We start from the raw sequence: 56,540 nt of genomic DNA on the forward strand, positions 1-56,540 counted from the left end.
CCCGCCGCGCTGTCCGGCGGCGAACTGCAGCGCGCCGCCTTCGCCCGCGCCGCGCTGGCCGGGCCCGACGTCCTGATCTGCGACGAGATCACCTCCGCGCTGGACGACGACGCCACCCGGCTCGTCCTCGCCGAACTCGGGCGGATGCGCCGGGAGCGGGCCGTGTCCGTGCTGTGGATCGGGCACGACCTGCGCCTCCTGCCCGCCGTCGCGGAGCGGGTCCTCGTCCTGGAGGGCGGCCGGATCGCGGCGGCGGGCGACCGGCGGCGGGTGATCGACCTCGGCGGGCGGGCGTCCCGCCATGAACTGGAACGGCTGAAAGGAGCGGACACGTGACCGACACGATCGCGGAGACCGGCTGGCAGTCCTGGCAGGACCGCTGGGACGCCATGCAGGAGTGGTACATGCCCGACCGCGAGGAGCGGTTCCGGGTGATGCTGGAGACGGTGGAGGCGGTCGCGGGGCCGGAGCCGACCGTCCTCGACCTGGCCTGCGGGACGGGCACGATCACCGACCGGCTGCTGCGGCGGCTCCCCGGCGCGCGCAGCACGGGCATCGACCTCGACCCGGCGCTGCTCGCCATCGCCGAAGGGCATTTCGCGGGCGACGACCGCGTCGCGTTCGTCACCGCCGACCTCACCGACCCCGGCTGGACGGACGCGCTCCCGCACCGCTCGTATGACGCCGTCGTCACGGCGACCGCGCTGCACTGGTTCGACGCCGGACCGCTGCGGACGCTGTACGGGCAGGTCGCGGGCGTGCTCCGGGACGGCGGCGTCTTCCTCAACGCCGACCACATGACCGACGAGTCCGCGCCCCGGCTGAACGCCGCCGCGACCGCGTTCCACGAGGCCCGCATGGACCGCGAGCGGGCGGCCGGGGCGCTCGACTGGGCGGGCTGGTGGGACGCGGTGGCGGGCGACCCCGTCCTGGCCGGGCCCGCGCGCCGCCGGTTCGAGATCTTCGGCGACCCGCGCGACCACGGCTACGCCGCCGCGAACCGCGACCGTCCGACCTCGACGCGGTGGCACGCCGACGCGCTCCGCGAGCAGGGGTTCAGCGAGGCGCGCCAGGTCTGGTGCTCCCCGAGCGACGCCCTGATGGCGGCGCTGCGCTGACCGGTTGTCGGGCCGACTCTTTTCCCGTTGACCGGGGAGGTTGGAAGGACGACCTGGCCCGACGATCTAGCGTGGGTACTGCACGGGCGGTGGACGAGCACGCGCGGGGACGCGCCGGACGGAGGCGGAGCATGGGATACGTCAGGCATGCCAGACGCGGTGTGGTGATCGTCGTCGGCGGCGTGGTCCTGCTCGGCGGCGTCGCGCTGCTCGTCCTGCCCGGGCCGGGGCTGCTGCTGGTGCTCGCGGGCCTGCTCATCCTCGCCCGCGAGTTCCCGGCCGTGGACAAGTACGTCGAACCCGTCCGGGAGCGGGCGATCCAGGCGGCGGAGGAGAGCGTCACGTCCTGGTGGAAGCTCACCGGCTCGATCCTGACGGGCCTCGCGCTGCTCGCCGCGGGCGTCGCCTGGGGGCTGGTGGACGAGCTGCCGTTCTCGGGGTGGAGCGCGGGGTCGGGCCTCATCCTGTCCGGCGTCATCCTGTTCGCGCTGCTGGTCTGGAGCCACCGCCGCGTCCGCGCCGCCCGCCGCGCCTGACCGTTCCACCGGGCCTCCGCGCCTGATCCGGCCATTTCTTCGGCGGAGTTGATCCGCGGAGCGGGTATGCCCGTGCAATGGTCATGGGCATTCTTCTCCGACTTCTCGTGGCCGGTGGGCTGGCGGCGGACGCCGTCGTCCACTGGCGGTTCGCGCCGGACATGGCGCCGGGCCCGCACACGCCGAGCGACACCATCCCCGGCGACGACCTGTTCTACGGCCAGGCGATCGCCGCCGCCGTCGCGGCCGTGCTCGTCCTCGTCCTGGCGCGGAAATGGACGTACGCGATCGCGTTCGCCGTCGCGGCGAGCGCGGCCGGGGCCGTCCTGCTGTACTACTCCGTCGACTTCGGGCGCATCGGCCCGATCCCGCGCATGTACGACCCGTCCTGGTACGCCGACAAGACGATCAGCCTGGCGGGCGAGCTGGTCGCGGCGCTCGCCGCGCTGGTCGGGTTCTTCACCGTCCGGCGCCCGGAACGCAGCGAGGAGCCCGCGCCCGCGTCCGTCCGGGGGTGACGTCCGGCATGGGCGGGCGGGGGAGGGGTAGCCCGGCCGTATGGACACCGCGGACGTGACGCTCGACCTGGCGGACGCGACGCTGCCGGGCGACCTCGCCCTGCCCGGCGACGAGCCCGGCGGCGTGGTGCTGTTCGCGCACGGCAGCGGCAGCTCGCGGCACAGCCCGCGCAACCGGGCCGTCGCCGCCGGGCTCAACGAGGCGGGCATCGGCACGCTGCTGATCGACCTCCTCACCGCCGAGGAGGACGCGCGCGACGCCGTCACCGCCGAGCTGCGCTTCGACATCGGGCTGCTGACCAGGCGGCTCGCCGGGGCGATCGACTGGCTCGCCGCCGCGCCCGCGACGGCGGGCCGCCCGGTCGGGCTGTTCGGCGCGAGCACCGGCGCGGCGGCGGCGCTCGCGGCGGCGGCGGAACGGCCGGGACGGATCGGCGCGGTGGTGTCCCGGGGCGGCCGCCCGGACCTCGCCGGGGACGCGCTCGGCCGGGTCGCCGCGCCCGTCCTGCTGATCGTCGGCGCCCGCGACCCGGTGGTGCTGCGGCTGAACGACGAGGCGGCCGGACGGCTGCGGGGCGCCGTCCACCGGCTGGAGGTCGTACCGCGCGCGTCGCACCTGTTCGAGGAGCCCGGCACGATGGAGCGGGTCACCGACCTGGCCGCGCAGTGGTTCGTCCGGTACCTGACGGAGCAGTCCGCCGTGCCGTGACCAGGGCGCGTACCCCGCGCGGCGTAGGCGCGCCGCCGCGGCGTGCGCCGTCCGCCGTATCTCCGGTGTCGCCGCGCACGGGACGCCTTTCCGCCCGCGAACCGGGATCGTCTTTCCGGGACGCACCGGAAAGGACGTGACGACATGGCGGCACAGGAAACCCGCACCGTACCCGCGCCGGGCCCGACCGCCCGGCTCCGCATAGGACGGAACTGGCGGCGGGCGACGCTCATCGTGCACATCGTGTCCGCCGGGGCGTGGATCGGGATCGACGTGATCGTGGCCGTCCTCGTCCTGACCGGGCGGTACGGCGGGAGCGGCGACGTCCGCGGCCTCGCCTACCGGGCGCTCGCGACGTTCGTCGTCTGGCCGATGCTGACCAGCGGGCTCGTCTGCCTGGCCAGCGGGCTCGTGCTCGGGCTCGGCACGAAATGGGGCCTGCTGCGCTACTGGTGGGTGGCGATCAAGCTGGCGCTGAACCTCGTCCTGTGCACGCTGATCCTGATCGCGCTGCAACCGGGAATGGGCGAGGTGGACGACTACGGCCGGACGCTGGCGGCGGGCGGCGCGCCCGACCCGGGCCGCGTCTCCGACCTGTTCTACCCGCCCGCCGTGTCGCTGACGGCGCTGACGCTCGCGACCGTCCTCGCGGTCGCGAAGCCGTGGGGCCGCGTCCGCCGCCGGGCCCGTGGCTGAGCGGCGCGCGGCTGAGGAACGCGTGGTGGAGCGGCGCGCCGCCCGGCGTGCCGGATCGCCGGACGACGCGCCGCGGTCTCAGCGTACGAGCGGCGCCGGGTCCGGTCGCTCGGCCGCCGGGGCGGCCGCGGCGGCCGCGGGGGCCGGGGCGACCCAGACCGGGTCCGGATCCGGCAGCTTGTCGCAGGTCCGGTCGACCAGCCCGCGGTTCGCGGGCAGCGTGCCGTCGCGCAGGTAGGCGACGAGCGTGTCGTCCAGGCAGCGGTTGCCCGCGAACGTGATCGCGTGGCTGCCGCCGCCGCGCTCCACGACGAGCCGGGCCCCGGGCAGGGCCCGCGCCATGTCGACGCCCCCCTGGTAGGGCGTCGCCGGGTCGTCCGTCGCCTGGAAGAGCAGCATCGGGGGCAGGCCGCGTCCGTCGATGCGGGTGCGGTGCCCCGCCTTCACCGGCCACGTCAGGCAGGCGGCGTTGAACCACATGTTGTTGTAGGTGTAGAAGGGCGCCTTCTCGTTGACCTTCGCCTGGTCCTTCTGCCAGTAGCGGAAGTCGCGGGGCCACCGGCTGTCCGAGCACTGGACGGCGTTGTACAGGTCGAAGGAGTCGTCCGTCGGGTCGGGCGCCGCGTACCGGTCATAGGCGGTGACGAGCGGAGCCGTGTCCCCCGAGTTCGTGTAGGCGGACAGGACGGTCGCGAGCCGCGGCCACCGCAGGATGTTGTAGCCGCCCGCGACCTGGGTGTCGTCGAACTCGTCCGGGCCGATGCGCCCGACCGGGTGCGCCCGCAGCGAGGCGCGCATGGCGTACCACTTGTCCTCGACGTCGTCGGGGTCGGTGCCGAGGTGGTAGACGCCGTCCGCCTTCGCGACCCACGCGGTGAACGCCTTGAACCGCTTCTCGTGCTGGAGGTCCTGCAGCACGTTGTGGTCGTACCAGGGGATGGACGGCCCGACGATGCTGTCGAGCACGAACCGGCGGACGTGCGACGGGTAGAGCTGCGCGTACGTCGAGCCGAGCGTCGTCCCGTACGACCAGCCGAAGAAGTTGATCTTCTCGGCGCCGAGCGCGCGGCGGATCGCGTCCATGTCCCGGACGTGGTCGACGGTCGACAGGTGCGGCAGCAGCTCCGCGTGCTTCTCCGTGCAGTTCTTCACGTACCCGGCCGCCTTCGCGAGCCACGTCCGCGTCGTCCCCTGGCTCACCTGGAAGTCGGGACGCGGCCCGTCGAAGTAGTGCGGGTCGCAGGACATGCGCGGCTCGCTGTGCTGCGACCCGCGCAGGTCGAAGCCGATCCAGTCGTAGGCGGCGGCGACGTCCGGCGGCAGTTGCGACGGGATCCACGACGCCATCCACAGCCCGCTGATGCCGGGCCCGCCGGGGTTGAGCAGGATCGGCCCCTGCCGTCGCCCCTCCGGCGCGGTGGCGGGCAGCCGGTTGACCGCGACCTTCACCGTCCGCCCGTCCGGCCGGGCGTGATCGAGCGGCACCTCCACCATCGCGCACTGCAACGTAGGAGCCTCCGGCTCCGCGCACGACCGCCACTGCACGTCCGGGGCCTGCGCGACGGCGGCCCGCGGGACACCGCCCACCGCCGCTCCCACGGCGACCCCGGCGGCGGCGATGACCGCGCCCGCGCGTCTCCTTCTCCGGGCTCTCACCGGCTGCCTCCCTGATCTCAGTGTGAAATTGCAGTGTACAATTGCACACCTCCTGAGAACCTGTCCAGGGAACTGTCGAGGGCTCCGAGAACCCCTCCGGAAACCCCTGCCAGGACGCGGTTTCCGGTACTTCCCGGAGCCGCCGCGACACCCCCCGGGCCGCGCCGACCGCGATGGGCGGGCCGCGCCTCTCCATAACGCAGATGTATGGAGGCGCGTATGACCACGGCGCGGATCGGGCGCTCACACTGCGGGCGCAGAGATCGCCTAGACCGCCGGGCGTTGGAGGCCGGCGGCGCCTTTTCGTCCACGAGCCATCGGAATCCCATCCCGGCTTCGCCGGGATGCCCCGGAGGAACCCCCCGTGAGAAAAAGACACACCTCGATCAGATGCCTGCGGGCGTCGCTGGTCCTCGCACTCGGGATCAGCTTCATGGTCTCGCCCGCCAGCCCCGCCAACGCGGCTCCCGCACCCCGCCCGCACCCCGTCACGGCCCGCACCGGAGACGACGCGAGCGGGCACCTGCGGAAGTCGCCGCTCCCGGTCAAGGACCGGCCGCCGCTCCCCGCCACCGACGACGCGCTGAAGAGCCGTCCGGACAAGCCGCGGAAGTCCGCGGAAGTGCGGCGGCCCTCCATGAAGCAGGCCCCGAAGGGCGCGCCGAAGGCGAAAGCGGCGGCGGCGTGCAGTCCCAGCGACTTCACCAGCCGTTCCGGCAGCGCGCTCGTGCAGCAGATCAAGAGCTCCACGACGGACTGTGTCAACACGCTGTTCAGCCTGACCGGCGGGGACGCCTACTACGCGTTCCGCGAATCCCAGATGACGACGGTCGCGTACGCGCTGCGCGACAACGGCCTCTACTACCCGGGCGACAACACCACGGGTACCGCCCAGCTCGTCCTTTACCTGCGCGCCGGGTATTACGTGCAGTGGTACTACCCGAGTGACGTGGGCGCCTACGGCGCGTCGCTGAAGACGGCGATCCAGTCGGGCCTCGACGCCTACTTCGGGAACTCCAAATCGTCGACGGTCAGCGACGCCAACGGCGAGGTGCTCGCCGAGGCGGTCACGCTGGTCGACAGCGCCCAGGAGAACGCCCGGTACATCTACGTCATCAAGCGGATGCTGACCGGCTACAACAGCTCCTATGACGCGCACTGGTGGATGCTCAACGCGGTCAACAACGTCTACACGATCCTGTTCCGCGGCCACCAGGTTCCGGAGTTCGTCTCCGCCGTGCAGTCCGATCCGAGTGTTCTGGACACGCTCAACTCGTTCGCGTCCGGACACCTCTCCCTCCTCGGAACGGACCGCAGCTACCTCGTCTCCAACGCGGGACGTGAAATGGCCCGCTTCCTCCAGCACGCCCCGCTCCAGACGAAGGTGAGGCCGCAGGCGAAGGGCCTTCTCGGGCAGAGCGCCATGACGGGGAAGACGGCTCCGCTGTGGGTCGGCATCGCCGAGATGACCGACTACTACGACAAGGCGAACTGCACCTACTACGACACGTGCAACCTCCAGCAGCGGCTGGCGCAGAACGTCCTGACCATCAACCACACGTGCAGTTCCAGCATCCGGATCCGGGCGCAGGACATGACGGCGTCGCAGCTGTCCGACACGTGCGCGAGCCTGATGAACCAGGACGCCTATTTCCACGGCCTGGTGAAGGACGGCAACAGGCCGGTCGCGAACGACAACAACACCACGATCGAGGTGTGCGTCTTCGATTCCAGTACGGACTACCAGACGTACGCCGGTGCGATGTTCGGCATCGACACCAACAACGGCGGAATGTACCTGGAGGGCGACCCGGCCGCGGCCGGGAACCAGCCGAGGTTCATCGCCTACGAGGCCGAATGGGTGCGCCCGACGTTCCAGATCTGGAACCTCAACCACGAGTACACCCACTACCTCGACGGCCGGTTCGACATGTACGGCGACTTCAACGCCAATGTCACGACGCCGACCATCTGGTGGATCGAGGGCTTCGCCGAGTACGTCTCCTACTCCTACCGGAAGGTGAACAACGACTCGGCCATCGCCGAGGCGGCCCGGCGGACGTACGCGCTCAGCACCCTCTTCAACACGACCTACAGCCATGACACGACGCGCATCTACTACTGGGGATACCTCGCCGTCCGGTACATGTTCGAGAAGCACCCCGGCGACATCTCCACCGTTCTCGGCTACTACCGGACCGGCAACTGGAACGCCGCCCGGACGTACCTGACCAGCACCATCGGCAGCCGCTACGACAGCGACTGGTGGACGTGGCTCGCCGCCTGCGCCGCCGGCGCCTGCGCGGGCGGCGGCGGTGGCGGCAACCAGGCGCCCGTCGCCCGGTTCGGCTACCAGGCGAACGGCCTGGCGGTCGCGTTCACCGACCAGTCCACCGACTCCGACGGGACGATCGCGTCCCGCCGCTGGGACTTCGGCGACGGCACCACGTCGACGTCGGCCAACCCGTCCCACACCTACGGGGCGGACGGCAACTACACCGTGTCCCTCACCGTCACCGACAACGCCGGCGGCACCGACACCGTGACCCAGCAGGTCTCGGTGTCCGCCGGAGGCGGCGGCGGGACGACGGAGTGCACCGGCTCCGACACGAGGCAGCTCGACCGGAACTGCCAGCGGAGCAACCTCTCGGCCGCGAAGGGCGGCACGTACTACCTGTACATCTACATCCCGTCCGGGACGCGGTCGATCACCATCACCTCGTCCGGCGGGACCGGCGACGCCGACCTCTACTACAACGGCAGCACGTGGGCGACGCCGACGTCCTACACCCAGCGCTCCATGAACGCGGGCAACGCCGAGACCCTGACGGTCAACAGCCCGCCGGCCGGTTACAACTACATCAGCATGTACGGAAAGGAGGCCTTCAACGGAGCTTCGGTAAAGGTCGAGTACTGATTCCGGCCTTTGTGTGACCCTGCGTGAAAGAAGGCCGGGATCGGGCCCCGCAGCCCGATCCCGGCCCTTTCTCGTGCCCGGAACCTTCTCCTGCGGACTCAGGAGACTTCGGGGAAATGGCAGGCGACCTCGCGCCCGGCCACGCGCGAAAGGACGGGACGCTCCGTCCGGCACATCGACTCCGCCTTGTGGCAGCGCGGGTGGAAAGGGCAGCCGGACGGCGGCGACGCCGGGCTCGGCGGGTCGCCGCGCAGCACGATCCGCTCCCGCGCCCGCTCGGCCACCGGGTCGGGCAGCGGGATCGCCGACAGCAGCGCCCGCGTGTACGGGTGCGCGGGCGCGTCGTAGATCGCGTCCCGCTCGCCGATCTCGACGATCCGGCCGAGGTACATCACCGCGACCCGCGCGCACACGTGCCGCACGACGGCGAGGTCGTGCGCGATCAGCACGAGCGCGAGGTCCAGCTCCCGGCGCAGCTCGGACAGCAGGTTGACGATCTGCGCCTGGATCGAGACGTCGAGCGCCGACACCGGCTCGTCCGCGACGACCAGCCGCGGCCGGGTGACGAGCGCGCGGGCGATCCCGATGCGCTGCGCCTGCCCGCCGGAGAACTCGTGCGGGTAGCGCCCGGCGTGCTCGGCGTCCAGCCCGACGAGGCTCAGCATCTCCCGCACGCGGGCGTGCGCCTCCGCCGCCGGGACGCCCTGCACGCGCAGCGGCGCCCCGACGATCGACGCGACCGTCTGCCGCGGGTTCAGCGACGAGTACGGGTCCTGGAACACGATCTGCAGATCGCTCCGGAGCGGGCGCATGCGCCGCTGGGGGAGCGCGGTGATGTCGGTGCCGTCGAAGGTGATGCGGCCGGACGTCGGGTCGAGCAGCCGGACGAGCATCCGCCCGGTCGTCGACTTCCCGCACCCCGACTCCCCGACGAGCCCGAGCGTCTCGCCGGAGCGGACCTCCAGGTCGAGCCCGTCCACGGCGCGGACGCTCCCGCGCCGGGTCTGGAACGTCTTCGTCAGCCCTTCCAAGGCCAGCAACGCGGGATCCGCGTCGCCTTTCCGGGGGACGGCCTCCGGACCTCCGGGCGGGGGCCCCGAAGATCCTCCCTTCGCTGCGGTCATCGGGGCTCCTTCGCGGCGGTCAGGTGGCAGGCCGCCTGGTGGGTCGCGCCCTCCAGTTCGGGGCGCGCGATCTCGCACGCCGCGACCCGGTCCGGGCAGCGCGGATGGAACGGGCAGCCGGACGGCGGCGCCAGTAGCGACGGCGGGCTCCCCGGGATCGGGCTCAGCTCCCCGGCCGGGCCGGTCAGCCGCGGCAGCGAGCCGAGCAGCCCGCGCGTGTAGGGGTGCCGGGGCGAGGCGAACAGGGTCTCGGCGTCGGCGTGCTCGACGACCCGTCCCGCGTACATCACGAGGACGTCGTCGGCGACCCGCGCGACCACCCCGAGATCGTGCGTGATCATCAGGACGGCGAGCCCGCGCTCGCGCTGCGCGCCCGCGATCAGCTCCAGGATCTGCGCCTGGACGGTCACGTCCAGCGCGGTCGTCGGCTCGTCGGCGATCAGCAGGTCCGGCTCGCAGGCCAGCGCCATCGCGATCATGACGCGCTGGCGCATCCCGCCGGAGAACCGGTGCGGATGGTCGCGGGCCCGCTCGTCCGGGTCGGGGATGCCGACGTCCGCGAGCAGCCGCACCGCCCGCGCGTGCGCGGCCCGCCGCGACTCGCCGAAGTGCAGCCGCCGCGCCTCGGCGATCTGCTCGCCGACGCGGAAGTGCGGGTGCAGCGACGACAGCGGGTCCTGGAAGATCATCGCGACCCGGCGGCCGCGCACCGCGCGGACCTTCTCGCGGCCCGCGCCGACGAGCTGGACGCCGTCCAGCTCGATCGACCCGCCGATCCGCGCCGCCGCGTGCAGCCCCATGATCGCGAGGCTGGTCGCGGACTTGCCGGACCCGGACTCCCCGACGATCCCGACCGTGCGCCCCGGCTCGACGGCGAACGACACCCCGTCCACGGCCCGCAGCGGCCCCTTCGGGTGCGGGAACTCGACGGTCAACTCCCGGACGTTCAGCAAGCTCATGAGAACCTCACCTGCGGGTCGACGACGGCGTAGGCGAGGTCCACGACCAGGTTGGCGAACGTGATGAAGAAGGCGGCGAGCAGCGCGACGCCCATCACCACCGGCTGGTCGGACGTCTCGATCGAGTCGATGGTGAGCCGTCCGAGGCCGGGCAGCCCGAACACGCTCTCGGTGATGACGGCGCCGCCGAGCAGCGCGCCGAGGTCCATCCCGAACACGGTGAGGACGGGCGTCAGCCCGGCGCGCAGCCCGTGCTTCGAGACGACCGTCCGCTCCGGGAGGCCCTTCGCGCGGGCGGTGCGGATGAACGGCTCCGCCATCGTCTCGACCATCGACGCCCGCGTCATCCGCGCGTACATCGCGGCATACAGCAGAGCGAGCGCGACCCAGGGCAGGACGAGGTTCTTCGCCCACCCCACAGGGTCCTGCCCCACCGGGACGTAGCTGGAGTAAGGCAGCAGCCCCCCGACCTGGACGACGAGCACCGTCAGCGTCATCGCCGTGAAGTAGATGGGCAGGGACGCGGAGGTGAGCGTGCCGACCATCATCGTCCGGTCGAGCAGCGTGTCCTTGCGCAGCGCGGACACCACGCCGACCGCGACGCCGCCCGCCAGCCACAGCACGGCCGCGCCCGCCGCGATCGACAGCGTCGTCGGCAGCCGCCGCATCATCAGGTCCCAGACGGGCGTGTTGTTCTGGTACGAGAAGCCGAGGCAGGGGAAGTGGCAGTGGACGGCGAGCGGGCCCTCGCCGTAGGTCCGTCCCGCGAAGATGCCGGTCAGGTAGCCGGTGAACTGCTTCCACAGCGGACGGTCCAGGCCCATCTGGTGGTGCAGCATCGCGAGCCGCTCCGGCGTGCACGACTTGCCGCACGCCTGGAGGGCCGGGTCGGCGGGGAAGACGTAGAAGATCGTGAAGGTGACCGCGCAGATGACGAGGAGGACGCCCGCCATCCCGGCCAGCCGCAGCGCGACGTAGCGGATCATCGGGTGGCGCTCCGCGGGTCGAGGGCGTCCCGGAAGGCGTCGCCGAGCAGCGTGAACGCGAGGACGGTCAGCAGCAGGCACACGCCCGGCACGACGAAGAACATCGGGTCGACCTGGTACCAGGTCATCGCGGTCGCCATCATCTGCCCCCAGGACGAGTCGGGCGGCCGCACTCCGATGCCGAGGAACGACAGCGCCGCCTCCGTCCCGATGTTGATCGGGACGGTCAGCGTCGCGTACACGAGGATCGGCGCGAGCAGGTTCGGCAGCACCTCGCGGAACAGGATGCGGGCGCGCGTCATCCCCGCCGCGCGCGCCGCCTCCACGAACTCGCGGCTGCGCAGGACGAGCGCCTGCCCGCGCACGATCCGCCCGACGTACGGCCAGCCGAAGAAGCCCATGACGAAGATGAGCTCCAGCGTCCGGTTCCCCTCCGGCAGCACCGACACCAGCGCGATCATGAAGATGAGCTGCGGGAACGACAGGACGAGGTCCATCACGCGGCTGATCAGGGCGTCCAGCCGCCCGCCGGAGAACCCCGCGAGGAGGCCGAGCGCCGTCCCGGCGACGGTGGCGACGCCGGTCGCCAGGACGGAGATCAGCAGCGAGATCCGCGCGCCGTGGACCATGCGGCTGAACACGTCCCGCCCGGTGCCCGGCTCGACGCCGAGCCAGAAGTCGCCGTCCACGCCGCCGAGCGCGCCCTTCGGCGCGCCCGCCAGCGCCTTGTCGATCTTCTCCGGGTGGAACTCGTTCGGGCCGTGCCCGTTGAGCGCGGTCAGCAGCGGCGCGGTCAGCGCCATCAGGACGAACAGCAGCACGATCCCGAGCCCGATCAGGGCGGCGGGATCGCGCCGCAGGCGCCCGGCGGCGGTCCGCCACGGGGAGCGGCCGAGGGGCGGCGGGGTCGCCGCCCGCCCCTCGGCCAGGGAGGGTGCGCTCACTCCGACACCCCGAGCGTGGCGAAGTCGAACTCGCCCTCCCAGATCGGGTGGCCGAAGGCCCCGGTGACCTTCGAGCCGCGCAGCAGGGGCAGCTTGTCGTGGATCAGCGGGACCATCGGGGACGCCTGCATGATCCGCTGGTCGACGGCCTGCCAGGTCGCCGTGTCGCCGCCCTTCACCGCCGCGCCGATCGCGTCGTTCAGCGCGCGGTCGTCGTACTGCGAGACGACGGTGTTGCCCTTCGGCGTGATGTTGCGCCCGTCGAAGATCGGCGGGATGAACGACGACGCGGACGGGAAGTCGGCGCACCAGCCGTAGAAGACCAGCTCGTCCTCCTTCTTGATGTCGCCGATGGCGTCGTAGTAGACGCTCTTCGCGACCGGGTTCAGCCGGACCTTCACGCCGACGCGGGCGAGCGCCTGCTGCACCGCCTCGCCCTCCGCCTTGCCCTGCTCGGTGCTGGTCGTCGTCAGCGTGATCGAGAACCCGCCGCCCTTGCCCGCGGCCGTGAGCATCTGCTTGGCCCGCGCCGGGTCGCCGTTCGCCGGGGCGTGGTAGACGTCCAGCGCCTTGCCGTCGGTCATCGTCGGCGGGAGGTAGGAGCCCGCGAGCTCGCCGACGCCGCTGCCGCCGTGCGCGGTGCGGTACGCCTCCTTGTCCACCGCGTACTGCATCGCCTGCCGGACGCGCGGGTCGTCGAACGGCGGCTTGGAGGTGTTCATCGCGAGGAACCGCGTGCACAGGCTCGTCGCGCTGATGAACCGCTTCTTGACGTCCGCCCTGGTCAGGATGCGCGGCATGCTGGCCGCCGCGACGCTGTAGAGGGTGACCGCGCGCTTGTCCGCGCCCTGGTCGGCGATGAGGCGCTGGTCGATGGCCGTCTGCGCGAGGCCCTCCTCCAGGACGATCTTGTCCGGCTTCCCCTGCCGGACGGTGTCGGTGGCCTTGTCCCAGTGCGGGTTGCGGACGAGGACGAGCCGCCGTCCCCGGTCGTACGACTCCACCTTGTACGGGCCGGAGGAGAAGGGGCGCTTATCGTAGTTGACGCCGGTGTCCTTCGCCTTCGGGACGGGCGCGAACGTCGGCAGCGTCGCGATCTTCGGCCAGTCCATGGACGGTTCCTTCAGGTGGAACACGACCGTCCGGGCGTCCGGCGTCTCGATCGCGGCCAGGCTCCCGCCCTTGTAGGGCCCCTTGTACTTGTCGCCGCCCGCGAGCATCGTCCGGGCGTAGCCGGGGCCTTCGGGCAGGTCGGGGGCGAAGGAGCGCTCCACGCCGTACTTCACGTCCTGGCTGGTGATCGGCGTGCCGTCCTCGTACTTGAGGCCCTGCTTGAGGCGGAACGTCCAGGTCTGGCCGCCGTCGGAGGTCTTCCCGGAGTCCTCGGCCAGGTCCGGGACGACCTCGGTGCCCGGCTGGCCGGGCTTCGCGGCGTAGGTGGTGAGCGTCCGGTACAGCAGCCGGACGCCGAAGTCCATCGCGAACATCACGTAGTTGCGCTGCGGGTCGAGGTGGGCGATGTCCTGCGTGTACAGGACGGTGAGCGTGCCGCCGGCCGCGCCGGAGGAGGACCCGTCGCCGTCGGACCCGCAGGACGCGAGCCCGCCGGCGAGGACGAGGGAGAGCGAGAGGGCGGCCGTGGTACGCAGCGGACCGCGCGGAGGACGTGTCATGACACTCCGAACATCGTGGGGCGAAGTGCCATATAAAATAGTACAGTAAAATTGTACGTCTAGAAGCGTTACCGAATCTCCACCCCGTAAGACCCGTCCACCCCACCCGCTTCTTCGCCCCAGCCCGACTCTCCGACCCCCCGGGACCGCACATGGACCGTCTCGCCACCGGCAGCCACGACCTGCCGGTCTCGCCGGCCCTCGCCGCCTTCATGCGGACGCAATGGGCCACGCCCCCCGCCACGCCTCCCCTCGCCGCCGACTCCGTCGCGCCCTACGCCGCCCTCCGCCGCGCCGCCCTGGCGGAGCGGTTCCCGGGCGAGCGGCTCGTCATCCCCGCCGGGCCGCCGAAGGTGCGGAGCAACGACTGCGACCACCGCTACCGGCCGCACACCGCCTACGCGCACCTCACCGGGGACACGACGGCCGACACCGGGCCGGGCGCCGTCCTCGTCCTGGAGCCGGTCGGCGGCGGGCACGAGGCGGTCGTGTACCGGCGGCCGCCGTCCGGCCGCGACGGCGACGCCTTCTACCGGGACCGCCGCGACGGCGAGTTCTGGGTCGGCCCGCGCGAGACGCTCGCCGAGACCGAGCGGCGGCTCGGGGTCGTCTGCCGCCCGCTGGACGCGCTGCCCGGCGCGCTGCGGCTCGCCGTCCCCGCGCGGGCGATGCGCGGCGTCGCGCCGGACGTCGACGCCGCCGTCCCGGTCAAGGACCCGGCGCTCGACCGGGAGCTCGCCGCGGCCGTCGCCGAACTGCGGCTCGTCAAGGACGACTGGGAGATCGCCCAGCTCCAGGCCGCCGTCGGCCACACCGTGGACGGGTTCGCCGACGCCGTCGCCGCCATCCCGTGCGCGCTCGGCCGCCCGCGCGGCGAGCGCTGGATCGAGGGGACGTTCGAGCGCTCCGCCCGCGCGTCCGGCAACGGCGTCGGCTACGACACGATCGCCGCCGCCGGGGCGCACGGCTGCGTCCTGCACTGGACGCGCAACGACGGCCCGCTCCGCAAGGGCGACACCCTCCTCCTCGACGCGGGCGTCGAGACCGACACGCTCTACACGGCCGACATCACCCGCACCATCCCGGTCAACGGCTGGTTCACGGCGCGCCAGCGGCAGGTGTACGACCTCGTCTACCACGCGCAGGAGGCGGCGCTCGCCTTCGTCCGGCCGGGGGCGCGGTTCCGCGACTTCCACCAGGCCGCGATGCGCGTCATCGCCGAGGGGCTCGCGGAGTGGGGCATCCTTCCCGACGCGGACGCGGCGCTCGACCCGGCGTCCGGCGTGTACCGCCGCTACACCCTGTGCAGCAGCGGGCACATGCTCGGGATGGACGTCCACGACTGCGCGCAGGCCCGCGCGTCCCAGTACCTCGACGGCGTGCTGGAGCCGGGACACGTCCTGACCGTCGAACCGGGCCTGTACTTCCAGCCCGACGACCTGACCGTCCCGGAGGAACTGCGGGGCATCGCCGTCCGGATCGAGGACGACGTCGTCGTCACCGAGAACGGCGCCCGCCTGATGTCGGCCGGGCTGCCCCGCCATCCGGAAGAGGTCGAGCACTGGGTGCAGTCGCTCGCCTGAGCCGGACGACCTCGGACGCGCGGACGGTGCCGCGCCGGGACAGGGGCCCGGGCGCGGCACCGTTCGCGTTCAGCGGCTCAGCCGCTGAGCAGTGAGACGCCCCAGGCCGACAGGGCCCGGCCGATCGGTTCGTGGATCATGCCGCAGCCCGAGAACGGGCCGCCGCTCAGGATGCCGTGGGCGTAGTTGCCCGCGAACACGCCGCTGCCGCTGTCGCCGGGACCGTCGCACGCGGTGCTCCAGGTCATGCCGGAGAGCGTCCGGTCCGGGTAGGAGACGGTGGCGTCGACCTCGGTGACCGTCCCGCAGGTGTAGCCGGTCGTCGAGCCCTGCTTGCAGACGTAGCCGCCCACGTAGTCGGCTTCGCTGCCGTAGATCGGCGTCTCGTGCAGCACCCAGCCGCGCGGCTGCCACCAGCCGGGGTCGCCCACGGAGACGATCGCCGAGTCGCCGTACCAGCTGAACTCGTAGCCGGCGACGCCACCGACGTTCTGGTAGCCGTAGCTGTAGGTGGAGACGTCCCACCAGTAGCCGATCTCGGCGCAGTGCCCGGCGGTCATCATGTAGTAGCTGCCGCCGGAGTACGCCGTGAACGCCGACGTGCAGCGCGCGCCGCCGGTGAAGATCGCGAGCCCGGAGCGCAGCGGCGGGTCGCAGGCGTAGTCGTCCTGGCAGTAGCGCGGCACGGACTTCTGCGCGTGGGTCGAGATCTCGACCGCGTCGCCGAACTCGTGCTTGGCCCAGCGCAGGACGTCCCACTGCGCGGCGGTGATCCGCGCGCCGCGCAGGCTGGTCAGCCGCACCTTGTTCCCGGACGTGACGATCCCCGTCTGGAGGCCGTCCTTCGCGCCCTTGTTGGCCTTGGCGACCCGCTTGGCGAGCGCGTCCGACACCTGCTGGAGGTGCCGGTACCCGTACCGGACGCGGGCCGTCGCGGTGTCTCCCATTCCGGCCGTCGCGGCGGCCTTGGTCACGGCGGGGGCCGCCTTGTCCGTGGTGACGCCGACGGTGAGCCTGCCGCCGTGCTCCTGGTCGATCCAGGCGCCGCCGTACCGGGCACCGAGCGTCCGGCCGACGGAGGCGGCCAGCTTGAGCTGCGCGGGCTGCCGGTCGGCGCGGCGCGCGGCCTCGGCCGCCGGGACGCCCTGGTCCTTGACGATCTGCTGGACGAGTGCCTGCCTCGCCTCCTTCTGGGGGTGTGCGGGGGACGCGCCACGGCCTGCGGGCGCACCGGCGTTCGCCGGTACGGCCATGAAGACCGAGGTCAGCGCGGCGGCCGAGGCGATCGCCAAGGCTGCGCTACTGCGTTTCGGGCGGACCATCGGGGGGTTCCTCCTTCGCGGACGGGGGCTGCCACCGGAGGCGGTGGCGTCCGCTCTGCAATGTGAAATTGCACTGTAAAATGTAAAACCCTACTTGCCAAGACCCGAAGTTCCGGGCCTCCGCCCGGGGTGGGTGTCAGCTCCAGGCGTTCCGCACGTGGTCCAGGTGCTGGAGCATGATCTCCCGCGCCTTCGCGGCGTCGCCGCCCGCCAGCGCGTCCACCAGCGCGGCGTGCTCGGCGGCCGCCGTCTCCATCTCGTCCTTCGCGGCGGGCTTCGCCAGCCCGTACATGCGGGACCGGCTGCGCAGGTCGAGGACGGTCCGCGCCAGCGTCCGGTTCCGCGTCAGCGCGAGCAGTTCGGCGTGGAAGCGGCGGTCGGCGTCCAGGAAGCGGAGGAGGTCGCCCGTGCCCGCCTCGGTCGCGGTCTCGGCGGCCAGCGCGCGGAGGCCCGGCAGCGCGTCGTCCGGGACGGCGCCGGCGAGCCGCGCCACCGCGGGCACCTCGACCATCTCGCGGAGCTCGGTCAGCTCCGCGAGGTCGCGCGCCGACAGCGGCACCACCCGGAACCCGCGGTTGCGCACGGCCTCGAACAGCCCGTCCCGGACCAGGTCGATCATCGCCTCGCGGACCGGCGTCGCCGACACGCCGAACTCGTCCGCCAGCGCGGGGGCGGAGTACACCACGCCGGGGCGGAGCTTCCCGCCGACCAGCGCGTTGCGCAACGCCTCGCCGACCTGCCCGCGCAGGCTGTCGCGCCCGCCGAGCTCCGGCAGCCCGACGAGGGCATCGGACACCGGATCCATATGCCCCTCCTCACCAACGATCAGAATATAGGTTCGTCGGTTCGGATCAGGTCCCGGCCGCCCGCCGCCCCGGTCAGACGATCGGGTGGACCTCGGGGTGGGACCGCCACCACTCGCCGAAGGACGGGTTGTTGCCCACGTGCTCCACGAAGGCGGCGGCCAGGCCGCGGTAGAGGGCGGCGGCGCTCTCCGGGCTCAGCCGGTCCCGGCGCCAGGCCACCAGCAGCTTCGCCACCTGCGGCTCGCCCGCCAGCGGGCGGACGACCGTGCCCGGGTTCGGCGGCCAGGACGGGTCCACCAGGCGGACCGCCTGGCCCGCCGCGACCAGCGGGATCGCCGCGCCGCTCGGCGCCTCGTACCGGACGGTCGGCTCGAAGCCCGCCTTGCGGCAGGACGCCCGCAGTGAGGCGAGCGAGCCGTCGTCGGCGCCCGGCGGACCGATCCAGTGCTCGTCCTTCAGGTCGGAGAGGCTGATCTCGTCCCGGCCGGCCAGCGGGTGCGCCGCGGCGAGCGTCACGTAGATCGGGTAGCGCGGCACCAGCGTGCGGGTCACGACCGGCGCGTTGAACGGGACGTCGAAGCCCTCCATGATGCCGATCAGCGCCGCGTCCAGGTGGCCGCGCGCCAGGGCGTCGCCGAGCAGGATCGACGACGGCTCGATGCGCAGCGACACCTTGCGCCCCGGCAGCGCCTCGCTCACCCGGGCGACGATGCTCGCGACGCAGGCCAGGTGCACGCAGCCGAGGCCGAGCGTCCCGGCCGGGCCGTCCCCGCCGTGCAGGTCGCCGAACAGCGTGTCCAGCTCGGACAGGACGGTCCGCGCCCGCGAGATGACCTGGCCGCCCAGCGCCGTCGGCTCCAGGCCGGTGCGGCTGCGGACGAACAACTGCCCGCCCACGATCTCCTCCACGCGGCGCAGCTGGTTCGACATCGCGGGCTGCGACATGCCCATCCGGGCCGCCGCCTGGGTGATGCTCCCGGTCTCCGCCATCGCGCACACCATACGCAGATGGCTGATATCGAGATCCATAGCCGGAAATTATGCACTAACGGATGACGTCCGGGCCGGTGGTGCGGACAGAATGCCGGTACTCCTCCCGCCGGGAGAGGGCCTCCTCACCGCCTCCCTCTCCCGGCGGCTTCCCGGCCGGTCCGTCCCGTGCGTCTCATGGAAAGTGATCGTCATGGCGGAAAAGCCGCGACTGGCCGAGCTGGACATGACCGACGTGGGCGGCGGCGCCTTCCCGGCCTGGGCGCTGCCGCCCGGACCCCGCGCGGCGGGGGCCGCGCGGGGCATCGCCCGCACCGTCCTCACCCCATTCGAGTTGCCCCCGGAAACCCGCGCCGACGCGGAATTGATCATTTCGGAGTTGGCGGCGAACGCCATTCTGCACGGCGGCCGGGAACGTGCCGAGGTTTGGGCGTACCTGCGCGGCCGGGAGAATCCAGAGATCGTTTTCAAGGTGTTCGACGCGGCGCCCTGGCGGCGGCCGGTGCCGCGGCCGGTCGACGCCCCGGGCGGGCGCGGGCTGACGCTGGTCGGCGCGCTGACCGCGGACGCGGGCGGCCGGTGGGGCGTCCACCCGACGCGGGGGCGGCTCGGCGCGCGGCCCGTCCCCGGCAAGGCCGTCTACTTCACCGTTCCCGTTCCGGGGCACGCCGCGCCGGAGTCGAGGTGGCCGTCGCACGAGCGGATCTGCGCGCTCGCGACCGCGCGCGGGCTCCAGCCGCGCGTCTTCGCCGACCACGAGCTGACCGTGGTGCACCTAGGGGCGGGACGGTGCGTGTGGGTGAGCCGGGAGGCGCTGCACCTCGACGGCCCCGGCCGGGTCGCCGTCCGGTACCCGCCGTCGGACGCGGTGGAGGTCGTCGAGCAGGTCGTCCGGCACTGCGAGGACCTGGCGTGACGCCCCGCCGGTCAGTGCGGTTCGGGACGGGGGCGTTCGGGGCGGTCCGCCCAGATGCCCCGGATGTGGCGGAGGTGGTGGCGCATCAGGGTGCGGGCGCCATCACCGTCGCCCGCCGCGACGGCGTCGAGCAGGTCCTCGTGTTCGCGGGCGGACGGCACCAGCTCGCCGCGCTCGGCGAGCCGCGGCACCCCGTACAGGCGCGCCTTGTACCGCAGCTCGCTCACCAGCCGGACGAGCTGCGCGTTGCCGCACAGCCCGAGCAGTTCGAGGTGGAAGCGGTGGTCGGCGTCGATGTAGGCGAGGACGTCGCGGCGCTCCGCGGCGGCCACGATCTCCCCGGCGAGCGGGCGCAGCGCGCGGACCCGGGCGGCCTGCCCGCGCTCGGCGGCGCGCACCACGGCGGACACTTCGATCAGCTCGCGCACCTCGGTGATCTCGTCCAGCTCGCGGTCGGACAGCTCGGTGACCTTGAACCCCTTGTTCCGGACGACGGCGACGAGCCCCTCCCGGGCGAGGTCGATCATCGCCTCGCGGACCGGCGTCGGCGACACCCCGAACCGGACGGCGATCGCCGGGGCCGAGTACACGACGCCCGGCCGCATCTCCCCGGACACGAGCGCCGCCCGCAGCGCGTGCGCGACCTGCTCGCGGACCTTCTGCCGGGGCCCCAGGGACGGCAGATCCAACTTCATGCTCAACAACATATGACATTGCACCCTTACTCCGGCAGGTGTTCCGGTCAGGTGGCACGATCGGGTCAGGGAGCGGTGGGCCCGCCGGTCACGAGCCGCTGGACGAGCGGCGCCAGGCGGGCGACCACGTCCTCGCGGGCGGCGGAGGCGAGGGGCTCCGTCCCGACCACGTAGCGGGCGGTCGCGACGCCGAGGAGCTGGGCGCCGGCGAGGTTCGCGCGCAGCTCCGCGTCCGCCCCGCCGACGTAGCGGGCGGGCAGGACCATCACCTCGTCGGCGATGAGCGACGCGAGCGCCGCCGCCGCGTTCGGCGACGCGGCCGCCGCCCGGACGACGACGCGCAGCCAGGGCCCGGCGTCCTGGTCCTCCCAGCGGTCGAGGTAGCCGCGGACGAACCGCTCGCCGAGGCCGTCCGGCGCGCCCTCGCCCGCCTCGCGGGCGAGGCCCGCGAGCAGCGGGACGGACCGCAGCACGACGCCGAACAGCGCGTCCTTCGTGCCGAAGAAGTGGAGGACGAGCGCGTGGTCGACGTCGGCGTCGCGGGCGATCCGGCGGATGGAGGTCCCGGTGTAGCCGTCCTCGGCGAAGCACCGCCGGGCCGCGCCGAGGATCGTCTCGCGGGTCCGCGCGGCGCCGGGACGCCGCCCGGGCGTCCGCCCGCTCGCTGCCATGCCCCACCCGAACGTCGCTGGTACCGAAATCCGTACTCGCCCGCCGAATCGTACCGGGACGGGCGAACCCGCCGGGGCCCGTCAGCGGTTCAGGGCCCGCCCGTACGCGCGGGCCGCGAGGGCCAGGCAGCACGCGCCGAAGAGGGCGGACCCGGCGAGCCGGAGCGCGATGCCCGGCCAGTCGGGGTGTGGCGCGAGCGCGGACGCGAACGCGTCGACGTCGTAGGCGAGCGGCGTCGCGGCGCGGGCCGCCGCGACCCACCCGGGCAGCGGTCCGGGCGGGATCAGCCCGGCGAACATCACGGCGGTGAGGCCGAGCTGCCCGGCGAGCGTCGCGGTCTCCGGACGGGCCGGGCCGAGCCCGCTCAGCGCGCCGAGCCCGCCGAACGCGACTGCCGCCGTGACCGCCGCCGGGGCCAGCACCCAGAACTGCGCGAACGGCAGCCCGAACAGCGCGATCCCCGCGACCGCCGTCAGGATCACGCCGGGGACGGCGAACACCGCGTAGCTGGAGCAGAACCCGAGCACGACGGCGGCCGGACGGACGGGGAGCGTCCCGAAGTAGTCGAGCCCGCCGCCCGCCTTGAGCGCGGCGAGCCGCTGCGCGAGCAGGTTCCAGGCGATGAACGCGACGACCGTGAGGACGGCGCCGGAGACGACGGCGGCCCGCGCGCCGGTGTCGGCCGTCCCGCCGACGCCGCGCAGCAGCGCGAGGATCGCGAGGGACTGGACGGTCGCGACGACCACCACCGCGCCGCCGCCCGCGCGGGCGCGGCCGAGCTGCGCGGTGTGCACGGCGGCGATGCTCGCCATCATCGGGGTCACGCGCGCTCCTCCTCGGTGCTCGCGTCGCAGGCGAGGAGGACGTCCTCCAGGCCGGGCGGGGCGAGGCTGAAGTCGTCGAGCGCCGCGTACGCGGCCCCGGACAGGACGGCGCCGAGCGCCCGCCGCGCGTCCTCCACCGGCAGCCGCACCGACCACCGGTTCCCCGTCGCGCGGACGTCCCCGCCGAGGTCGGCGGGGCTGAGCGGCGGCGCGCCCCGCCAGGACAGGTCGAGCCGGACGAGCCCGCCGAACCGCTCCTTGAGCCGTCCCGGGGTGTCGCAGGCGACCGTCCGGCCCCGGTGCAGGACCAGCACGCGGTCGAGGACGGTCTCCGCCTCCAGCACGTTGTGCGTGACGAGGACGACGGCCGCGCCGCCCGCCCGCCGCCGGTCGAGCGCCCGCCACACGGCGCGGCGGGCGTCGAGGTCGAGGCCGGTGGTCGGCTCGTCCAGCACCAGGAGGCGGCGGCCCCCGGCGAGCGCCGCCGCGACCCCGGCCAGCCTGCGCTGGCCGCCGGACAGCTTCCCGACCCGCGCGCCCGCGAGTCCGGTCAGCGCCAGCTCGGCGAGCAGGTCCGCGGTCTCGCGGCGGGCGTCCGCGCGGGGGAGGCCGCGCAGCCGGGCCGTCGTCTCGACCGCCGTCCGCACGCTCATGTCGGTCAGCGCGGACTCGGCCTGCGGCAGGTAGGCGACGTGCGCGGCGGCGTCGGCGGCGCGCCCGGTCACGTCGGAACCGGCGATCCGCACCGTCCCGCCGTCGGGGCGCAGCAGGCCCACCATCATGCGGACCAGCGTCGTCTTCCCCGCGCCGTTGCGGCCGAGCACGCCGAACACCTCGCCGGGCCGGACGTCGAAGGAGACGTCGTCCACCGCGCGGCGGTCCGCGCCCCGGTAGGCGCGGGACAGGCCGCTCACCGCGCAGGCCGCGCCGACGGCGGCGGCGGGCGCCGTGGTTCCCGGGTCGGAAGTCACGCGGGCAACGATACAGACAGTTTGCTACTACGTCTCGTAGTATTGCGGCCTTCTAGCATGCGGGCGTGCCCCGCATCACCGGATCCCTCGACGAGCACCGCGCCGCGACGCGCGAGCGCGTCCTCGGGGCCGTCCGCGAGATCATGGCGCGGGACGGCGTCGACCGGCTGTCCATGGCCGAGGTCGCGAGCCGGTCGGGGCTGAACCGCAGCGTCGTCTACAACTACTTCCCGGACGTCCGCGCGCTGATCATCGCGCACGCCGAGCACGAGACGACCCGCTTCACCGACGAGCTGCACCGCGCGCTCGCGGGCGCCGCCGGGCCGACCGAGCGCATCACCGTGTACGTCCGGCAGCAGCTCGCCGACTTCGCCGCCCACCCGCAGCCCGCCGGCCCCGAGCTCGCGACCCTCCTCGGCCCGGACGGCTACCGGGAGATGCACGCCCACGTCCGCCCGCTGGGGCGGCTGCTCACCGAGATGATCGAGGACGGCGTCCGGGCCGGGGAGTTCGCGCCGTGCGACCCGGCCGGGACCGCGCACCTCGTCCTCGCCTGCCTCGGCGCCGAGCGCCATCCGCTCGGGCAGGGGACCCGCGACCTGGACGAGACGGTCGCGCGGGTGACGACCTTCGTCCTGCGCAGCCTCGGCGCGGCCACCCCCTGACCGGCCCGCGGGCGACGGTAAACCGCCGCCCAATAAATCGGCAAGCCGCCATTGAGCATGGTTTGCGAGGGTCGATTCGAGGCATTTCTCCCTGCACCCCGGTACCCGTGATTCGAATCCCGGTACCCGTGATTCAGGGAGGTTCGATGACGAGCAGGATGACCCATGGCGCGGGCTCCGTGCCGGAGCGGCGGTACCGGACGTCCGGCTGGCTGACCTTCGCCGGGACCCTCTCCCTCGTGGTCGGCGCGTTCAACATCATCGACGGGCTGGTCGCCCTCTTCCGGGACAACTACTACCTCGTCGGCCAGAACAGGATCCTGGTCTTCGACTACACCGCGTGGGGCTGGATCTGGCTCATTCTCGGGATCGTCCAGATCGCGGTCGGCGCCGGAATCCTGTCGGGACGGCTGTGGGCCCGCGCCGTCGGCGTCTTCTTCGCCGTCGTCGCCGCGATCGGGCACCTGGCGTTCCTCCAGGCGTTCCCGCTCTGGTCGGTGCTGACGATCGCGCTCTGCATCCTGCTGATCTACGCGCTCACCGCCCCGCCCGCGGGCGCCACCGGCCGCTGACCGGAGCCGCCGCCCCGCCCTTTTCCGTCGAAAAGAAAATGCCGCGTGATTGGATCGCACGATCCGACCGTTAGAAATGAAGTGTCCAAATGTGGCCTTCGTCAAGATCGAAAGCGGCTGCCTTTCCTTTTCGAGTTACACTCCCCGCGGCGTTTGATTTCGGCGGTAATTCCGCGGCCGTCCCCCGGCGGCCGCGGGAGGGGTGGTCTCGTGGACGTACCGATCGGCCCGCTGGCGGCGGCGGCGGTGAAACCGCTGATCGGCAAGCTGATGCCCGCGCCGCTGCCCGGCGCGGGGCTGGCCGACCCGATCGGCTTCAAGGGCCGGGGCGTCCTCAGCCGGGGCGAGGCGCGGACGGTCGTGGCGCGGGACGTCCGCAAGCTGACCGCGCGGATGGCGCGGGTCGTCACCGAAGAGCACCCCGACCTGCGGTTGCAGGACGACGGCGACGCCGTGGTCGACGCGGTCACGCGGACGCTGATGGCGCTCGGCGACATCACCTGGGACGTCCTGCGCGACGTCTACGCCGACCCGGAGCGGCTCGCCGACGCGCTGACCGAGGCCGCGGACGATCCGGCCGGGGCGCTGAGCGAGCGCGGGAGGCGGCTCTACGAGCTGATGATCGGGCCCTGCGCCACGCAGCTCGTCGAGTACTTCACCCGCAACCCCGACTTCACCGCGCGGACGCTGCTGGAGATCTTCCGCAAGCTCGGCGAGCTGGACGAGCGCCTCCCCGGCGGCGACCGCGTCGCGTTGCCGTTCGAGGAGCGCTACCGCGAGCTGCTGTCCCGGCTGCACCGCAACACGAGGCTGTTCGGCCTGGCGCTGCCCGAGGAGGACGCGGAGTACCCGCTCGACACCGCCTACGTCCAGCTCTCGACGCGCGTGCGCACCGGCCGCGGGACGCGGGACGCGGACGGCGGCGAGCGGCCGGCCACGGCGCCCGGCCGTCCCTTCGAGAGCCTGCTCGCCACCAGCTCGCGGGTGCTGCTGATCGGGTCGGCGGGCGCGGGCAAGTCGACGCTGCTGAAGATGCTCACGCTGAACCTGTGCCGCGACCGGCTGCCCGAGCAGCTCCAGTCCTGGCGGGACGTCGTGCCGTTCCCGCTCCGGCTGCGCCGGTTCCTGCGCAACGGGCACCTCGACCTGCCCGCCCCGGAGACCTTCCCGGAGCAGGCGGTGCGGATGCTCCAGGGGACGACGCCGCGGGGCTGGGCGTCGGAGCTGCTGCGCGGCGGCCGCGCCGCCGTCCTGCTGGACGGCCTGGACGAGGTGCCGTCCCGGTGCCGGCGCGCGGTGCTCGACTGGCTGCGCGAGCTGGAGGAGGCGTTCCCGGCGGCGCGGTTCGTCGTCACGTCCCGCCCGGCCGGGGAGCTGGACGAGGAGCAGCGCGTCCTGCGCCGCCGCGGCTACGTCACCACCACGCTCGACCCGATGACCCCGCTCCAGGTGGACCGGTTCATCGACCGCTGGTACGGGAGCGCGCGGGTCGTCTCGGCCGACGCCGACGACCGCCCGGACCGGGCGCAGGCGCTCAAGGGGGCGCTCTTCAAGCGGCGCGACCTGTCCAGGCTGGCGACCAACCCGCTGCTGTGCGGCGTGCTGTGCGCGCTGAACCGGGTGCGCAGCGCCGAGCTTCCGCGCGGGCGCATCGCGCTGTACCGCGCCGCGCTGGAGATGCTGCTGGAGAACCTCGACCGGGAGCGCGGGGTGCCGGAGGACACGGTGGCCCTCTCCTACGTCCAGAGCGAGGCCTTCCTCGCCAACATGGCGATGTGGATGACCCACAACTTCCGCCGGACGATCCCGGAGCGCGACGCCCTCAACCTGATCGAAGACCTGCTGCCGAGCGTCCGCGTCAACTTCTCCGACCCGGCCGGGCAGACGGGCGGGCAGGGCGCGGCGGCGCTCGTCCTGCGCCGCCTCGTGGAGCGGTCGGGAGTCCTCCAGTTCGACGGCGACCTCATGGAGTTCTGCCATCCGAGCTTCCAGGACTACCTCGCCGGGATCGAGGTGTTCCGCAAGAACTACGTCGACGAGCTGCTCCGCAACGCCGACGACCCGCTCTTCCAGGACGTCCTGATCATGGTCGTCGGGCAGCAGCAGCGCGAGGACCAGCGGCAGAAGCTCATCCTCCAGGGCCTGGTGTCGCGGGCCGAGCAGCACGGCGGGTCGGCCGAGGCGCGGCGGCTGTGGCTGCTCGCGGCGGCCTGCATCGCCGACGTCGACATCGTCGACCCGGAGCTGTCGGAGCGCATCCGCGGCAAGACGCGCGGCCTGCTGCCGCCGCGCAACGCCGACGAGGCGGCGGGCCTCGCTGCGGCCGGTGAGTTCGTCCTCGACCTGCTCGCGGAGGCGATCGACGGGCGGCCGCCGCGCGGCGAGCAGGCCGCCGCGACGGTGCTGGCGATCCGGCTGGTCGGCGGGCCGCAGACGCTCGGCATGCTGAAGCGCTTCCGCGAGCACCACAGCGACACCGTCCGGGCCGAGGTGGTGCGGGCCTGGTACGACTCGCAGACGCCCGAGGCGTTCGCCCTTGAGATCCTCGCCGGGATGGACCTCACCGGCATCCCGGTCGTCGTCCAGGACCCCTCGTACCTGCCGCACCTGGCGTCGGTGTCGCGGCTGACCCACCTTGAGGTGTCGTGCGCGCTGACCGACGCCGAGGAGCTGGCGCCGCTGCGGACGCTGCGCGTCCTCGACCTGAGCGGGACGGCCGTCGCCGACCTGGGCCCGCTCGCCGGGCTGACCCGGCTGGAGAAGCTGTCGCTCGTGGACGCGCCCGTCGTGGACGTGTCGCCGCTCGCCAAGCTGACCAAGCTGCGGTCCCTCGACCTGGAGGGCACCCGGGTGCGCGACGTGTCCCCGCTCGCGCGGCTGAACGCGCTCAGAGACCTCAACATCGCGCGGACCCACGTGGAGAGCACGCACAAGCTGAAGAGGCTGCCCCGCCTGCTGATCCGCGGCCGCTCCGGGACGTCGGAATGACCGCCCCGGCGACCGCGGCGGCCCGCGAGCCGGGCGCAGCGCTGTGCTCGGCGGTGGAAGAGATCGAGAACGTCCTGCGTCGGCTGCGCTGGATCAGGTCAGCGCACGTCGGCGGGCCCCAGCGGGACGTCCAGGGAAAGGAGCGACACGTGCCATGAACGGCCCAGAGGGAGTGGCGATGACGGCCAGGACGGACGGACCCGGGCGCGGGCTGCCGCGCACCGGCGGCGCCGGAGTCGACGTCGGCGGAACCAAGGCGCACATGCGCTACCCCGATCCGCGCACCGGTGAGGTCCGGTCGGTGGAGACGCGCTGCGAGGAGTACGACTCGCTGGACGACCTGCTGCGCGGCTGCTTCCGGCTGGCCGGGTGCGTCCCGCGCGCGCTCGTCGCGGGCGTCGCGGGCCGGGTGCTGCCGGACGGCGACGTGCACCTGACGAACCGGCCCGCGTGGCCGGTGTTCCGCCGGGCCGAGTTCGGCGCCGCGCACGGCGTCGACGTCGCGGTCGTCAACGACCTGGTCGCGACCGCCATCGGCGCGGGGGAGCTCGGCGGGGACGGCTACCGCGCGCTGCTGCCCGACGTCCCGCGGCTCGGCGGGGCGGCCCGCGCGGTCGTCGCGATCGGCACCGGCGTCGGCGCCGCCGTCGTGGACGCGGACGGCGGCGTCCGGTCCAGCGAGGCGGGGCACGTGTCGTGGCAGCCGGTGACGGACGACGAGGCGGCGCTGCTGCGGTTCGTCCGCGCCGCGTCGGGCGGGCCGGTCGTCACGGTGGAGCAGGTGCTCGGCGGCCTGGCCGGGTTCCGGCACCTGTACGACTTCCTCAGCGGCCGCCGCGACCCGGGCCCCGGCCTGCGGGAACGCGTCGCGGCGCGGGCGGCGGGCGGCGGGGAGCTCGGCCCGGTGCTCACGGCGGCGGCCGCCGCGGGCGACGGCTTCGCGCGCGAGCTGCTCGCGCTGTACGGCGGGATCCTCGGCCAGTTCCTCCGCGACCTGCTGCTCGTGTCGCATCCGGAGGGCGCGGAGGTCTGGCTCGGCGGAAGCGTCCTGCAGGCACCCGGAATCGGCGAGCTGCTCGTGTCGGAGACCCCGTTCCGGGAGCGGATGGTCTGCCGCGGCGCGCAGCACGCCGACATGCTCGGCCGAATTCCGGTGCTGCTCATCACCGACCGCCACGTCGCCGCCAAGGGGGCCTACGCGCGCAGCCGGTCCGGGATGTGATCCACCGCCGGACAGTGCGGAATGTCATTTGCGGCGCGCCGAAACTGGGGCGAATCCAGGGCGCCCCGGACCTCGCATAACGGCTCAATCAAGCCGTGCGTCAGTTCACATCGAGCGATGTCCGCCTCATTTATGTTGACAAGGCCGAGAAATGAGGCGGGGACTCGACGGTTGGGGGACGGGCGTGCTACTGCGTGAGCTGCTGCGCGGGACCAAGGGCGCGAAGCAGGAGAACCGGCAGAAGATCGTCCGGGCCGTGCTGAGCCGCGCCGGGAACCAGTCCGACCTCGTCCGGCGCAGCGGGATGTCGTCGGCCACGGTGTCGGAGGCGGTCCGCGAGCTGGAGCGCAACGGGATCGTCCAGACCGAGCGGCAGGGCCGGGACACCTTCGTCCGGCTCGCCCCGGTGGACGGCGTCGCGGTCGGGGTCGAGCTCGGCTACCAGAAGACGGTGATCGTCGGCAGGCTCGCCCACCACGAGCGGCACGAGTCCGTGAGCCGCACCCTGCAGGTCGGGGCGTCCAGCGGCGAGCCGCACTGGGTGCGCGCGGTCGCGGTCGCGGTGCAGGAGCTCGTCTCCGAGTTCGGCGAGCCGCACGCCCTCGCCACCCTCGGGCTCGCCGTGCCGCGGATGATCTCCCCGCGGACGGGCCGGTTCGCGCCGCCGACGCTGCCGCCCTGGGAGGAGGGGAGCGCCCCCGACGTCTCGCTCGCCGAGGAGCTCGCCGACCTGCGCGCCGCCGCCGGGGGCCGGGACCGGCAGCCGCTGCCGCGGCCCCTCATCGACAACGACGCCAACCTCGGCGCGCTCGCCGAAAGCGTCTACGCCCACTCCGGCCGGGAGATCCTGCTCTATGTGAAGGCGTCGACCGGCGTCGGCGCCGGGCTGTGCGTGGGCGGCCGGCTGTTTCGCGGGGCGAGCGGGGTGGCGGGCGAGATCGGGCACGTCATGGTCGATCCCAACGGCCGGTTCTGCCTGTGCGGCGGGCGCGGCTGCCTGGAGACCCTGATCGGCGCGGACCGGCTGGTCGACCGCGCCCGGCTGGTCCTCGGCGAGCGGATCACCGCCTACCGCAGCCTGACCGACATGATCGAGAAGGCCCGGGTGGGGGACGCGCTCGCGCGCCGCATGCTCCGCGAGGCCGGGACGCAGCTCGGGTACGCCATCGGGAACGTCTGCAACATCATCAACCCCAACGTCGTGGTGGTGGGCGGGAGCCTCGCGCAGGCCGGGTCGCTCGTGCTCGGCCCGTGCCGGGACGCGATCGAGACCACCGCGATGGCGGCCGCCTTCGACGCCGACAGGTTCGTGGTGGAGGCCAGCACCGTCGAGCACGCGTCCGCGCAGGGCGCGCTGCTGCTCGGCCTGGAGGGCACCACCTACCGGGACTGATTCGGATTTCGTCTTCCGGTCGGCTGATTCTAACCGTGCCGCAATGGAGGCGTCCGCCGCACCGTTAGAATCAAAGCCTTCAATTCTCCGATTCTATCCGCAATTATCGGCGGCCGGAATTTACTTCCGTTCGGCTCGGTAGAGCGGGATTCGGTGTTACGCTTTTATAGGAATCCCGAGGTTGTGCTCGGCGGTGGCGGCGCATGAGCAGGCCATGTCCGCGAACGCGAGGAACGCCATGACCATTTCCAGCCGTTCCGGAGACGCGCTCTCCGGCCGCACCGACCAGGGCGCCGACCACCCCGCCGGCCCGCTCCCCAAGATCACCGAATCGCGGTACGAACCGCCCGCCGTCCTGGACGTCGGCACGATCCGCGACCTCGTCAAGGGCAGCTCCGCGAGCGGGGCCTCGGACGCCAATTCCCAGTACTACTGGTAGTGCCGTGTCCCGCGGCACACCGCCCGGCGTGATCGCCGTGGCGTCCGCGTCCGGGGCGCTCCCGGCCCTCGCCGGGACCCCGGTGTGGGACGACGTCCCCGGCGTCCGCCTCTATGGCGGCTGGGAGCCGGACGAGGTCGTCCGGGTGCGGCATCCGTCCGCGCGGCTCCTCGTCGCCGGGCACCGGCTCGCGGACGCCGAGACGGTCGCCGCCCGCTTCCGCGCCGCCATGGAGTCCGGCGACCCGGACCGGCTCGCCGGGCTCTTCGGCGCCTGCCTCATGCTGATCGTCCGGCTTCCGCGTCCCGGCGAACCGCCCTACGCCTGCGAGTTCCAGGCGCGCACCGACCTCGCGGGGCAGTTCCCGCTGTACTCGTCCGCGCGGGCGGGGGAGACGCTCGTCGGCACCCATCCGCACCTGCTGGCCGAGGCGCACGGCCGCGCGTTCGACGCGCTGTCGCTCGCGGCACGCGTCGCCTGCCCGCACGTCCTGCCGCTGTGGGGCGACCGCTCCCCGTTCCAGGACGTCGCGCGGCTCCCGTCCGGCACCTGGCTGCACATCGACCGGTCCGGCCGGCGGGCCCTGCCGAGGGGTTCCGACCGCGAGCCGCTGTCCCTGGACGAAGGGGCCCGCGAACTGCGGTCCGCGCTGGACGAGGCCGTCCGGCTGCGCTGCGCGGGCGCGACCGAGTCCGAGCCGGTGTCCGCCGACCTGAGCGGCGGGCTCGACTCGACCTCCGTCGCGTTCCTCGCGGCCCGGCACGCCGCCGCGCCGGTCGAGGCCGTCACCTACCACCATCCCGGCGTCCCGGCGGCCGACCTCGCGGAGGCGGCGCGGAGCGGCGCCCTCGACGCGCGGCTGCGCCCGGCGGTCGTGCACGGCACCGACGACACCCTGCCCTACCAGGCGCTCGGCGAGCCCGCCGGCGCCGGCTCCGGGGAGCCCGCGCCGGGCGCGCTCGCCTGGCGGCGCTCCGCGCTGCGGCTCCAGCACGCCGCGGCCGTGCGGGCGCGGCTCCACCTGACCGGGGAGGGCGCCGACGCGCTGCTCGGGGCCGCCCCGTCCTACCTGGCCGAACTCGCCCGTCCCGGGTCCGCGCGGCGGTTCGCGGCGCACTGCGCGCGGCAGGCCAGGCTGCGGCACACCTCGGCGGTCGGGCTCGCCGTCCGGGCCCGGCGGACGGCCGCGACCGGCCCGGCGGGCGCGCTGGCCGCGCTGGCCGCGACGTTGGCCCGGCCGCCGGAGCCGGGCGTCTTCGGCTGGCCGGACGGCGTCGCCTGGTGGCCGGTCGCGCCCGCGGCCGTGCGGTGGCTGACCCCGCGCGCCCGCGCCGGGCTCGCCGACCTCGCCGCCGGAGGGTGCGACGTGCCCGGCGTCCGCTCGGCGGCGGACATGGCGGCGCGGACCGACCTGCGGCACTCCGCCGACACGCAACGGCACCTGCGCGAACTCGGCGCGGGGCTCGGCGTCGCGGTGCACGCGCCGTTCCTGGACGACGCGGTCGTCGCGGCGTGCCTGCGCGTCCCGCCGTCCGCGAAGGTCGCGCCGGACGCCTTCAAACCGCTGCTCGCCCGCGCCATGCACGGCCTCGTGCCCGGCGAGGTGCTCGGCCGCCGCACCAAGGGCGACTACACCGGCGAGGACTACCGCGGCGCCCGCCGCGCCGCCGCCGCGATCCGCGGGCTGCTCACCGGCTCCCGGCTCGCCGACCTCGGCGTCGTCGACCCCGCCGCGGTCGGCCGCGCCGTCGACCGGCTGCTGGCGGGCGTGGAAGTTCCGCTGGGGTCGCTGAACACGCTGTTCGCGACCGAGGCGTGGCTGCGCTCGCCCGCGCCGCCGGTCCCGAGCCTGCCCGCGGCGGCGGGCCCGGAGCCCGCCGCGCATCCCTGACTCCGTCTCCGCAGGACCCACCAGACCAAGAAGGTGCGCCATGCTCGCCATCGAAGTGCCCGACCATCTCGACCACCGGTCCAACGCGCACGGCGGTGTGGTCGTGCTCAACCGGAAGACCGGCCAGTGGCACGCGCTGAACACGACCGCCGGGCTGCTCTGGCGGCACTGGAGCGAGGGCTCGGGGTTCGAGCAGTCCGTCGCCGCCGTCGCCGGACGGCACCCGGACGTCCCGGCCGACCGGCTCCGCGCGGACGCGGCGCGCCTGCTCGGCGACCTCGTGCGGCGCGGGCTCGTCCGGGCCGACCCGGCGTCGTGCCCGGCGGGCGAGGCGGTCACCATGGCCGAGGCCCCGGCGCCCGCGCGGTCCGCGTCCGGCCGGTTCCGCGCGGTGGTGGCGTTCCCGTTCCTCGTGGCGGCGGCGCTGCTGGCCAGGGCGCCGTTCCGCGCCGCCTGCGCGGCCGTGTCGCTCACCCGGCCGTGGTGCCGCTCGGACGTCCCGGTAGAACGTGCCACCCGCATCGTCGCGGCCGTCGAGCGCGCGGCCCGCCGGTACCCGTTCCGCGCCGCCTGCATGGAGCAGTCCCTCGCCGCCGTCCTCATGGCGGCCTTGACGGGACGCCGCCTGACCTGGTGCATCGGAGCCGTCCCCGACCCGTACCGGTTCCACGCCTGGGTGGAGGCGGCGGGCGCGCCCGTCGTCGCTCCCGGCGACACCGCCGACCCGCACCGCTTCCTCCGCGTCCTCGCCCTGTGAAGGGAACCGCCGGCCGGTGGGGGTGGGCCACCCCACCGGCCGGCGGCGGTCCATCGACGTTCAGCAGGGGACGTCAGCGGACGTGGATCACCCCCCACAGGCCCTCGGTCAGCGCCCAGCGGAACACGCCCGTCCGGTAGGCGTAGTCACCGGGCGGACCGGCCCTGAAGGTCAGCGTGCGCAGCGACCCGTTGGCCAGCCCGCCGATCGCGCCGACGCGCGGGGCTTCGAGGTGCTCCTCCATGGGCCATGTCTGGCCGTGGATCTGGAAGGTGTGGTTGCGCGGCCGGTCCGACCCCACCACCAGGTGCACCCGGACGAGGTCGCCCGGACGGCACACGAGCAGCGGCGTCCCCGGCTCCTCGACCGCCAGCGACGGGCGCGTGGGGAGCAGGTGGGCGCTGCGGTAGTTGAACGCCTTCTGCCCCGAGTCCTCGGGCTCGTCCTCCAGGTCGGTCACCGGCTGGGTCGGGTCGCCGTGGTGGTACTGGCGGACGCCGTCCTGGAGCACGAGGACCAGTTCGTGGACGTCCTCGCCCTGCGGGCGGCGGATCGTCGCCTGGTGGCCCGTCCAGGCGCCGCCCCGCGGCGTCGCGTCGGCCGCCTCCACGACCAGCGCGCCGACCAGCCCGCGGTGCCGGTGGGTGCGGACGTCGGCGCGGTCCTCCAGGAGGACGACGCCGGGGGTGTCGGCGAACCAGCGGTAGGTGACGGCCGCGCCCGGCTTGACGGTGCCGTCGCCGTTGCGTCCGGCGTAGGCGCCGTCGCTGTCGCGGACGTCGTACCGCAGCGGTCCCACCGGGTGCAGCGACACCCGCGCCGACACCTCGCGCTCGGCGGGCTCGTCGAGGGCCGGGAGGCGCGGGTCGTAGGGGGTCGGCTCGGGCGGGACGTCCACCTCGTTCGTGAGCGTCACCTCGACCCACTCCCCGGCCCGGCAGCGCAGGACGAGCGGCCCTCCGTCGGTGGATCCGTCGTCCTGCCCGGCGACCGTGTAGACGAGGCCGAACGGGTCGCTGCGCCGGTCGCTGTAGGCGATCTCGCGGGCGACGGCCCGGACGTCGTACCGGCGCGCCGTGGCCGGGTCGAACGGCGGCAGGCCCTCGCCCCGGAACGCGCCCGGCAGCGGCGGGAGGTCGGCCTGCGGCGCCTCGTGGAAGCGGAACAGGCCCCAGCAGCCGAGCCAGGTGTCGTCGATCGCCGAGAACGACCACATGTAGTCGCCGGGCACGGGCGCCTCGCTGAGGTGCAGGCTGAACGCCTCGGAGATCCCGATCGTCTGCTGCGTGCGCAGCGGCGAGCGCGGGTCGTCCCGCCAGGCGTGCCAGCGCAGCCCGCTCGTCGTGAACCCGTGCTGCTCCTCGTGCGACCCCTGGTAGAGCCGGACGCGCACCTTCTCGCCCGGGTAGCCGCGCAGCATCGGGGTCTGCGGGTCGCCGTGCACGGCGCTGGAGAACCAGTCGGCCGGGTCGCCGGGACGCTCGTGCAGCGGCTCGCAGCGGTAGCCGACGGCCATGGCGCCCTGGTCGTCCATGGCGCCGGGGAACGACGGCGGGTTGATCGGGTTGCCGGTCTCCCCGGCGCCGTGCTCGAACAGCGGGACGAAGTCCGCCACCGGGACGACCCGCTCGCGGAAGGCCGTCCCGTCCGGGAGTTTCACCACGGCCGTCGCCGCGTTGCGGACCTCCCGGCCGTGGTCGTGCGGGTCGACCCAGACGGCGCCCTCCGGCTCGGCCGTCATGGAGCCGAACAGGCCGTGCCGCTGCCGCTCGTTGGCCAGCAGGTGGTCGTGGAAGAAGACGACGCCGAACTCCTCGTCGCAGTACCAGCGGTAGATCCACGAGCGGTAGCGCTCGTGGTCCCGCTCGCCCGCGTCGGCGGTGGTCGTTCCGGACAGGTAGTTCCAGCCGACGCTCGCGCCGTCCGCCACCAGCGGGTCGAACTTCACCAGGTGGACGTGCAGCCCGCCCTCCGGCTGGAACGGCAGGACGGTGTCGAACGCCGTCGCCTCGTGGCAGCCGGGCGGCAGCGCGTTGGTGAGCGTGAGTTCGAGGACCTCGCCCTTCCGGGCGCGGATCGCGATGGGCTCGATCCGCCGCTTTCCCTCCTCCAGTTCGCGCTGGAATTTCTCGATGCCGCCCGCCGCGTCGATCTCCTCTTGGAGGACGAAGAAAACCCCGCGATGGTCATGCCAGGTGGTGTGGTGGCCGCCGCTTTCCTTGCCCTGGTAATAGTGCAGCGTGCCTTGCATGACGACGAGGTGATAGCGGCGCACCGGGGCATCGGGATTGTGCGTCACCTTGGTGAACGCCTCGCCGGGCTGCGGGTCGGGAGCGAATGCGTTCCGCTCCAGTTCGGACGGCTCGCGTCCCATTCCCTTGGGCATTCCGGGGGTGCGCGGCGGGCGCGGCGACTTCTGCGGGTACGAGCCGTCCATGAACGCCGGGAATCCCGGCTGCGCCGGCGTCGGCGCGGGCGGCGCCGGACGGGTCGGCAGCGGGCGGAGCGGCGCGATGGGCGTGCCGTCCGGGTAGTGCCCGGCGCCGTCCTGGAGGACGTCGAACACCCGCCACATCCCCCACATCCCGGAGTGGAAATGCGGATAGAGGTGGCAGTGGAAGATGATGTCGCCGGTCGCCTCCTGCACCGAGCCCGCGCCGTGGATGGGCTCGATCGTGAACGCCTGCTGCGGGCCGAGCGTGATCGAGTCGATGATCGGCGACTCGTCGTGGCCCGGCACCGCGCGCCACTGGTGCAGGTGGAGGTGGAAGACGTGGGTCTCCTTCACCCCGGCGTGCACTAACCTGATCTTGGCCGGGTCGCCGCCGTAGGCGCGGAAGATCGGCGTCTCCGGGTCGCCGAACAGCCACGAGCTGTGGTGCTGCTCCTCGCCGACGATCGCGTCCCACGCCGGGTCGATCTCGCCGCGTTCGAGCAGCCGCTCGTAGGCGAGCGAGCGCCAGCCCATCGGCTCGGTGCGGTAGCTCATCAGCATCATCGACATGGTGTGCTCGTCCTGGCCGCCGCCGTGCCCGTCCCCGTGCCCGCCGTCGTGGCCGCCCTCGTGGTCGGGGAACAGGACGGGCGCGAGCCGCTCCCCGCCCGCCGCCGGGGAGTGCGTGTGCGGCCGGGGCCGGTCGCACTCGTAGGTCGGGTGCGGCGGCGGGACGGGGTTGTCGTTCGGCGTCTCGTCCTGCATGAACAGCGTGTACTCGCGGAAGCTCGGCCGTCCCGGCACGTGGACGTCGGCGTACAGCCCGTCGAGCAGCGGGTCGCCGGTGACCGGGTCGGTCCAGGTGGCGTCCTCGGGCTCGACGACGAGGGCGCCGAACAGGCCGTGCGCCTGCGAGCCGTCCTCGCCGCCGCGCAGGTCGGCGAGGTCGCCGAAGTGGAAGACGCCCTCGTGCCAGGCGTCCCATTCGTAGGTGGCGGTGCCGCCCGGCTCGACGGACGAGTCGGGGTTGCGCCCGACCGCGCCGCCGTCGGCGTTCCGCACCCGGTACCCGACGCCCTGGGCGTGGATCCCGGCGCGCCGCCGCAGCTCGTTGCGGAACCGGACGACGACCCGCTCCCCGGCCCGCGCCCGCAGCACGAGCGGCCGGACCAGCGGATGGGGCTTCGGGAGCCGCTCCGGCTCTTTCAGCGGGTCGGGAAAAGGAGTCGGAAAGGTCTCGCGGAGTTCGGTCAGCGCCCCCTCGTGCTCCGCGAGGGTGAAGATCATTCCGTTGCGGTCATGGTCCCCGTGTGCGTCGTAGACGATCGGCACGTGCATCGCCACGACGTCGTACACCCTTTTCACTGGCATGTGCGAAATTCCCCTGGAACTCCCGTTCGTGCGGAGGCCGCCGGTCCGTTTTCGCGGCGGCCCTCGTGCTGCGCGGGGTGCGCGGGGTTGTGCGGGGTACGCGGGGTATTGCGGTTTGTTGACAGTTTGACGACTCGGGGAGTCAGGAAGTTCCGGGAAGATCAGACCAATTTTGAAAAGAACCGTCGCCGCAGTTCAGTGGACGGTTTCGAGACCCGCGCCGGGAGCCGCGTCGAGTTCGGCGGCGTCGTCCGGGACGGCCGTTTCCACAACGGCCTTCGGACGCTTAGGCAGCAGCACCGCGACCCCGACCATCACCGCCGCCAGCACGGCGCTGATGACGAACGCCAGCCGCATCCCGTCGAGCTGGGCGGCGGCCTGCCCGACGCCCGCGGCGACGCGGCTCTCGGCGCGCCCGGACATGACCGTCACGACCAGCGCGGTGCCGAACGCGGCGGCGACCTGCTGGAGCGTGCCGAGCATCGAGCTGCCGTGCGCGTACAGCCGCGTCGGCAGCGCGCCCAGCCCGAGCGTGAACACCGGCGTGAACGTCGTCGCCAGCGAGATCATGAGCAGCGCGTGCAGGCCGAGCACCTGCCAGTACGGCATCGTCAGCGAGATCCGGGTGAAGCCCGCGAGCGCGAGGCTGATCCCCACCGAGCCCGGGACGATCAGCACCCGGGCGCCGAAGCGGTCGAAGAGGCGTCCGACGCTCGGGCCGATCAGGCCCATCGCGAGGCCGCCCGGCATGACGAGGAGGCCGGTCTGCAACGGCGAGAGGCCGCGCAGGTTCTGCAGGTAGATCGGCAGCAGGATCATCGAGCCGAGCATCGCCATGAACCCGAGCGCCATCAGCAGCAGCGACAGCGCGTACGTCGGGTGCCGCAGGACGCGCAGGTCCAGCAGGGGGGTGCCGCGCCGCTGGAGCCGGAGCTGCCGCGCCGCGAACACCGCGATCAGGACGAGCCCGGTCGCGACGATCGCCGTGGGCAGCGCCGTCCCGCCCTCGGCGAACCGGCTGAGCCCGTAGACGAGCGAGCCGAACCCGCCCGCCGCCGCGACGACGCTGAACCAGTCGATCGTGCCGGGCCGCGGCTCCCCGACGTCCTCCAGACTCCCGAGCCCGCGCCAGGTGATCAGCGCGGCGATCGGCAGCACCGCCGCGAACAGCAGCCGCCACGAGCCGAGCTGCAGGATCAGCCCGGACACCGCCGGTCCCAGCGCGGGCGCGACCGAGATCGCCATCGTCACGTTGCCCATCACGCGTCCCCGGTCCTTCTCCGGGACGACCGTCATCAGCGTCGTCATCAGCAGCGGCATCATGACCGCCGTCCCGGACGCCTGGACGATCCGCGCCAGCAGCAGCACCTCGAACACCGGCGCGACCGCGGCGAGCGCCGTCCCGGCGAGGAACACGCCCATCGCGGTGGCGTAGGCGCGGCGGGTGCTGACCCGCTGCAGGAACCACCCGGTCACCGGGATCACGGCGGCCATCGTCAGCATGAACGCCGTGGAGAGCCACTGCGCCGCCTGCTCCCCGATCCGCAGGTCCGTCATCAGCCGCGGGATGGCGTTGATCATGATCGTCTCGTTGAGGATCACGACGAACGTCGCGAGCACGAGCAGCCGCACGACGGCGGGCGTCCGCCCCGCGCGCTCAGAGGTAGTCTTCATGCCGGATCAGACCCGGAATGTCCCGAAAACTCATCGGTCTTCGGGGGGCCCGCGAAAAAAGTCCGCGCGAACGCCCCATCATCCCCCCGCCCCGCGGCCTGTAGACGGTGAGGATGAGACGACGGGACCCGGGAGGACGCGTGACGGACATCGGCGCGGTCACCCTTGCGGTGGGAGGGGCGCCGCGGCAGCGCCGCGCGTACGGTGAGGCGCCGGCGGACCTCGAGGCGGATCCGGCGCCGTGAAGGAGGAACCCGCCCACCTCCGGGCGAAGTACGACGAGGAGATCTGCGAGCTCTTCGTCGCCCACGCCGCGCGGCTGGAGAACCACCTCGTGCGGTTGGGCGCCTCGCGGACGCTCGCCGAGCACGTCGTCCAGGACAGCTTCCTCGCCACCCGGCTCCGCTGGTTCCACGTCCGCGGGCTGGACTGCCCGCGCGCCTACCTGTACCGGGTCGCCGAGAACCGGACCCGGAAGCTGCTCGGCAGGGAGGGCGGCAGGTGCGTCCCGCACCCCGACCCGCACGAGCTCGCGGCGCACCCCGAGCCCGTCCGGCGGGTGGCGAGCCCGGAGCTGCGGCTCGTCCTCGACGAGGCCATCGGCAGGCTCCCGGCGCGGGAGGGCACGGCCGCGCGGTTGTTCTACCTGGCCGACCACTCCGTGTCGCAGGCGGCGTCCAGAATGGGTATCAGCAAGGGCACGGTGACGAAGTACCTGGAGAGCGCCAGGGGACGGCTCCGGCGCGATCTCGGCGAAGACTTCACCTACTGGATGGAGGGCGAGCTGTGAGCAAGGACGCCGCCCACCAGCGCGACCACCGGCCCGGCGCGGCCCCGGGCGCCGTCGCCGACCACGAGCTGCTCCGCCGCCACGCCGAGGGAGACCCGCAGGCGTTCGCCGAACTGGTGAGCCGCCACCGCGACCGGCTGTGGGCGGTCGCGCTGCGCACGCTGGGCGATCCGGAGGAGGCCGCCGACGCGTTGCAGGACGCCCTCCTGTCGGCGTTCCGCGCCGCCGGACGGTTCCGCGGCGACACCGCCGTCACCACCTGGCTGCACCGGATCGTCGTGAACGCCTGCCTGGACCGGGTCAGGCGCAGGGCCGCCCGGCCCGCGACGCCGCTGGGGGACGCCGCCGCCTTCGACTCCGTCGCCCCGGTCATGCCCGATCCGACGGACGCGCACGTCCAGTCCCTCGACATCCACGCCGCCCTGGGACGGTTGCCGTTCGAGCAGCGCGCGGCGGTCGTCCTGGTCGACATGATGGGCTACTCCGTCGACGACGCGGCCCAGGTCCTCGCCGTCCCGCCCGGGACGGTCAAGAGCCGCTGCGCGCGGGGACGCACCAGGCTGAGCGGGATGCTGCGGATCGGCCCGGCGTCCGCGCCGCCGGAGGGGGCCGACCTGGCGCGGCTCCGCGCGGCGCTGCGGCGGCTGATGTCCGACCCCGGCGAGCGCGAGCGGATCACGGCCATCGCCGCCGAGGCCGTCGCGGACGAGCTGCCGCGCCTGCCCGGCGGCCCCGGCCCCATGCCCTGATGTCGTCGCCCGGCCGTGATCGTCGACTACCCTGGCCCCGGAGACGGACGGCTCGGGAGTGGCGGGTGCGACGGCTGAGGGACGCGGCACGGCGCCGCGACGAGCGGTCCCTCCTGCTGCCCGTCGGCCTGTTCCTCCTGTTCTGCGTGCTGGCGATGCACGGGTTCCAGGCGTCGCCGAACCAGACGGAGATGTCCGGGGTGCCGCTGACGTCGATGAGCGCCGGGCAGCACGGCGCCGACCAGGCTCCGGCGGTCCCCGACGACTCGGGCGACCACCATCCGGGCGGCCAGGTGTGCCTGGCCATGTTGAGCATGGTCGTGCTCGTCGCCGCCGCCGTGCTGCTGGCTCTGCGGTCGCGCGACCGGGTCGTCCCGGTCCCGCGGGCGGCGGTTCTCGTCCGGACCCTGCGGGGCGGGCGGCCGCCGCCGGCACCGTCCCTGCATCTGTTGAGCGTGTTGCGGCTGTGACAGGGCCGCGGCGCACGCGTTCGTCGGCGTGCGCCGGACGGTCCGGCACAGAACTCGACACGGAAGGTTCCACGATGAAGCGCGTGTTCGCGCTCGCCGTCGTCCCCGTGCTCGCCGTCGCGCTGACGGCCTGCGGTGACGACGACTCCGGCTCGATGCCGGAGCATTCGATGCGGCCCGGTTCGTCCTCCAGCGCGGGGACGCGGTCCGAGGCGCACAACGGGCAGGACGTCATGTTCGCCCAGATGATGATCCCGCATCACCGGCAGGCGATCGAGATGGCGGACCTCGCCGCGACCCGGGCGTCCTCGCCCGAGGTCGGGCGGCTCGCCGCCGCGATCAAGAAGGCGCAGGACCCGGAGATCACCCGGCTCTCCGGCTGGCTGACGTCCTGGGGCGTGGCCGTGCCGCCGTCCGGGACGGGCTCCATGCACCACGGCGGCATGGACGGCATGATGTCCGCGAAGGACATGAAGGACCTGGAGGCCGCGAAGGGCCGGGCCTTCGACACGTCCTTCCTGGAGATGATGATCGAGCATCACCAGGGCGCCGTGGAGATGGCGAAGACCGAGCAGGCGTCGGGGCGGTTCCCGGCGGCGAAGCGGATGGCGGGGGACATCGTCTCGTCGCAGTCCGCTGAGATCGCCAAGATGCGGTCGCTGCTCAAGCGGTAAGAGGTGAGGAGCGGGCGGGGCCTCGCGCCCCCGCCCGCTCCGACCCGCGTGTCAGCGCAGGTAGACCAGGCCGTCGATGCCGACCGTCGGGCGTCCCGTCGTGCCCGCGACGACGATCTTGATCGTGTGCTTGCCGCTGGTGCTCCAGGTGCGCGTCCACAGGAGCTGGCGGTAGGCGGTGGACGAGGCCCGCGTGTCCAGCGTGCCGATCTTGGCGCCGTCCACGTAGACGTACACGGCGCCGACGTTGGTCGCCCGCTTGAAGATCAGCCCGGCGGTGCGGCCGGTGAACGTCCAGCTGGCGCTGGCGCCCTTGGAACCGCTGTAGAGGCCGCGCCCGCCCAGGTAGTACTTGGTGGTCGTGACCTTCCAGGTGCCGGTGCGGCGCGCCGAGCCCTCGCTGATCCCGCCCGCGTAGCGGCTGAGGGCGGCCGTCCCGGTGTTGCCCGCGGCGTCCGCGGCGGCCAGCGCCCACGACTGGGTGGCGCCCGGCTTCGCGCTCGCCGCCCAGCTCGTCGTGGTCGGGGTGAACGTCTTCGCGGCCGGGGACGTCGCCTTCAGCGCGGCGAGCAGCGTGTTGTCGGTCGCCTTCCAGCCGAACGTGACCGGGATCGCGGTGCTGTTCACCGTCGACCTGCGCAGCGCGAGCGCCAGGGACGACACGGTCGGGCGCGTCGTGTCCGCGACCACCGTGAACTGCGGGGACGCGGACGTCGTGCCGTCCGCGAAGGTCGCGTTCAACTGCACCGCGTGCGTGCCGGGCGCGAGGTTCACCGTCGCGGACGCGTCCCCGGCGGCGGGCGACGCGGCGGTCGCGCCGTCCACGCTCACGGTGTAGGACGCGCCGTCGGCGGGCGTCCAGTTCAGCGTGGCCGGGCCGGTCGTGTAGTAGCGGCCCCCGGCGGCCTTCGCGCCGGTCAGCGTCGCGGCCAGCGCCGGGACGGTGATCTGCTTCGCCGCCGTCCGGACGGCGGGAAGCGCGGCGTAGAGCTGCGCGCCCGGGCAGGCGGTCGCGAACCCGTCGCGGTGCCCGGAGATCGTGTAGAACTCGACCTGCTGCCCTTGCGGGTACTTGCCGTCCGGCACGTTCGAGGTCAGCGTCGTCTTCGCGGTCGGGTCGACGCCGGTCAGCCCGAGCTTCCACGCCGCCACCTTCGCGACGCCGTCGAGCGACGCCTTGGTCGGCGCGACGCCGGGCGTGGTCGGGTCGTCGGCGGCGGTGTGGGTGCCGAGGACGGCGATCCCCGTGCTGTCGGTGTTGAACCCGTAGGTGTGCGCGCCGTGGACGGGACGCTCGACGCCCCCGGCCCGTCCCTCGAACACGGTGCCGCACTTGTCGACGAGGAAGTTGTAGCCGATGTCGTCCCAGCCCTGGCTCTGCACGTGGTACAGGAACACCGACCTGACGACGGACGCGGACTGCGCGCACGTGTAGTCGTTGCCCGTGTCCGTGTGGTGGACGAACGCCGCCTTCACCGACGAGTCGTACGTCGGCGGGTTCCGGACGATCGACTCGTCCGCGCCCCACCCGGAGCGCGGCACGATCGTCGGCTTCGGCGCGGTGACCGGCCCGGCCAGCGGGGTGGTCGCGGCGACGAGCCTCATCCCGGTCCCGGCGCCGGGCGCGGCGGCGCGGGGCTTCGGCGCGACCGTCCGGCCGGTCTCGGGGTCGACCAGGTCGACGCGCAGGCCGTCCGGGAGGGTGCGGCCCTGCCCGGTGACGCGCACCTCGACGCCGTCGGACGGCCCGACCCACAGCCCGCTCGTGCCGCCGCGGCCGCCCCGGTCGGGGGCGTCGGCGGACGCGGGCTCGACGGACCGCCAGCCCGACCAGGCGCCGGTGCGGGCGTCGCGGGTGCGGAGGCGGACCGTCCCGCGCAGCTCGTCGCGCGGCCTGTCCCAGGTGACGCCGACCAGGCTGAACGGCTCCGTCCGCGCGGCGGGCAGGCCGACGACCTTGCGTCCGGCCTTGGCTCCGGACCCGGCCCCGGCCGCGGGGAGTTCGGCGAGCGCCCTAGCCTGTACCCGGCCGCGGCCCGGCTTCTCCTCCGCCGCCCGCGTGGCATTCGAGTGGGCGGAGACCGTCCAGGTCACCGTTCCGGCCACCGCCACGGCGGCGACCGACACCCCGATCAACGTACGCTTCACGATGCTTCTCCGTTCACGGCCGAGCCCATGATCAGGAAGCGCCACAGCCGCCCCAATTGTCACACATGTCCTGGATGTCAGAAGCCGTGTTTGTCGTTCGGGCTCGGGCGGTTCTACGCGGCGCCGCCGATTCGGCGCGCTATCAAAGCGGCGCGGGAAAGGGGCTTGGAAAGGCGGCCGGGCACGTGGATGGACATGGCGGGGAGCATGCCGGACGGGTACGACAGTTCTGCTCATGGCGAGAACGACCAGGGCGGGCGAACGGGATGACAACGGCGGGCCGGGCTGCCAGGCTTTCGTCGCACCTGGTCCGCCTTTCGGGGGACCGGGTCGCCGTTCTGGGGACATGAGGAGGCGACGGCTGTGACCGTCTCTATGACGAAGGGCCAGCGGATCTCGCTGGAGAAGCCGGGCGGGGCGCTGCGCATGGTCCGCATGGGCCTGGGCTGGGACGCCGTGAAGAAGAAGGGCTTCTTCGGCTCGCGCGAACGGGAGATCGACCTCGACGCGTCCTGCGTGCTCTTCGCCGACGGCCGCATCGCGGACGTGGTGTACTTCGGCAAGCTGACCAGCGACGACGGGTCCGTCCGGCACACCGGCGACAACCTGACCGGGGCGGGCGACGGGGACGACGAGTCGGTGATCGTCGACCTGACGCGGCTGCCCGTGCACGTCACGTCGCTGGTGTTCACCGTCAGCTCGTTCAACGGGCAGACGTTCAACGAGGTCGAGAACGCGTTCTGCCGCCTCGTCAACGAGACCGACGGCGGCGAGCTCGCCCGCTACACGCTGACCGGCGGCGGCGCGCACACCGCCATGGTGATGGCCCGCCTCTACCGGCACGGCGAGGCGTGGAAGATGAACGCGATCGGCGAGCCGTGCCACGGCCGCACCTTCGAGGACATGCTGCCGACCATCACCGGCCTGGCCTGACCGCCGATGCTCGAACTCTCGTCCGGCGCCAACGCGCCGCTGCCCGCGCGCCGGGTGGCGGTCACGGTGTCCTGCGCCGTGCCCGTGGACGTCAGCGCGCTGCTGGTCGGGCCGGACATGCGCGTCCGGTCCGACGACGACCTCGTGTTCTTCAACGCGCCCGAGGCCCCCGGCGTGCGGTGGGCCGACGGCGGCGGACGGCAGCGCGTCGAGCTGGACCTCGACGCGGTCCCGGCGGACGTCCGGGCGGTACTGGTGGCGGTCAGCCTGACCGGCGGCGGCGTCTCGTTCGGGACGGTCCCGCCGCCGCGGGTGCAGGTCGCCGTCGCGGGCGGCGAGGCGGTGGCGGGGTTCACCGTCGCGGGCCTCGGCGCGGAGAAGGCGATCATCGGGCTTGAGGTGTACCGGCGCGCCGACCGGTGGAAGGTGCGCGCGGTCGGGCAGGGCTACGCGGGCGGGCTGGCCGAGCTGGTCGAGGCGCACGGCGTCGAGGTGGACGACCCGGGCGAGGCGGCCGAGCCCGGCCTCGGCGCCGCGCCGCCCGGCCCGTCCCTCGGCGCGCCGCCCGGCCCGCCAACCGGGCCTCCTTCGTCGCCCGGACCGTCCTCCTCGGAGGTCGGGTACCTCGAACGGTGCTGGCTCGTCTGGGAGGACGCGAGCCGTTCGGTGGCGGCGTTCCGCGCGTCCACCGAGCACGCGCTGAACGTCCGCAACGACGAGGTGACCGGGCGGGCGCCGCGCGGCCGGTTCGACGAGCTCATGGCGGCGGCCGACCGGCGGCTGCGCGACGACGCCGCGCAGCTCCGCGACGAGCTGGCGCGGGTGGAGCCGCACGTCACGGCCGAGGCGGCGCCGTTCGACGCGCCGTCCTGGCTGACCTGGCGGCCCCGCACCGACCTGGCGGAGGGGATGCTGCTCGGCCGCCTGTCCACCGCCGAGCTGCCCGACCTCCGGGTGCCGCTCGTGCTGCGCGTCCCGTGGCGCGGCGGCGTGTGGATCTCCGGCGGGACGGCGCCCGGCGACGCGGCGGCCTACGCCTGGTCGCTGGTGACGCGGTTCCTCGCCGCCGTCCCGCCGGGGCTGGTCGGGCTGGAGGTGATCGACGCGACCGGGCTGTCGGGCGCGCGCATGCTGAACTCCTTCGATCCGGGCGCCGCGCGCCTGCTCGGCGGCGGCGTCGCGACCGGACCGGCCGCGGCCGAGCGGGTACGGCGGCTGCTCGACCTCGTCGACCTGCGCCGCATCGGCGGCTCCGACGACGACCCGGCCGCCGCCGGGCCGCCGGTCCGGCTCGTGGTGATCATGGACGCGGGCGCCGCCCTGGACGGCGAGGACGCCCACCACCTGCTCCGCCTCGTGGAGGACGGGCCGCTGGTCGGCGTCCCCGTGCTGCTGGTCGAGTCCGACACCCCGGCCGCCGAGTCGGTGCGCGCGATCCGGCTCCGCCAGTCGTGCAACAACCTGCCGTCCAGCGACGGGACGGTCGGCGACTCGTGGGTGGGCATCGACTGGACGCTGACCCCCGAGGTGCTCCCGGACGCGGGCGACGGCGCCCGCGTCCCGGCGCTGCTCGCGCACGTCCTCGGCGAGCACGCCCGCGCCATCGCCTCCTTCGACTGACCGGGTCCTACTCGGCCGGGGTCTCGTCGTCGTAGAGGCGCGTGACGATCCCGCCGTCCTTCGTCACGTAGCCGTTGATGATCCCCTTCGTGCTGTGCGGGGTGGCGAGGGTGCCGCGCCCGTCCAGCGCGATGACGCCGCCGGTCGCGCCCAGCGCGGTGATCTTCTGGTTGACGACCGTGGCGGCGGCCTTGGTCACGGGCAGGTGCGCGTACTCCATCAGCGCGGACACGTCGTGCGCGGCGACGCCCCGGATGAAGACCTCGCCGGTGCCGGTGCAGGAGATGGCGAGGGTGCGGTTGTTCGCGTACGTCCCGGCGCCGATGACGGGGGAGTCGCCGACCCGTCCGACCTCCTTGTTCGTCAGGCCGCCGGTGGACGTCGCGGCCGCCATGTCGCGGGAGCCGTCCAGGGCGATCGCGCCGACCGTCCCGCCCACCTCGGACGGGTTCCCCTTGGCCTGTCCCTTGGCCGCCATGAGCTGGTCCCAGCGGCGCTGCGTCCAGAAGTAGTCCTGCGTGGTGTACGGGACGCCGTTGCGGAGGGCGAACTCGTCCGCGCCCTTCCCGGCGAGGAAGACGTGCGGCGACTTCTCCATCACCAGCCGGGCGAGGGAGATCGGGTTCTTCGTGTGGTGGACGCCCGCCACGGCGCCCGACCGCTGGTCCCTGCCGTTCATGATCGAGGCGTCCAGCTCCTGCTCGGCGTCGGTGTTGAACACCGCGCCCTTGCCCGCGTTGAAGAGCGGGTCGTCCTCCAGGACGTTGACCGCCTTCTCGACCGCGTCGAGCGCGGGCTTGCCGTCCTTGAGCAGGCCGTAGCCGGTGCGCAGGGCCTTGGTGAGCCCGTCCCGGTACGCCTTCTCCTGCTCGGGCGTGATGCTGCCGCGCGGCAGCGAGCCCGCGCCGCCGTGGACGGCGAACACGACGTCCCGCACCCCGGACCCGGGCGCGGTGGCCGGGGCCCGTGCGGGTAAGGCCGCCGCCGCCGGGAGCTGGGAGCCGGACAGCCCGACGACCAGCGCGGCGAGCCCGGCGCAGATCAGGAAGGGACGCTTGGGAGACGACATCGCAACCTCCTCGGTGGATGACCATGGTCGTCCCCGGCCGGACCCCGCCGACACGGCCAACACCTGCCAAAGCGCTAGTGCGGGGTGAACGTCCCGTAGGCGCCGCGGTGGAACAGCAGCGGGGTGTCGTCGTCGCCGAGCTGGAGGTGCTCGACCCGGCCGACGACGATCTGGTGGTCCCCGGCGTCGTGGAGCTGCTCGGTGACGCAGTCGATCCAGGCGACCGCGCCGTCGATGATCGGGTTCCCGGCGGGGGACGGGTGCCAGCCGATGTCGTGGAACTTGTCCGTCTTGCGCATCGCGACGGCGCGGCAGACGTCCTCCTGCGCGGCCGACAGGACGTTCACGCAGAACCGCTCGCCCGACTCGCGCAGCGCCCGCCACGAGCTGGAGCTCTTGTCCGGCAGGAACGCCACGAGCGGCGGGTCGAGCGAGACGGAGGTGAACGAGCCGACGGTCATGCCGAGGGCCGTGCCCGCCGCGTCGAGCGCGGTCACGACGACGACGCCGGTCGGGTAGCGGCCGAGCACGTGGCGGAAGCGCGCCTGATCGATGACCGGCGCGCCGTCCCCGTTGGCGGTCAGCGGCATGACGGAACTCCTCCCTGTAGCGATCACTACAGAGATTGCCACGAGAGACCCCGGCGTGACAACCGTCTCGTTGGCGCCGGGGTCCCGGCTCAGGCCGCGACGGCCTGCTCGACGATGGCGACGATGATCTCGATGAAGTCGTCCGGGTCCCAGTCGTCGTGGATCTGGTGGGCGAGGAACAGCCCGTCCGTCGAGGCCAGCACGATCCGCGCCAGGTCCATCGCCAGCTCGGGCCGCCGGGCCTGCAGCTCGGCGTCGAAGTACGAGGTGAACCAGGCCGCGATGCTGTTGGCGACGGCGTCGCGGGTGGCGAGGAAGTACTGCCGCGCCTCCGCCTCCACCTCGCGCGACTCCAGCAGCAGCATGTGCCCGATCCGGAGGAAGTCGGGCGCGCCGGGCAGCGTCCGCACCGAGCGGGACAGGATCGCGCGCAGCCCGTCGGCGAGCGGGCGCTCGTCGCGCGGGTCGCGCTCCCAGCGCGGCTGCGCGGCGATCCACTGCTCGAAGCTGTGCCGGACGACCTCCGCGATCAGGTGGTCCTTGTCGCGGAAGAACCAGTACACCGAGCTCGCCGGGAGGCCGGAGCGCTTGGTGACGCGGGAGATCGTCGTGCCCTCGTAGCCGAGTTCCGAGGCGATCTCGGCCGCCGCGCGCAGGATGCGCACCCGGGAGATCTCCTGCTCGTCGGAGGAGTTGGACGTGGGCTTGGACGGGGTCGGCATCGTGCTCACGCCGCCTCGCCGAGCCAGGTCAGGGCCTGTGCGTGCACGCCCGCCGCGATCAGGTCGACGATCCGCTCCAGGTTCCAGCCCCGGCCCGAGTGGACGCCGATGTAGAGCCCGTCCATGACGGCGAGGTGGAACCGGGACATCCGGTCGGCGACCTCGCGCGCCCGCTCCGGCGCGCCGTCCGGGAGGACCTGCTCCCACCAGTCGCGGATGGCGGCGCGGGTCTCGCCGCGCACCTCGATGTAGCGGCGCCGCGCGGCGGGCTCCTTCGGCCGGTTCGCGAGCCCGAGCATCAGCCCGAGCCGCCAGAACTCGGGCTGGTCGGCGATCGCGTGCGAGGCGCGCTGCAACCGGTCCCGGATCTCCTCGGCCGGGTCGGAGATGCCGATCCGGTCCTGCCAGGTGGGGGCGGTCTCGCGCCAGCGGCGGTAGCTGAACTCCAGGGTTTCGGCGAGCAGCTCGTCCTTGTTGCGGAAGTGCCAGTAGACGGAGCTCGCCGGAAGCCCGGTCGCCTCCGTGACCAAGGCGATCGAGGTGCCGTCATAGCCGCGTTCGGCGGCGATCGCGAGCGTCGCCTCCAGGATCCGCGACCTCGACTCCTCGCCCCGTTGATGGCGACGCGCCGTCTTCCGCATCCGCTTCTACTCCTCTGGCCTTTGGAAACTCGGCCCCGGCAGGGGGTTGTGCCGCCCATCACATCATGGGTACGGTCGGCTTGCGTCCCTGTAGTGATCACTCCAGTGAGTGTAGTGATCAGTACGGATTTTCTCGGACGCTTGTGGTTCCTGGCAACGCCGCGGCGTTGGTCAGCGAAACGGAGAACACGATGCCCACCCGGATGCCCACCCCTCGCACCAGACACCGCGGCCCGACCGCCCGGCGTCGGCGGCGGCTGATCGCCCCCGTCGTCGCCGCGCTCACCGCGGCGACCCTCGCGGCCTGCGGCTCCGGCGATGCCGGAGTCAGCGCCGAGGACGCCCAGAGCCAGGCCACCGACCTGGTCAAACTCCTGAACATCAAGGACGGGACCGACCTCGGCGGCACGGTCGAGTTCAAGCTCGGCGCCGCGCTGACCCTGTCCGGCCCGTCCGCCGGCAACGGCGCGTCGATGAAGAACGCCATCGAGCTCGCGACCAAGCAGATCAAGGCGGCCGGCGGCCCGACGATCACGCTGAGCGTCAAGGACATCAAGGGCCCCGACCCCGTCGCCGCCAAGCAGGCCGCGTCCGAGCTGGCCGCCGAACGCGTCCCCGCCAAGATCACCTCGATGGGCGACGGGCTCGGCGCGATGCTCGCCGACACCGACAAGAGCAAGATCCTCAGCCTGGACGGCGTCGGCGGCGCCCAGGTCTTCACCAAGGGCACCCAGTACTTCTACGGGACGCGCGAGGTCGCGCCGTCCGACGCGGTGCCCGGCGCGCTGGAGTGGTTCAAGCGCACCAACCCCAAGGGCCGGACGGTCGGCCTCGTCGGCGTCGACCTCGGCCCGCTGAACGCGGCGATCCAGGCCGACATGAAGGCGAAGATCGAGGCCGCGGGCCTCACCTTCAACGGCCTGTGGGAGACCGTCTCGCCCAGCTCGCAGGACTACGCGAGCATGATCTCCAAGGTCAAGAAGAACGAGCCCGACCTGCTCTGGGTCGCCTTCGGCGGCGCCGCGCCCGGCGCGTTCGTCGCGCAGGCCAGGAGCGCGGGGATCGGCAGCGAGCTGCTCGGGATCGAGTTCACGCAGGAGGCCGTCAAGGCGTCCAAGGGCGTGCTCGACAAGGACGGCTTCAAGTTCGCGATGGACTACTTCGACGCGTCCAAGCCGTCCAACCCGCTGGCCAAGCTGTTCGCCGACGCCTACAAGAAGGCGTACGGGGAGCCCGCCGACTTCTACGCCGCGAACGCCTACGAGGAGACCCTGATGGTCTGGGACCTCGTCCGCCGCGTCGTCGCCGCCGGGGGAGACCCGTCCGACAGCGCCCAGCTCAAGGCCGCGCTGGAGAAGGACCCGAAGTTCGCGTCGGTCTACGGCGGCGACGGCGGGACGGTCGGCGCCCTCCAGATCGACCTCGCCACCCACGGTGTCGCGAAGCGTCCGATGGGCGTCTTCGAGTACAAGGACGGCAAGGTCAAGCCGCTCGCCACCTACGACGTCAAGGGTCAGGACTTCCGCCTCGCGGACTGATCGGTCTCCAGGGGGACGGCCCGCCGGGGCCGTCCCCCGCGCCTCGATTCCGGAGGAGCCATGCATGACCTGCTGGACGCCGAACTCTGGCAGCTGACCGCGAACGGCCTGGTCCGGGGCGCGTTCTACGCGGCGCTCGGGGCCGGGCTGGCGCTCGTCATCGGGGTCACCACCCGCTTCCACTTCGCCTACGCGCTGACCTACACGGTGGCGCCCTACGTCGCCTTCTGGGTGATGGACGGTCTCGGCGTGCCGTTCTGGCCGTCCGCGCTGATCGGGCTCGGCACGGCGGTCGCCGTCAGCGTCCTGCTGGAGGCCGGGGTGTACGAGCCGGTCGCGCGCCGCGCCGCCGACCGCGCCATGCTCGCGGTGCTGGTGACGTCGATCGGCGTGAGCACGGCGGGCATCGCCCTGCTCCAGCTCAAGTTCGGGACCAGCAGCCTGCCGTTCTACGGGCCGGACCAGGTGCGCCACGACGTCGGCCCGGTCCGGATCTCCAACTTCGAGATCGACCAGGTGGCGACGTGCCTCGTCCTCATCGCCGGGCTCGCGGCGTTCCTCGCCTTCACCCCGATTGGACGCTCGATCAAGGCGGTGCGCAGCAACCCGGGGTTGGCGTCCGTGCTGGGGATCAGCGTCCGCCGGGTCAACCTCGTCTGCTTCGCGATCGCCGGGCTGGTCTCCGGCGCGTGCGCGCTCTGGTACGGCCTGCTCTACACGGTGCAGCCGACCATGGGCGACACGACGGTCATCTACGGATTCGTGGTCGCGTTCCTGGCCGGGACGCGTTCGTCCCCGCTGCGTGCCCTGCCCGTCGGGATCGGGCTCGGGCTGCTGGAGCAGTGGGCGTCGATCTGGCTGTCGCTGCAATGGACGCAGACCGCCGTGTTCACCGTCCTCGCCGGGTACCTCGCGTTCCTCGCGGTCCGCGGGCGGCTGCCCCGGTTCCGTTCCGTGTCGCTGCGGAGGGCCTGACGCCATGTGGATCAACTATCTGGACCAGGCGCTGCTGCTCGCGGCGCTCGCCGTCAGCGTCAACCTGCTCGTCGGCTACGCCGGGCAGGTCTCCGTCGCGCACGCCGCGTTCGCGGGCGTCGGCGGGTACACCGTCTGTTTCCTCGCGGGCGAGCACGGCTGGCCCTACCTCGCGTCGCTGGCGGTCGCCGTGCTGGTCGCGACGGCGTTCGGCGTGGTCATCGGGCTGATCGCGCTCGGGCTCGCGCAGGAGTTCCTCATCCTGATGACGCTCGCGTTCTCGCTCGGGATCATCGGCGTCTTCGCCACGTTCGACTCGCTCGGCGGCGTCATGGGCCTCACCGGCGTCGACGGCCTGCGGCTGTTCGGCTTCGAGTTGGACGGCCCGTCCGACTGGCTGATCCCGTCGGCGGTCGTGCTCGTCCTGGTGTTCGCGGTGTGCCACCGGCTGGGCGAATCGCCGTACGGGCGGGTCCTCAAGGGCATCCGCGAGGACACCGTCGCGACCCGCGCGCTCGGCAAGAACACCTTCGGCCGCAAGGTCGGCATCTTCGCGATCACCAGCGGGCTGACCGGGCTCGTCGGCGGCGTGTACTCGGGCTGGCTCGGGCAGGCGACACCGTCCGCGTTCGGGTTCCCGCTCGCCATGGCGGTCTTCGCGATGGTGATCGTCGGCGGCAACGCCAACCTGGTCGGCTCGGTCGTGGCCGGTGCCGTGCTCACGATGATCGAGCCGGTGCTGCGCGAGGTGCTCGGCGTGCAGAGCACGCAGGCCGCGTTGTGGCAGGTGGTGCTGTACGGGGCGCTGCTGGTGCTCGTGATGATCGTCCGGCCGCAGGGCTTGTTCCCCGAACGCTCCAAGCGCGTGGCGCCGCCTGCCACCGCGCGCGCGAAGGTGACGCCGCGCTCACCGTCCGGCCCCGTCGCCTACGCCGACGCGGAGGTCGTGCTGCGGGCGGAGGGCCTGTCCAAGCGCTTCGGCGGCATCACCGCCGCCAAGGACATCGCCCTCGAACTGCGGCGCGGCACGATCACGGCGCTCGTCGGCCCGAACGGCGCCGGGAAGACGACGGCGTTCAACCTGCTCACCGGCACCGTCGTCCCGGACACGGGATCGGTGCGGCTGAATGGCGCCGAACTCGTCGAGATGCGCCCGGACCTGATCGTCCGGGCCGGATTGGTGCGCACGTTCCAGGACGTCCGGCTGCTCGACCGGCTGACCTGCCTGGAAAACGTCATGCTCGCCGTCCCCGACCAGCCGGGCGAACGCCTCGGCCGCCTGTTCGTCCCCGGCCGCGGCGTCTCCCGCGCGGACCGCGCCGTCGCCGCGCGGGCGATGGAATGGCTCGACTTCGTCGGCATGGCCGACCACGCCGGAACGCCCGCCGACGCGCTCTCCTACGGGCAGTCGAAACTCGTCTCCCTGGCACGGGCCCTCGCCACCCGCGCGGACGTCCTGCTACTGGACGAACCCGCGTCCGGCGTGGACGCGACCTGGGTCGAGACCATGCTCGCGATGGTCGCCGCCGTCCGAGACGAGGGCCGCACCGTCTGCCTGGTCGAACACAACCTCGATGTGGTGCGCGAACTGTCCGACCACACGTACTTCATGGAACTCGGCGAGATCACCGCCTCGGGCACGCTCGCCGAACTGACCGGCTCGGCCCGTCTCGCCGAAGCCTACTTCGGCGCCCAGTAAGGGGGACCCGCGTGACCACGGTGCAGAACGAGCCACTACTCGACGTGAGCGGCCTGATCGCGGGCTACGGCCGCAAAGAGGTCCTGCACGGCGTCGCCCTCCACGTAAACGCGGGCGAGATCGTCACACTCATGGGCCACAACGGCGCCGGAAAAACAACCACGATCAGGTCGGTGCTCGGCGCCGTCCGCCCCCGCTCCGGAACGGTCCGAATAGCCGGACAGGACACAACGCGCCGCCCCGTCCGCCGCGCCGTGGCGGCGGGCGCCGCGATGATCCCGTCCGAGCGCTTCGTCTTCCCCGACCTCTCAGTACACGACAACCTTCTCCTGGGCGCCGCGAACGCCCCCTCCGGCACCAACACCGCCGAACGCCTGGCAGCCGTAAAGGAACTGTTCCCCATCCTGGACGAGCGCGAAAAGCAACCAGCCGGATCGATGTCGGGCGGCCAGCAACGAATGGTGAGCCTGGGAATGGCCCTAATGGCCCGCCCGCGCCTCCTGCTCCTGGACGAACCGTCCCTGGGCCTGGCCCCCTCCGTCGTGGAGACGATCTTCGCCCGCCTCCGCTCCCTGGCCGACGACGAACAAATCGCCATCCTCCTCCTAGAACAGAACGTCAAACAGGCCCTCCAGATAACCGACCGAGCCTACGTAATGCGCTCAGGCGAGATCATCCTCGAAGAAACCGCCGACCAAATGAACCAACGCCCCGACTTCTGGGACCTCTTCTAAGCAGAATTCAAACCTTGCCGGTCCCACGGCATCAGGGTTCCCTCAAGGGTCACTGACAGGCCGAAACGGTCCCGGCCCGGTCTGCCCGACGAGCACCAGCGGCGGTATGCGGCCACGAGTTCGTCCCAGAGATCGCGGGGGCCAGCCTGCTCGACCTCGGCGACCGGCTCCCCAGGACGTTGGACGACCAGAGCGCGCGACTCGTGGTCACGAACCACCAGGCGGTAGGAGCCGTCGTCGTTGTGGAACCCGCCGCCCTCCACGCCGGGGAGGCATGCGGCGAGCATGATCTCGAAGCCCTCTTCGGCCTCCGCGACCTCGCGCGGCGGCACCGTGGCCTGCGACTCTCTTGTGGTGCCCTCGGCCGGGCCCGGCGTCCGGCGCTGGTCGCGCAGCAGCATGAAGCCGCATGCCTCACCGATCCGGCCGTGGGCGGCCCCCTCATCGGTGACGGTGAGCTTGACCAGGTGGCCTGACCGCCAGCCCGGCATCCAGGGAAGCACGATCACCCCGCCGGGCCGCGTCTGCTCCACCCATGCGTACGGGATGGTCTGCACGCCGACCGTGACGTGAACCCGGTCGTAGGGAGCCCCGGCAGGCCAGCCCCGCGTCCCGTCCGCGTTGATCACCCGGACATCGGCCCCGGCGGACCGCAGGTTCTCAGCGGCGCGTGCGGCGACGGCGGCGTCGATCTCCACGCTCACGACGTTGGCATTACCGACCCTGCCCGCCAGTAGGGCTGCCGTCCACCCGGTGCCTGTGCCCACCTCCAGGACGCGGTGCCCCGGACGGGCGTCCAGGAGGTCGAGCATTTCGGCGACCAGGTGTGGGGCGGACGTCGAACTGGTGGCGACCGCGCACGGGTCGGCCTCGGTCTTCGCGGTGAGGTCGACCGTGCCGTCATCGAGCTGGACGCCAATCGCGGTGTCGCTGTTCACGGTCGCCCACCAGCGGTCCGGGTCGGCCGTCCGGTCGATCCACGACCGCGGGTCGTCCATGACGGCCCCCACCACGGCGATGTCCGGGACGAAGAGGTGGCGCGGCACCTCTTCGAGCAGCCGTTCCCAGCGGGCATTCGCCTGGACGTCGGCGTCGGTCACGGTTCGACGCCCATGAAGTCGGCGAGGTCGAGCATCGCCCGTGAGGGCATACGCGGACGGGCCTCGATGATCTCCCGCGTGATGTCGCGCCCGTACTGCTGGTAGCGGAGCCATTCGGGGTGCGTCTGCCTCAGCCCGGTCATGATGTTGGTCGCCTTGTCGGCGTCGCCGAGCCGGAGCCGCGCCCGCGCGATGTCGAGACGGTGCCGGTCCCATGACGAGGTGTCCGTCCGACCGACTCCGCGAGGCAACTCGTCGGCGAGCTGGATCACCTTGTCCGGGCGGTCGTCGAGCATCTCGACCTCGGCCAGCACGATCTGCGGGTCAAGCGGCCCGAAGGTCTTGTGCCCGGACAGGTTGTGCTTCTGCTCGCCGAGCCGGGTTCCGGCCGTAGCGGCTGTCCGTGTGTAATCGCGTGCCTCAGCGGCGCGGTTGTTGCGGGACGCGGCGGCGGCGGCGCGCAGCAGCAGCCATCCCCACCCCGACAACTCGTCGGGCGTGGCGGTGCTCATCTTCGGCTCGATCTGGTCGGCGGTCGTGATGGACAACCGCTCCACCTCGTCGAATCGGCCTTGCCGGAGCATCGCCCACGCCTGCGAGGACACCGACGCCGCTGCGAGCGGGAGGTCCTCGATCTCCAGCGCGTCCCGCAGGCTCGCGTGCAGGGCGATCAGCGCGAGGTCGTGGGCGCGAATCTGGATCAGGTACCTGCCCGCGAGCCCGGTCACGTCGGCGCGGAGCCGGAGCGCCTCGCGTCGGGCGTCCCCGGCGTCGTAGGCGTCCACGTGATGGTGGGCCGACCGGACGAGCGCGGGCATCATCTTGGCGAGGTCGTCGTACTCGTCGGCGTGGTACTTCTGGGCGACCATGCGGACGGCACGGCCGAGCCTTTTCAGGTCGGGATGGTCATCGTCGGCGGTGCCGTACAGCGGGCGCCCGGCCATTCCGACGGGCGGGTTGATCGCCGACCGTATGTCGGCGAGCACGACTTCGTCCACGGTCGCCTCAGCCGGTTCGGGCGATCCAGCGGACGCGAACCATACGGTCGTCACATCGAGGGTGCGGGCGAGCTGGTGGTAGGTCTCCATTCGGCAGGTGCCGCCCTGCTCCAGCTTTTTGATGACCGCCAGGGACAGGCCCGCCCGTTCGGCGAGTTCCTCCTGTGTCATTCCGCGGCGCCGTCGCAGCTCCCGGACGCGGTCCGAAATGCTAGATTCGTGCATTGGCCCTGCCCCTTCCTGATGGTCTCGACAACCTCAGCGTAGGTCGCAGGGCCTCCTTCGTCAGCGCTCGGAGCCAAAGGGCTACGGCCCGTATCCCTTCAGAATCGGCGCTGCTAAACAGTCGCGCATCGTCCCTGTTCCGTCACCCTGGCTCTACATAGCGTCACCGGCAACCCGCAGTCAGGGAGCCGGAGATGATCGCCACCGTGGAAACGCCGCGCCCGTCACAGGCAGAGGAATTGCGCGCCGAGTACGGAGATCGGTGGGACATCTGGAGAGAGGTCCTGCCGACCGGCCGACACGGCGACTGGCTCGCCGAGACCGTGCCCGCCGCGCCCGAGCACGCCGTCCTGCGCGCGAGCAGCATCGACGAACTGGCGAGGCTTCTCCGCGAGGAGGACGCCCAGTGAGCACGACGCGGACGTCCACCGAGCCGTTGCCCGACGACACGGCCGTGATCGACCCGGTCCCGATCCGGGTCGCCGAGGCCCGGCGCCTCCAGGACCGGTACGGCGCGACGACGGTGTGGTTCGGCTACTTCACGCAGGAGTGGTGGGCGCTCGTCGACCGGGAACGGCTCGTCGAAGGCGAGAACCCCGAGCGGCTCGGTGCGGAGATCATGGCGGCGAGGCGGTCCGCGTGACCCTCGACTTCGGCACATACGAGATGTACCGCAATAACGGCGTATTCATCATCGCCGAGCGGGACGGGCCGGTCGTCTGCGCGTTCTACGCCCCGAGCGACCTGGGGCCGGGCTGGTGGCGCGGCCACGTTTTCGGCAAATCGCAGTGCCTCTTCCTACCTGACCTCGACCCGCCGGAAGTCGCCGCCCGGTTCATGAGCC

The 56,540-nt window shown here is 72.9% G+C and carries 53 protein-coding genes (1 of these 53 running past the window's edge); 31 read left to right on the forward strand and 22 right to left on the reverse strand.

Going from position 1 to position 56,540, the window contains the following annotated elements; translation table 11 throughout:
* From ACH01S_RS34485 to ACH01S_RS34510, 6 genes are all read left to right on the forward strand, one after another.
* Positions 1 to 336, forward strand: a 336-nt coding sequence (locus tag ACH01S_RS34485) for an ATP-binding cassette domain-containing protein (protein WP_157406347.1), incomplete at its 5' end; no start/stop codon positions are given.
* Entirely contained in the window at positions 333 to 1,118 is a 786-nt protein-coding gene (locus ACH01S_RS34490) for a class I SAM-dependent methyltransferase (RefSeq protein ID WP_067901894.1), read from the forward strand. The genes ACH01S_RS34485 and ACH01S_RS34490, both read left to right, overlap by 4 nt.
* A 131-nt stretch (positions 1,119 to 1,249) precedes the next feature.
* Positions 1,250 to 1,654, forward strand: coding sequence for a PGPGW domain-containing protein (locus tag ACH01S_RS34495; protein WP_067901897.1), 405 nt, complete (start codon positions 1,250 to 1,252; stop codon positions 1,652 to 1,654).
* 107 nt (positions 1,655 to 1,761) lie between these two features.
* A complete protein-coding gene (locus ACH01S_RS34500; RefSeq protein ID WP_067901901.1) occupies positions 1,762 to 2,172 on the forward strand; it encodes a hypothetical protein in 411 nt (136 codons plus the stop codon).
* Positions 2,173 to 2,212: 40 nt separating this feature from the next.
* Positions 2,213 to 2,881, forward strand: coding sequence for a dienelactone hydrolase family protein (locus ACH01S_RS34505; protein ID WP_067901904.1), 669 nt, complete (start codon positions 2,213 to 2,215; stop codon positions 2,879 to 2,881).
* 144 nt (positions 2,882 to 3,025) lie between these two features.
* Positions 3,026 to 3,577 (forward strand): hypothetical protein, encoded by a 552-nt coding sequence (locus ACH01S_RS34510; protein ID WP_067901907.1) that lies wholly within the window; start codon positions 3,026 to 3,028, stop codon positions 3,575 to 3,577.
* A 78-nt stretch (positions 3,578 to 3,655) separates the two neighbouring features.
* Here ACH01S_RS34510 and ACH01S_RS34515 read toward each other — a convergent pair whose 3' ends face one another.
* Positions 3,656 to 5,233 (reverse strand): alpha/beta hydrolase, encoded by a 1,578-nt coding sequence (locus ACH01S_RS34515; protein WP_083981478.1) that lies wholly within the window; start codon positions 5,231 to 5,233, stop codon positions 3,656 to 3,658.
* A 364-nt stretch (positions 5,234 to 5,597) separates the two neighbouring features.
* Between ACH01S_RS34515 and ACH01S_RS34520 the strand changes: the two genes are divergently transcribed.
* Positions 5,598 to 8,150, forward strand: a complete 2,553-nt coding sequence (locus ACH01S_RS34520; RefSeq protein WP_067901913.1) for a collagenase — start codon at positions 5,598 to 5,600, stop codon at positions 8,148 to 8,150.
* Between the two features lie 98 nt (positions 8,151 to 8,248).
* Here the strand turns inward: ACH01S_RS34520 and ACH01S_RS34525 are convergent, their stop codons facing one another.
* From ACH01S_RS34525 to ACH01S_RS34545, 5 genes are read right to left on the reverse strand one after another with little or no spacing between them, the layout of a single operon-like run.
* The gene (locus tag ACH01S_RS34525) at positions 8,249 to 9,274 is read right to left on the reverse strand and encodes an ABC transporter ATP-binding protein (protein ID WP_083981479.1); all 1,026 of its coding nucleotides are present in this window, start codon (positions 9,272 to 9,274) and stop codon (positions 8,249 to 8,251) included.
* Positions 9,271 to 10,233, reverse strand: coding sequence for an ABC transporter ATP-binding protein (locus ACH01S_RS34530; protein WP_067901919.1), 963 nt, complete (start codon positions 10,231 to 10,233; stop codon positions 9,271 to 9,273). The genes ACH01S_RS34525 and ACH01S_RS34530 overlap by 4 nt, the downstream gene beginning before the upstream one ends.
* On the reverse strand, positions 10,230 to 11,219 hold the full coding sequence (locus ACH01S_RS34535; protein WP_067901922.1) for an ABC transporter permease: 990 nt from the start codon (positions 11,217 to 11,219) through the stop codon (positions 10,230 to 10,232). Before ACH01S_RS34535 ends, ACH01S_RS34530 begins: the two co-directional genes overlap by 4 nt.
* Positions 11,216 to 12,163: an ABC transporter permease gene (locus tag ACH01S_RS34540; RefSeq protein ID WP_067901925.1), complete on the reverse strand. Its 948-nt coding sequence runs from the start codon at positions 12,161 to 12,163 to the stop codon at positions 11,216 to 11,218. The genes ACH01S_RS34535 and ACH01S_RS34540 overlap by 4 nt, the downstream gene beginning before the upstream one ends.
* A complete protein-coding gene (locus tag ACH01S_RS34545) occupies positions 12,160 to 13,836 on the reverse strand; it encodes an ABC transporter substrate-binding protein (RefSeq protein WP_067901927.1) in 1,677 nt (558 codons plus the stop codon). Before ACH01S_RS34545 ends, ACH01S_RS34540 begins: the two co-directional genes overlap by 4 nt.
* Positions 13,837 to 13,988: 152 nt before the next feature.
* Between ACH01S_RS34545 and ACH01S_RS34550 the strand changes: the two genes are divergently transcribed.
* Positions 13,989 to 15,419 (forward strand): aminopeptidase P family protein, encoded by a 1,431-nt coding sequence (locus ACH01S_RS34550; RefSeq protein WP_067901932.1) that lies wholly within the window; start codon positions 13,989 to 13,991, stop codon positions 15,417 to 15,419.
* A 77-nt stretch (positions 15,420 to 15,496) separates the two neighbouring features.
* Here ACH01S_RS34550 and ACH01S_RS34555 read toward each other — a convergent pair whose 3' ends face one another.
* From ACH01S_RS34555 to ACH01S_RS34565, 3 genes are all read right to left on the reverse strand, one after another.
* Positions 15,497 to 16,711: a S1 family peptidase gene (locus ACH01S_RS34555; RefSeq protein ID WP_067901935.1), complete on the reverse strand. Its 1,215-nt coding sequence runs from the start codon at positions 16,709 to 16,711 to the stop codon at positions 15,497 to 15,499.
* A 166-nt stretch (positions 16,712 to 16,877) separates the two neighbouring features.
* A complete protein-coding gene (locus ACH01S_RS34560) occupies positions 16,878 to 17,546 on the reverse strand; it encodes a GntR family transcriptional regulator (protein ID WP_067901938.1) in 669 nt (222 codons plus the stop codon).
* 73 nt (positions 17,547 to 17,619) lie between these two features.
* Entirely contained in the window at positions 17,620 to 18,576 is a 957-nt protein-coding gene (locus ACH01S_RS34565) for a LysR family transcriptional regulator (RefSeq protein ID WP_067901941.1), read from the reverse strand.
* A 154-nt stretch (positions 18,577 to 18,730) separates the two neighbouring features.
* On the opposite strand from ACH01S_RS34565, the gene ACH01S_RS34570 reads away from it, so the two are divergent.
* Complete coding sequence (locus ACH01S_RS34570) at positions 18,731 to 19,453, forward strand: ATP-binding protein (protein WP_169809409.1); 723 nt, start codon at positions 18,731 to 18,733, stop codon at positions 19,451 to 19,453.
* Between the two features lie 11 nt (positions 19,454 to 19,464).
* On the opposite strand, the gene ACH01S_RS34575 is transcribed toward ACH01S_RS34570, so the two are convergent.
* From ACH01S_RS34575 to ACH01S_RS34590, 4 genes are all read right to left on the reverse strand, one after another.
* A complete protein-coding gene (locus tag ACH01S_RS34575; protein ID WP_246236841.1) occupies positions 19,465 to 20,148 on the reverse strand; it encodes a GntR family transcriptional regulator in 684 nt (227 codons plus the stop codon).
* A gap of 65 nt (positions 20,149 to 20,213) precedes the next feature.
* Positions 20,214 to 20,819, reverse strand: a complete 606-nt coding sequence (locus ACH01S_RS34580; protein WP_067901990.1) for a TetR/AcrR family transcriptional regulator — start codon at positions 20,817 to 20,819, stop codon at positions 20,214 to 20,216.
* A gap of 81 nt (positions 20,820 to 20,900) precedes the next feature.
* Positions 20,901 to 21,635, reverse strand: coding sequence for an ABC transporter permease (locus ACH01S_RS34585; RefSeq protein ID WP_246236851.1), 735 nt, complete (start codon positions 21,633 to 21,635; stop codon positions 20,901 to 20,903).
* Positions 21,636 to 21,640: 5 nt separating this feature from the next.
* A complete protein-coding gene (locus tag ACH01S_RS34590) occupies positions 21,641 to 22,615 on the reverse strand; it encodes an ABC transporter ATP-binding protein (RefSeq protein ID WP_148344517.1) in 975 nt (324 codons plus the stop codon).
* A gap of 65 nt (positions 22,616 to 22,680) precedes the next feature.
* On the opposite strand from ACH01S_RS34590, the gene ACH01S_RS34595 reads away from it, so the two are divergent.
* The 9 genes from ACH01S_RS34595 (at position 22,681) to ACH01S_RS34630 (ending at position 32,542) form a co-directional block, all read left to right on the forward strand.
* Entirely contained in the window at positions 22,681 to 23,280 is a 600-nt protein-coding gene (locus ACH01S_RS34595; RefSeq protein ID WP_067901991.1) for a TetR/AcrR family transcriptional regulator, read from the forward strand.
* 146 nt (positions 23,281 to 23,426) lie between these two features.
* Positions 23,427 to 23,852 (forward strand): DUF7144 family membrane protein, encoded by a 426-nt coding sequence (locus ACH01S_RS34600; protein WP_218010504.1) that lies wholly within the window; start codon positions 23,427 to 23,429, stop codon positions 23,850 to 23,852.
* A 210-nt stretch (positions 23,853 to 24,062) separates the two neighbouring features.
* On the forward strand, positions 24,063 to 26,840 hold the full coding sequence (locus ACH01S_RS34605) for an NACHT domain-containing protein (RefSeq protein WP_067901993.1): 2,778 nt from the start codon (positions 24,063 to 24,065) through the stop codon (positions 26,838 to 26,840).
* Complete coding sequence (locus tag ACH01S_RS44060; protein ID WP_157406348.1) at positions 26,837 to 26,998, forward strand: hypothetical protein; 162 nt, start codon at positions 26,837 to 26,839, stop codon at positions 26,996 to 26,998. The genes ACH01S_RS34605 and ACH01S_RS44060 overlap by 4 nt, the downstream gene beginning before the upstream one ends.
* 20 nt (positions 26,999 to 27,018) lie before the next feature.
* Positions 27,019 to 28,062: a glucokinase gene (locus tag ACH01S_RS34610; RefSeq protein WP_169809410.1), complete on the forward strand. Its 1,044-nt coding sequence runs from the start codon at positions 27,019 to 27,021 to the stop codon at positions 28,060 to 28,062.
* Between the two features lie 184 nt (positions 28,063 to 28,246).
* Positions 28,247 to 29,455 (forward strand): ROK family transcriptional regulator, encoded by a 1,209-nt coding sequence (locus ACH01S_RS34615; protein WP_083981483.1) that lies wholly within the window; start codon positions 28,247 to 28,249, stop codon positions 29,453 to 29,455.
* A 238-nt stretch (positions 29,456 to 29,693) separates the two neighbouring features.
* Complete coding sequence (locus tag ACH01S_RS34620; protein ID WP_169809411.1) at positions 29,694 to 29,894, forward strand: lasso RiPP family leader peptide-containing protein; 201 nt, start codon at positions 29,694 to 29,696, stop codon at positions 29,892 to 29,894.
* A gap of 4 nt (positions 29,895 to 29,898) precedes the next feature.
* Positions 29,899 to 31,785 (forward strand): asparagine synthase-related protein, encoded by a 1,887-nt coding sequence (locus ACH01S_RS34625; protein WP_067902006.1) that lies wholly within the window; start codon positions 29,899 to 29,901, stop codon positions 31,783 to 31,785.
* 40 nt (positions 31,786 to 31,825) lie between these two features.
* Positions 31,826 to 32,542: a lasso peptide biosynthesis B2 protein gene (locus tag ACH01S_RS34630; RefSeq protein WP_067902008.1), complete on the forward strand. Its 717-nt coding sequence runs from the start codon at positions 31,826 to 31,828 to the stop codon at positions 32,540 to 32,542.
* Between the two features lie 73 nt (positions 32,543 to 32,615).
* On the opposite strand, the gene ACH01S_RS34635 is transcribed toward ACH01S_RS34630, so the two are convergent.
* Positions 32,616 to 36,347 (reverse strand): multicopper oxidase domain-containing protein, encoded by a 3,732-nt coding sequence (locus ACH01S_RS34635; protein ID WP_067902019.1) that lies wholly within the window; start codon positions 36,345 to 36,347, stop codon positions 32,616 to 32,618.
* 195 nt (positions 36,348 to 36,542) lie between these two features.
* A complete protein-coding gene (locus tag ACH01S_RS34640) occupies positions 36,543 to 38,021 on the reverse strand; it encodes an MDR family MFS transporter (protein WP_067902020.1) in 1,479 nt (492 codons plus the stop codon).
* Between the two features lie 241 nt (positions 38,022 to 38,262).
* On the opposite strand from ACH01S_RS34640, the gene ACH01S_RS34645 reads away from it, so the two are divergent.
* The 4 genes from ACH01S_RS34645 to ACH01S_RS34660 all read left to right on the forward strand — a co-directional run bounded on the left by ACH01S_RS34645 (position 38,263) and on the right by ACH01S_RS34660 (position 40,704).
* Positions 38,263 to 38,811, forward strand: coding sequence for an RNA polymerase sigma factor (locus tag ACH01S_RS34645; protein WP_067902021.1), 549 nt, complete (start codon positions 38,263 to 38,265; stop codon positions 38,809 to 38,811).
* Positions 38,808 to 39,560: an RNA polymerase sigma factor SigM gene (sigM, locus tag ACH01S_RS34650; protein WP_083981484.1), complete on the forward strand. Its 753-nt coding sequence runs from the start codon at positions 38,808 to 38,810 to the stop codon at positions 39,558 to 39,560. The genes ACH01S_RS34645 and sigM overlap by 4 nt, the downstream gene beginning before the upstream one ends.
* Positions 39,561 to 39,625: 65 nt before the next feature.
* Positions 39,626 to 40,030 carry a DUF6153 family protein gene (locus ACH01S_RS34655; RefSeq protein WP_067902022.1) on the forward strand — a complete coding sequence of 135 codons (405 nt, stop codon included), beginning with the start codon at positions 39,626 to 39,628 and terminating at the stop codon, positions 40,028 to 40,030.
* Between the two features lie 74 nt (positions 40,031 to 40,104).
* Positions 40,105 to 40,704 carry a DUF305 domain-containing protein gene (locus ACH01S_RS34660; protein ID WP_067902023.1) on the forward strand — a complete coding sequence of 200 codons (600 nt, stop codon included), beginning with the start codon at positions 40,105 to 40,107 and terminating at the stop codon, positions 40,702 to 40,704.
* A gap of 51 nt (positions 40,705 to 40,755) precedes the next feature.
* Here the strand turns inward: ACH01S_RS34660 and ACH01S_RS34665 are convergent, their stop codons facing one another.
* Positions 40,756 to 42,852, reverse strand: coding sequence for an N-acetylmuramoyl-L-alanine amidase (locus ACH01S_RS34665; protein ID WP_148344515.1), 2,097 nt, complete (start codon positions 42,850 to 42,852; stop codon positions 40,756 to 40,758).
* A 363-nt stretch (positions 42,853 to 43,215) separates the two neighbouring features.
* On the opposite strand from ACH01S_RS34665, the gene ACH01S_RS34670 reads away from it, so the two are divergent.
* On the forward strand, positions 43,216 to 43,785 hold the full coding sequence (locus ACH01S_RS34670) for a TerD family protein (RefSeq protein WP_067902026.1): 570 nt from the start codon (positions 43,216 to 43,218) through the stop codon (positions 43,783 to 43,785).
* Positions 43,786 to 43,791: 6 nt separating this feature from the next.
* Positions 43,792 to 45,405 (forward strand): TerD family protein, encoded by a 1,614-nt coding sequence (locus tag ACH01S_RS34675; protein ID WP_067902028.1) that lies wholly within the window; start codon positions 43,792 to 43,794, stop codon positions 45,403 to 45,405.
* 7 nt (positions 45,406 to 45,412) lie between these two features.
* Here the strand turns inward: ACH01S_RS34675 and ACH01S_RS34680 are convergent, their stop codons facing one another.
* The 4 genes from ACH01S_RS34680 to ACH01S_RS34695 all read right to left on the reverse strand — a co-directional run bounded on the left by ACH01S_RS34680 (position 45,413) and on the right by ACH01S_RS34695 (position 48,427).
* Positions 45,413 to 46,474, reverse strand: coding sequence for an isoaspartyl peptidase/L-asparaginase family protein (locus tag ACH01S_RS34680; RefSeq protein ID WP_083981485.1), 1,062 nt, complete (start codon positions 46,472 to 46,474; stop codon positions 45,413 to 45,415).
* Positions 46,475 to 46,548: 74 nt separating this feature from the next.
* Entirely contained in the window at positions 46,549 to 47,064 is a 516-nt protein-coding gene (locus ACH01S_RS34685) for a flavin reductase family protein (RefSeq protein ID WP_067902030.1), read from the reverse strand.
* A gap of 89 nt (positions 47,065 to 47,153) precedes the next feature.
* Complete coding sequence (locus ACH01S_RS34690; protein ID WP_067902106.1) at positions 47,154 to 47,786, reverse strand: TetR/AcrR family transcriptional regulator; 633 nt, start codon at positions 47,784 to 47,786, stop codon at positions 47,154 to 47,156.
* A 5-nt stretch (positions 47,787 to 47,791) separates the two neighbouring features.
* On the reverse strand, positions 47,792 to 48,427 hold the full coding sequence (locus ACH01S_RS34695) for a TetR/AcrR family transcriptional regulator (RefSeq protein ID WP_067902032.1): 636 nt from the start codon (positions 48,425 to 48,427) through the stop codon (positions 47,792 to 47,794).
* A gap of 191 nt (positions 48,428 to 48,618) precedes the next feature.
* Between ACH01S_RS34695 and ACH01S_RS34700 the strand changes: the two genes are divergently transcribed.
* From ACH01S_RS34700 to ACH01S_RS34715, 4 genes are read left to right on the forward strand one after another with little or no spacing between them, the layout of a single operon-like run.
* Complete coding sequence (locus tag ACH01S_RS34700) at positions 48,619 to 49,965, forward strand: ABC transporter substrate-binding protein (RefSeq protein ID WP_067902035.1); 1,347 nt, start codon at positions 48,619 to 48,621, stop codon at positions 49,963 to 49,965.
* Between the two features lie 60 nt (positions 49,966 to 50,025).
* Complete coding sequence (locus ACH01S_RS34705) at positions 50,026 to 50,940, forward strand: branched-chain amino acid ABC transporter permease (protein ID WP_067902037.1); 915 nt, start codon at positions 50,026 to 50,028, stop codon at positions 50,938 to 50,940.
* A gap of 4 nt (positions 50,941 to 50,944) precedes the next feature.
* The gene (locus ACH01S_RS34710; protein ID WP_067902039.1) at positions 50,945 to 52,639 is read left to right on the forward strand and encodes a branched-chain amino acid ABC transporter ATP-binding protein/permease; all 1,695 of its coding nucleotides are present in this window, start codon (positions 50,945 to 50,947) and stop codon (positions 52,637 to 52,639) included.
* Between the two features lie 11 nt (positions 52,640 to 52,650).
* The gene (locus tag ACH01S_RS34715) at positions 52,651 to 53,373 is read left to right on the forward strand and encodes an ABC transporter ATP-binding protein (protein ID WP_083981486.1); all 723 of its coding nucleotides are present in this window, start codon (positions 52,651 to 52,653) and stop codon (positions 53,371 to 53,373) included.
* Here the strand turns inward: ACH01S_RS34715 and ACH01S_RS34720 are convergent.
* Positions 53,370 to 54,473, reverse strand: a complete 1,104-nt coding sequence (locus tag ACH01S_RS34720) for a methyltransferase domain-containing protein (RefSeq protein ID WP_067902042.1) — start codon at positions 54,471 to 54,473, stop codon at positions 53,370 to 53,372. The genes ACH01S_RS34715 and ACH01S_RS34720 overlap by 4 nt on opposite strands.
* Positions 54,470 to 55,696, reverse strand: a complete 1,227-nt coding sequence (locus ACH01S_RS34725) for a helix-turn-helix domain-containing protein (RefSeq protein WP_067902045.1) — start codon at positions 55,694 to 55,696, stop codon at positions 54,470 to 54,472. The genes ACH01S_RS34720 and ACH01S_RS34725 overlap by 4 nt, the downstream gene beginning before the upstream one ends.
* A 194-nt stretch (positions 55,697 to 55,890) precedes the next feature.
* On the opposite strand from ACH01S_RS34725, the gene ACH01S_RS44065 reads away from it, so the two are divergent.
* The 3 genes in view from ACH01S_RS44065 to ACH01S_RS34735 are tightly spaced (each overlapping or abutting the next) and all read left to right on the forward strand, a layout consistent with a single transcriptional unit that may run on beyond the window.
* Positions 55,891 to 56,106, forward strand: a complete 216-nt coding sequence (locus tag ACH01S_RS44065; protein WP_148344513.1) for a hypothetical protein — start codon at positions 55,891 to 55,893, stop codon at positions 56,104 to 56,106.
* Positions 56,103 to 56,339, forward strand: coding sequence for a hypothetical protein (locus ACH01S_RS34730; RefSeq protein ID WP_067902048.1), 237 nt, complete (start codon positions 56,103 to 56,105; stop codon positions 56,337 to 56,339). Before ACH01S_RS44065 ends, ACH01S_RS34730 begins: the two co-directional genes overlap by 4 nt.
* A protein-coding gene (locus ACH01S_RS34735; protein ID WP_067902051.1) for a hypothetical protein crosses the window boundary here: on the forward strand, positions 56,336 to 56,540 show its 5' portion. The gene runs 8 nt beyond the window's last position; only the first 205 of its 213 coding nucleotides appear in the window; its start codon is at positions 56,336 to 56,338; its stop codon lies beyond the right edge, outside the window. The genes ACH01S_RS34730 and ACH01S_RS34735 overlap by 4 nt, the downstream gene beginning before the upstream one ends.

It is taken from the genome of Actinomadura chibensis NBRC 106107, assembly GCF_001552135.1.
GTDB lineage: Bacteria > Actinomycetota > Actinomycetes > Streptosporangiales > Streptosporangiaceae > Spirillospora > Spirillospora chibensis.

Bases quoted from the DNA above. Each gene is read 5' to 3' on its own strand.
- ACH01S_RS34495 (WP_067901897.1), top strand. From the start codon at position 1,250: ATGGGATACGTCAGGCATGCCAGACGCGGTGTGGTGATCGTCGTCGGC.
- ACH01S_RS34505 (WP_067901904.1), top strand. From the start codon at position 2,213: ATGGACACCGCGGACGTGACGCTCGACCTGGCGGACGCGACGCTGCCG.
- ACH01S_RS34510 (WP_067901907.1), top strand. From the start codon at position 3,026: ATGGCGGCACAGGAAACCCGCACCGTACCCGCGCCGGGCCCGACCGCC.
- ACH01S_RS34525 (WP_083981479.1), bottom strand. From the start codon at position 9,274: ATGACCGCAGCGAAGGGAGGATCTTCGGGGCCCCCGCCCGGAGGTCCG.
- ACH01S_RS34530 (WP_067901919.1), bottom strand. From the start codon at position 10,233: ATGAGCTTGCTGAACGTCCGGGAGTTGACCGTCGAGTTCCCGCACCCG.
- ACH01S_RS34535 (WP_067901922.1), bottom strand. From the start codon at position 11,219: ATGATCCGCTACGTCGCGCTGCGGCTGGCCGGGATGGCGGGCGTCCTC.
- ACH01S_RS34545 (WP_067901927.1), bottom strand. From the start codon at position 13,836: ATGACACGTCCTCCGCGCGGTCCGCTGCGTACCACGGCCGCCCTCTCG.
- ACH01S_RS34550 (WP_067901932.1), top strand. From the start codon at position 13,989: ATGGACCGTCTCGCCACCGGCAGCCACGACCTGCCGGTCTCGCCGGCC.
- ACH01S_RS34560 (WP_067901938.1), bottom strand. From the start codon at position 17,546: ATGGATCCGGTGTCCGATGCCCTCGTCGGGCTGCCGGAGCTCGGCGGG.
- ACH01S_RS34565 (WP_067901941.1), bottom strand. From the start codon at position 18,576: ATGGATCTCGATATCAGCCATCTGCGTATGGTGTGCGCGATGGCGGAG.
- ACH01S_RS34570 (WP_169809409.1), top strand. From the start codon at position 18,731: ATGGCGGAAAAGCCGCGACTGGCCGAGCTGGACATGACCGACGTGGGC.
- ACH01S_RS34575 (WP_246236841.1), bottom strand. From the start codon at position 20,148: ATGAAGTTGGATCTGCCGTCCCTGGGGCCCCGGCAGAAGGTCCGCGAG.
- ACH01S_RS34580 (WP_067901990.1), bottom strand. From the start codon at position 20,819: ATGGCAGCGAGCGGGCGGACGCCCGGGCGGCGTCCCGGCGCCGCGCGG.
- ACH01S_RS34585 (WP_246236851.1), bottom strand. From the start codon at position 21,635: ATGATGGCGAGCATCGCCGCCGTGCACACCGCGCAGCTCGGCCGCGCC.
- ACH01S_RS34600 (WP_218010504.1), top strand. From the start codon at position 23,427: ATGACGAGCAGGATGACCCATGGCGCGGGCTCCGTGCCGGAGCGGCGG.
- ACH01S_RS44060 (WP_157406348.1), top strand. From the start codon at position 26,837: ATGACCGCCCCGGCGACCGCGGCGGCCCGCGAGCCGGGCGCAGCGCTG.
- ACH01S_RS34610 (WP_169809410.1), top strand. From the start codon at position 27,019: ATGACGGCCAGGACGGACGGACCCGGGCGCGGGCTGCCGCGCACCGGC.
- ACH01S_RS34620 (WP_169809411.1), top strand. From the start codon at position 29,694: ATGACCATTTCCAGCCGTTCCGGAGACGCGCTCTCCGGCCGCACCGAC.
- ACH01S_RS34630 (WP_067902008.1), top strand. From the start codon at position 31,826: ATGCTCGCCATCGAAGTGCCCGACCATCTCGACCACCGGTCCAACGCG.
- ACH01S_RS34635 (WP_067902019.1), bottom strand. From the start codon at position 36,347: ATGCCAGTGAAAAGGGTGTACGACGTCGTGGCGATGCACGTGCCGATC.
- ACH01S_RS34640 (WP_067902020.1), bottom strand. From the start codon at position 38,021: ATGAAGACTACCTCTGAGCGCGCGGGGCGGACGCCCGCCGTCGTGCGG.
- ACH01S_RS34660 (WP_067902023.1), top strand. From the start codon at position 40,105: ATGAAGCGCGTGTTCGCGCTCGCCGTCGTCCCCGTGCTCGCCGTCGCG.
- ACH01S_RS34675 (WP_067902028.1), top strand. From the start codon at position 43,792: ATGCTCGAACTCTCGTCCGGCGCCAACGCGCCGCTGCCCGCGCGCCGG.
- ACH01S_RS34680 (WP_083981485.1), bottom strand. From the start codon at position 46,474: ATGTCGTCTCCCAAGCGTCCCTTCCTGATCTGCGCCGGGCTCGCCGCG.
- ACH01S_RS34685 (WP_067902030.1), bottom strand. From the start codon at position 47,064: ATGCCGCTGACCGCCAACGGGGACGGCGCGCCGGTCATCGATCAGGCG.
- ACH01S_RS34690 (WP_067902106.1), bottom strand. From the start codon at position 47,786: ATGCCGACCCCGTCCAAGCCCACGTCCAACTCCTCCGACGAGCAGGAG.
- ACH01S_RS34695 (WP_067902032.1), bottom strand. From the start codon at position 48,427: ATGCGGAAGACGGCGCGTCGCCATCAACGGGGCGAGGAGTCGAGGTCG.
- ACH01S_RS34700 (WP_067902035.1), top strand. From the start codon at position 48,619: ATGCCCACCCGGATGCCCACCCCTCGCACCAGACACCGCGGCCCGACC.
- ACH01S_RS34705 (WP_067902037.1), top strand. From the start codon at position 50,026: ATGCATGACCTGCTGGACGCCGAACTCTGGCAGCTGACCGCGAACGGC.
- ACH01S_RS34710 (WP_067902039.1), top strand. From the start codon at position 50,945: ATGTGGATCAACTATCTGGACCAGGCGCTGCTGCTCGCGGCGCTCGCC.
- ACH01S_RS34725 (WP_067902045.1), bottom strand. From the start codon at position 55,696: ATGCACGAATCTAGCATTTCGGACCGCGTCCGGGAGCTGCGACGGCGC.
- ACH01S_RS44065 (WP_148344513.1), top strand. From the start codon at position 55,891: ATGATCGCCACCGTGGAAACGCCGCGCCCGTCACAGGCAGAGGAATTG.